Raw genomic sequence first — 57671 nt, 5'->3', positions numbered from 1 at the left:
CGTTGGCCAGGCCGGTGGCCGCGGCGGGCGGACCCACCCGGTGTCCGGCGGAGAAGGTGCCGGTCGGCGCGCTGACCGCGGAGACGTCCGGCACCCGGGACAGTTCGGCGGCGTATTTGCGAAGTTCGGCGGGTGTGACGCCGCGGGCGTCGGGGACGACGACGGAGAGCTCGGTGCCCAGACCCGGGAAGTCGTTGTCCAGCATGTCGGCGACCTGGCGCGCCGACGCCGAACGGGGCAGCACCCGCTCGTCGGGAAAGCCCCACTTCACGCCCAGGAACGGCACCCCCAGCAACAGCAGCAGCGCGACGACGCTCAGCCCGACCGGCACGGCGCGGCGCAACACGTACTTCGTCGACCGGTACCAGAACTGCTCCACCAGCGGCTTGTGCGCCGGATCCCGGAACGAACGCTGCCCGTGCAGGATGCGATGCATCACCCGGCGGGCGTCCATCGTGTCCAGTCGGGGCCCGAGCAACACGATCGCCGCCGGGGTGATCACCACGGCGGCGATCGCGACGATGATCGCGGTGGCCACGATGGTGTAGGCCGACGACTTCAGGAAGTACATCGGGAACACCGCCATCACCGCCATCGACAGCCCGACGGTGGTGGCCGAGAACAGCACCGTCCGCCCGGCGGTGGCCATGGTCCGGTACAGCGCCCGGTCCCGGTCCTCGGTGCGGGCCAGCTCCTCGCGGTAGCGGGTGATGATCAGCAGGTTGTAGTCGATCGCCAGGGCCAGACCCATGGCGATGGACAGGTCCAGCGCGTAGGTCGACACGTCGGTGGCGAAGCTGATCAGCCGCAGCACCGACATGGTGCCGACGATGGCCAAGGCGCCCAACACGACCGGCAGCGTCGCGGCCACCACGCCGCCGAGCACCCACACCAGCACGGCGAAGCTCAGCGGAATCGCGATGGACTCCATCAACAGCAGATCCCGCTGGTTCTGGGCGTTGATCTGGGCATACGCCACGGCCATGCCGCCGGCGCGCACGGTGACGCCGTCACGGTCGTGCACCAGCTCACGGGTGAGCGTGCTGGCGTACTTCTGCGCGTCGTTCTCGCCGCCCTTCAGGCCGGCGACGATCATCCCGGACTTGTTGTCCTTGCTGATCAGTTGGGCGGCGGCGGCCGGCGGCGACGTCCAGGCCGACGACACATTCATCACCCACGGCGAATTCTTCAGTTTGTCGACGATGTCGGTGCCGACCCGGTGCGCCTGGGGGCTGCGGGCGCCGTCGGGGGCGCTCACCACGATCAGCATTTGCTGATCGGTCTGGTTGAACCGGTCCCGCAGGATCTCGGTGGCCCGGGCGGACTCCGACGTCGGATCCTGGAAGCCGCCGCCGGACAGTCTGTTGGCCACCGGCAGGCCGAAGATCGCCGCGCCCACCATGACCAGGACCGCGATCCCGATGATGCGGCGCGGCGCGGCGATGGCCAGCCGGGTGATTACTCGCAGCATGGCCATCACCTACCCAAAACCGGGGTGTTTGACCCGCCGAATTGCTCACATCGGCCCGCGTTCGCCGGCGCCGTGCCGGCGGGCCGCCCGTGGTTTGACCATCCGGCACTCGGGTATCGGACCTAAAAGCACACTCGGGAGGCGGATTCGGGCTGCACAGCGCCGGTTGGCCTGGGCTACAAGCGGATTGGATGTGCAATGAACACGCAGGACGACGGCATCGCCATTCGGCATCCCACCGAGGATGACTGGCAGGCGGTCTTCGAGAACCAGGCCCGCACCTTCGGCGATCCGGTGGGCCCGCAAGACCTCGAGGCGTGGAAACGCCGGGTCCGCCTCGACGACATTCTCATCGCCGAGGACGTCTCCGATCCGAAGAACCCGTTCCTGGTGGGAACCTCGATCATCTACCCGGCGCAGCTGACCGTGCCCGGCGGCGCCAACCTGCGAGCCGCGTGGTTGACGATGATCGCCGTCGCATCAACGCATCAGGGCAAGGGGCTGTGGGCGCAGCTCAGCGCCAAGGGGCTCGGAATCCTGTTGGACCGCGGCTATCCGATCGTCTGTGGCGTGCCCACCCAGACCGCGATGTACGACGGTTTCGGCGCCGGCGTGTCCAGCTACAGCCACACCTACGCCATCGACCGTCGCTTCGCGAAGCTGCGGGACGCCCCCGGCGACGACCGGGCGCGCGAGGTCAACGCCGCAACGGCACGACGTCACCTGCCCGGGCTCTACGAACGATGGTGTGCCGTCACGCCGGGGGCGGTGACCCGGGACAAGGCCTGGTGGGCCGACCACCTGGAAGACCGAACGACCCAGCGCGGCAACGGATCTGCGTTGCACTACACCATCCACCCGGACGGCTTCCTGACCTATCGGGTGGTCGGCTCGCGCCAGCACGCGTTTCGGCCGCCGCTGGGCACGGTGGTGGTCGAGGACTTCTGCCCCATCACCGACCAGGCGCACACCGAGTTGCTGCAGACGCTACTGGTTTTGGAGATGTTCTATCGCGTCGAGATCGATGTGCCGCCCGACGATCCGCTGCCGCTCAAACTCGTCGACCAGCGCGCCGCCGAGACGAAAGGCATCAGCGACTTCCTCTGGGTGCGGATCAACGACGTCCCCGAGGTGTTGGGGGCCCGCGGCTACGCCGCCGACACCGACATCGTGCTCGACGTCACAGACCCGCTGGGACTGGCCGGGGGGCGGTTCCAGCTGCAGACGCGCGGCGGCGCCGGCAAGTGCACGCCGCACGACGGGCCCGCGGACCTCGAGATCGAGCTGGCCGACCTGGCCACCGTGTACATGGGCGCCCACCGGGGCGCCCAGTTGGCCCGGGCCAAGCGCATCACCGAGCTGCGCCAGGGCGCGCTGGGCCGGCTGGACGCCGCCTTCGGCGCCGAGCGGGCCCCGTTCTGCGGCACGGTGCTGTGAGACCGTTCTACGATCGCCCGGAAAGCTTTGGCGGCCAGCCTGTTTCGTTGGTTCGACGGGTGCCGGCCGGGCCGCGTCGGTGAGAGCAGGCCGCGACCGCCCGCCGAACGGCTATCCTGGGTGATGGTTCGGGATTTCGCTCCGCGGCAGAACGCCTGTTATTGTCGCCTACGCGGTCTCGGCCGACCACAAGCGCCGTTAGCTCAGTTGGTAGAGCAGCTGACTCTTAATCAGCGGGTCCGGGGTTCGAAACCCTGACGGCGCACCACCTGCGGAATTTTTCGTCTGTTCGGCGGCTCCCGCCGCGACCCCACGGGTTTTCCCGAAGCGCCCCGCGCCTACCATCGCAGCGACGGTGATTTCTCAAAAGGGGTCCTGTGAAAACTGAGCTGAAGTGGGTCGAACCCTACCCGGGCCACTTCCACGCCAACATCGATGACCGCAGCGAATACCGGGTTCACGCGGTCTCGACGGGCGGCTTTCGCGCCGAGCGCGTCGACGACGGCTTCGTGCACCACGATCTCGGCCGGGCCGCCAGTGCCGCCGAGGCTCAGGGTATCTGCCAGGACCTGCACACCCGGACCTTGCGGCGCGCGGCGTGGGAGGCCTACATGGCCGAGCACGACCCGCCGGGCTGGGAATAGCCGTCGGCGGCCGGCGCAGCGAATTCCGGATCCATTTGCCGCCCTATCGCGACGCGAATAGGTAGTTTCTTGCTGGCACCGACCGGCGCCCAAAGGCCGGCCGGGCCCGTGAAATCCGCCGCGTCGAAGGAGCCGCAATGGGATTCATCCGGCCCAATCTGCCCGTCGTCGATGTGGCCGAGTGGAGCGCGCGGCCCCGCGCCGAGCGGCTGGTGCCGATGGCACGCCACATCGCCGAGAACGGGTTCGGCACGCCGCTGGTGATGCACGTGATGTACGGCGTGAAGATCGCGCTGTACGTCCTCGGCGGCTGGCTGTTCGCCTGGTCCACCCGGGGCATCGGCGGCTTCGCCGAGGTCGGCGCCTGGTGGTCGGAGCCGATCGTGTTCCAGAAGGCCGTGCTCTACACGATGCTGTTCGAGGTCGTCGGCCTCGGTTGCTGCTTCGGCCCGCTGGCCGGGCGCTATTTCCCGCCGGTGGGTTCCATCCTGTACTGGTTGCGGCCCGGCACAATTCGGTTGCCGCCGTGGCCGAATCGAATCCCGTTGACCCGGGGCAGCACCCGGACGCCGTTGGACGCCGCGCTGTACGGCGCCCTGCTGGTGCTGCTGGTGGGGGCGCTGGTCTCCGACGGCAGCGGGCCGATTCCCGCTCTGGACACGGCAATCGGCGTGCTGCCGCGCTGGCAGACCGCCGCGATTTTGGGCGTGCTGGCCGTGATGGCCCTGCGCGACAAGGTCATCTTCCTGGCCGCGCGCGGCGAGGTGTATGCGCCCCTGGCGCTGGTGTTCGTGTTCGGCGGGGCGGACGTGGTGGTCGGGGCGAAGGTGGCCTTCATGGTGATCTGGCTGGGCGCGGCCACGTCGAAGCTCAACCGGCACTTCCCGTTCGTCATCTCGACGATGCTGGCCAACAACCCGTTCATCCCGTCCGGGCCGCTCAAGCGCTCGATGTTCCGGCGCTATCCCGACGACCTGCGGCCCAGCGCGCTGGCCGGGTTCATCGCGCACTTCTCCACCGCGGTCGAGGGCCTGGTGCCGCTGGTGCTCTTCTGTTCAACCGGGGGCTGGCCGACGGCGCTCGCCGCGTTCGTGATGATCGTGTTCCACCTCAACATCCTGCTGGCCTTCCCGATGGGCGTGCCGCTGGAGTGGAACGTGTTCATGATCTTCGGGGTGCTGTGGCTGTTCGTCGCGCATGCGCCGGTGGGGTTGTCGAGCGTCGCCGACCCGTGGCCGATCGCCCTGCTGTTCGTGGTGATGGCCGGCACCGTCGTCGTCGGCAACCTGTACCCGCGCAAGGTGTCCTTCCTGCCGGGCATGCGCTACTACGCCGGCAACTGGGACACCACGCTGTGGTGCGTGCGGCCGTCGGCCGACGAGAAGATCCGGGTCGGCGCTCGCGCGCTGGGCCCGATGCAGCACCTGCAGCTGGAGCGGCTGTACGGCAGCAAGGAGGAGACCCTGATCCCGCTGCACCTGGCGCTGGCGTTCCGGGGCATGAACACCCACGGGCGCGCGCTGCTCACCCTGGCGCACCGGGCGATGGCCGACTACGACGAGGACGACTACAACCTGTGCGAGGGCGAAGTGCTGTGCGCCATGGTGCTGGGCTGGAACTTCGGCGACGGCCACCTGCACAACGAATGCCTGATCGAGGCGCTGCAGCAGCGCTGCGGGTTCGAGCCGGGCGAGGTGCGGGTGGTGATCCTGGACGCCCAGCCCATCCACCGCCAGACGCAGGAGTACCGGTTGGTCGACGCGGCGACGGGCGAATTCGAGCGCGGCTACTGCAACGTCGACGACATGGCCACCGCGCAGCCGTGGGCCGACGACATTCCGGTGTACGTCCAGACCGGCCGGGTCAGCGATTCCTGACCCGGCGCACCGCCACCACCACGACCAGCGCCCCCACCCCGGCGAGCGACGCCAGCACTACCGGCTTTTGCACGAATCCGATCACCCGGGCCTTGAGGTCGTCGGCGAGGCGGCGCGGGTTGGCCCGCTCGGCGAGGGAGTCGACGGTGGTCGCCAGCTGGTCACGGGCGACGTCGATGTCTCGCTTGATCGCTTCCGGGTCCCGGTCCGCCACTGTGTCCTCCAAGTCGCCCGCTGTCTGGCTCATGCGCCTGCCCGAACTACCCTAGATCAGCTGGCGGCGATCCCCACGCTCCGGTGAACAGAAAGGGACTCACCTTGACCGAGACCACGCGGCTCGCACCGGGCGACAAAGCGCCCGCCTTCAGCCTGCCCGACGCCGACGGCAACACCGTGAAGCTGTCCGACTTCAAGGGCCGCAAGGTGATCGTGTACTTCTATCCGGCCGCGTCGACGCCAGGATGCACCAAGCAGGCGTGCGACTTTCGTGACAGCTTGGCCGAGCTCAACGGCGCCGGCCTGGACGTCGTCGGCATCTCCCCCGACAAGCCCGAGAAGCTGGCCAAGTTCCGCGACGCCGAGAAGCTGACCTTCCCGCTGCTGTCCGACCCGGACCGCAAGGTGCTGACGGCCTACGGCGCCTACGGCGAAAAGCAGATGTACGGCAAGACGGTCACCGGCGTCATCCGCTCCACCTTCGTGGTCGACGAGAAGGGCAGGATCGCCGTCGCCCAGTACAACGTGAAGGCCACCGGTCACGTCGCCAAGCTCCGCCGCGACCTGTCGGTCTAGTCAGCCCGGGTTGGGCAGGTCAGCCAGGTCAGCCAGGTTGGCCAGCAGCAGCGCCTCGCTGATCGCCGCGCGTTCCAGCACGCCCAGATGCAGGCTCTCGTTGATGCTGTGCGCTTGGGTCGCGGGGTCTTCCACGCCGGTGACCAGAATCTTCGCCTCCGGGAAGGCGGCCGCGAATTCGGCGATGAACGGGATGGAGCCGCCCATGCCCATGTCGATCGGCTCGGTGCCCCACGCCTGGCGGAAGGCCGCTCGGGCGGCGTCGTAGACGCTGCCGCTGGCGTCGATCGCGTAGGGTTCGCCGATGTCCCCGCGGGTGACGCTGACCTGTGCGCCCCACGGCGCGTGCTGTTGCAGGTGCGCGGTCAGCGCGTCCAGGTGCGCCGCCGCGTCGCCGCCGGGCGCCACCCGCATGCTGATCTTGGCGCGGGCCCGCGGGATCAGCGTGTTGGACGCCCGCTCGACGGGTGTCGCGTCGATGCCGATCACGGTGATCGCCGGTTTGGCCCAAAGCCGTTGCGGCACTGAGCCCGAGCCGATCTCGGACACGCCTGGCAGCACGCCCGAATCGGCGCGGACCCGCTCGGGCGGATAGTCGGGATAGTTCAGCGTGGCGATGTCTGTCTCATGCAGTCCGGCGACGGCCACGTTGCCGTCGTCGTCGTGCAGGCTGGCCAGCAGGCGCACCAGCACGCTCAGCGCGTCGGGCACCACCCCACCCCACAACCCGGAGTGCAGACCGTGGTCGAGGGTGGCCACCTCGACCACGCAGTCGACCAGGCCGCGCAGCGACACCGTCAACGCCGGGGTGTCGACGCTCCAGTTGTCCGAGTCGGCAATGACGATCACGTCGGCGGCCAGGGTGTCGCGGTGCGCGGCCAGCAACCGCCCCAACGACGGCGAGCCGGATTCCTCTTCGCCCTCGACGAAGACCGTCACCCCCACCGGCGGCCGGCCGCCGTGCGCCCGGAACGCCGCCAAATGTGTTGCGATGCCGGCCTTGTCGTCGGCGCTGCCGCGGCCGTAGAGCCGGCCGTCGCGTTCGGTGGGCTCGAAGGGCGGCGAGACCCATTGCCCGCGGTCGCCTTCGGGCTGCACGTCGTGGTGGGCATACAACAGCACGGTGGGCGCGCCGGGCGGCGCGGGATGGCGGGCGATGACCGCCGGCGCGCCGCCTTCGCTGACGATCCGCACATCGCCGAAACCGGCCTGCGCCAACAAATCTGCCACCGCCCGCGCGCTGCGCTGCACCTCGGACCGTCGCCCGGGGTCGGCCCACACCGATTCGATGCGCACCAGCTCTTCCAGGTCGCGCCGCACCGACGGCAGCACCTCGCGCACCCGCTCCGTTATCTCGCGAGCAGACGCAAAAGCCCCTTCTTCACGGCGTGTCGCGGCGCTATTGTGTCTGCTCGCGCTCAAGGAGTCTCCAGGATCGCCACCGCGGCGGCGGTGTCTTTCTCGTGCGTCAGCGACACGTGAATCGTCACGTCGGCCAGGTGCTTGGCGATGTCACCGCTCAACCGGACCCGCGGGCGCCCCCACATGTCGGTGACCACCTCGATGTCGCGGTGGATGTCCTCGCGCAGCACCGGCCGCTGCGCGAACCGTGAACCCGACCAGGCCTTGATCACGGCCTCCTTGGCGGCCCAGCGGGCCGCCAGGTGACGCGCCGCCGACGAGCTCTTGTCCGAGGCGTCGCGGCGCTCCCCCGGCGTGAACGTCTCGGAGAAGACCGTTCCCGGCTGGTCGACCTGCTCGGCGAATTCGGGAATCGAGACGAGATCGATCCCCACACCGACAATTCCCATGGGTCGCCAGGCTAACGGATCGCCGCCGTCACCCGGCAGAGACCTGGTAGGCGTCGCCGTCACCCAACCGCGAGGCGGGATCGAGCAGCATCGCGGCCTCCTGACGCTTCTCCGGCACGTCATGGTCGAAGCGACGGTCCGGTGGCCGCTGGTACATCGGCGCGCCCCCGGCGATCGCCGAGACCAGCCGCCGCTGACCGGCCAGCAGCCGCGCGTTGGCGCGCTGCTGGTAGTCCGCGCGCTGCTCCGGGTCGAGCGCGGCGAGGAACGCCTGCGGGTGCACCAGCGCCACCAAACCCGAAACATGGCCGAAGCCAAGGCTGGTCACCATCCCCGCCTTCAGCGGGAACTTGTCGCCGAGCCGCAAGGTCTCGCGCACCCAGACGAAGTGGGCCGAGCCGGCGAGTTCGTCGTCGACGCAATCCAGGCTGCGGTTGGGCGGGATCACCCCGTCGCGCAGCATCTGGCACAGGCCCATCATCTGGAAGACCGCCGCGCCGCCCTTGGCGTGCCCGGTGAGGCTCTTCTGCGACACCACGAACAGCGGAGCACCCTCCGAGCGCCCCAGCGAGTCGGCGAGCCGCTCGTGCAGTTCGGTCTCGTTGGGATCGTTGGCCAGCGTCGAGGTGTCGTGCTTGGAGATCACCGCGACGTCGTCGGCGCCCACCCCGAGCTTGGCCAGCGCGCGCGCCAACGGCGAATCCTTGCCGCCGCGACCGGCTCCCAGCGCACCCAGCCCCGGCGCCGGGATCGAGGTGTGCACGCCGTCGGCGAACGACTGCGCGTAGGCCACCACCGCCAGCACCGGCAGACCCATCTTCAACGCCAGGTCGCCGCGGGCCAGCAGGATGGTGCCGCCGCCCTGGGCCTCGACGAAGCCGAGCCGGCGCCGGTCGTTGGGCCGGGAGAACTTGGCGTCCGAGATGCCCCGGCCGCGCATCATGCCGGTGTCGGCGGTGGCCGCCATGTCACCGAACCCGATGATGCCCTCCAGCGTCAGGTCGTCGATGCCGCCGGCGACCACCATCTCCGCCTTGCCCAGCCGGATCTTGTCGACGCCTTCCTCCACCGAGACCGCGGCCGTCGCGCACGCGGCCACCGGGTGGATCATGGCGCCGTAGCTGCCGATGTAGGACTGAACCACATGTGCGGCAACGATATTCGGCAGGATCTCCTGGAAGATGTCATTGGGCTTGTTACGGCCCAGCAGGTTGCCGTGATACAGCGTCTGCATCGAGGTGCCGCCGCCCATGCCGGTGCCCATGGTGTTGGCCACCAGGCTCGGGTGCACGTAGCGCATCACCTCGGCCGGGCTGAACCCGGCGCTCAGGAATGCGTCGACCGTCGCCACGATGTTCCAAACCGCTACCCGGTCAATGGAACTCGCCATGTCGGGGCTGATGCCCCAGACCGTCGGGTCGAACCCGGTAGGCAGCTGGCCGCCAACCACCCGCGAAAGCTTGGTCTTTCGCGGCACCCGGATCTCGGTGCCCGCCTTGCGGGTGACCTGCCAGTCGCTGGAGTCGGGCACCGGCCGGATGATCGTGTGTTCGGGATCGAACTCGACGAACGCGCGGGCGTCGGCCTCCGAGGACACCACGAAGGTGAAGTCCTTGTCCAGGAACACCGAGACCAGCAGCGGCGACGCGTGATCGGGGTCGATCGCGCCGTCGTCGACGAACTCGCGGATGCCGCAGCGCGCCACGACGGTGTCGTGGTAGCGCTCGACCAGCTCGGACTCGTCGACCAGCTCACCGGATTCGGTGTCGTACCAACCGGGTTGGGGGTCGTCCTCCCAGCGGATCAGGCCGGTGGTCCAGGCCAGCTCGAGCACCCCCGCCGCCGACAGTTCGTTGTCGACCTCCATCTCGAAGCGGGTGCGCGACGAGCCGTACGGGCCGAGTTCGGCGCCGCCGACGATCACCACCAGATCGGCCGGGTCGACGTCCAGGTCGGCCCACTCCGGCGGCGGTGCCGGGGTGAACCCGCGCGGCGGCGACGGCAGCGCGGCGATGGTGCCCGGCGTCGGGCCGTCGTCGGCGGCCGGCTCCGCGCCGGTGGCCTGCTCGCGGGCCTTGGCGGCCAGCTCGGCCATGTCCAGGTCGGCCTCGCCCAGGCCGCCGGTCAGGTCGGCCTTGATCGGGGCGCTGGCCGCGGCCACCTTCGACTCGACGTCGCAGAGATCCAGCAGCATCGCCGCCATCTCGTCGGTGGAGTAGGTGGTGACGCCGGCCTGTTCGACCGCGTCGACGATGGCGTCGTTGTGGCCCATCAGCCCGGTGCCGCGGGTCCAGCCGATCAGCGCGTGCGCCAGGCTGACCCGGGCCGCCCAGGACGACTCGGCGTGCCAACGACTCACCAGCGCGTCCAGCGCCGACTTGGCCTCACCGTAAGCGCCGTCGCCGCCGAACATTCCGCGGTTGGGCGAGCCGGGCAGCACGACGTGCAGCCGGGAGGCGATGTCGCGCTCGGCACCGATCTTGGACAGCCCGCCGATCAGCCGCTGCACCGCCCACAGCAGCACCTTCATCTCCATCTCGGAGCGAGAGCCGGCCTCGGACAGGTCGCCGGCCACCCGCGGTGCGGCGAACGGGAACAACAGCGTCGGGGTCTGCGCGTCCTTGATGTGGATCGACTGGGGCCCAAGGCTTTCCGTCTGCTCGGTGCCGATCCACTCGACCAGCGCATCGATGTCGGAGTAGGACGCCATATTGGCGGCGACCACCCACAGCGCCGCGCCGTAGCGTGCGTGGTCGCGATACAGGCCCCGGTAGAACGCCAGCCGCTCGTCGTCCAGCTTCGACGTGGTCGCGATGACGGTGGCGCCGCCGTCGAGCAGTCGCGCGACCACCGACGAGGCGATCGAACCTTTGGACGCGCCGGTCACCACGGCGACCTCGTGGCTGTAGCGGCCCGGGTCGGGATTCTCGGCGCCGGCGGCGATGCGGCCGTACAGCGACGCGTGCACGGCGCGGCCCGCGGACAGGGCTTTGCCCTGCCACCAGGTGGCCTGGGTGGCCACGACATGGCCTGCGCCCTCGAACCTTTCGGACAGGTGCAGCCACTGCGAGTCGATGTCGCCCTCGTCGGCGAGCCACAACTTGACCAGGTCTTCGCGGGCGCTGGCCCACCGGTCGTCGAACAGCACGGCCTTCTTGGGGTCGAACACCGGCGCCACCAGACGCGGCCAGTCCGCGCCGAGTTCGGCCGTCACCAGGTCGATCAGCTCGGCGTCGGTGGCCGCTGACGCGGCCGCGGCGCCAGCCGGCTCGTCCAGGCCCAGCTGGTTGAGCACCAGGCGCGCCGCCGAGGCCAGCACGCCGTCGCGGCCGGTGATCTGTTCGGTGAATTCGCCCAGTGCGACGGCGTCGATGGTCGCACCGGCACCGCCACCGCCCGCGGACGGCAGCGCCACCGTGATGCCGCGCCGCGCGGCGACCGCGGCGACCGCGGCGTCGATGGCCTTGTCGACGGCGGCGGCGTCGGCCAGCGCGCCCTCGTGCAGATGACCCAGCGCGCCGCCGCGGACACTGGTGCCCTCGCGGGTGCCCAGCGCCACCTCGACCGTGACGTGCTTGGCCCAGCCCTCGCCGAGCTCCCAGGTCTTCTTGACCCGCTCGGCGATGGCGCCGGGCCGCTTACCCGAGGGCCCCAGCACCGTGCGCAGCTGGTCGTTGATCGCGTCGGAAAGCACTGGGCCGTAAGGCTTGTAGGTGCGCGCCAGCTTGGTCACCTGAGTGCGCAACCCGGCCAGGTCGGCTTCGGCGGCGCCGTCGATGGCGCCCAGGTTCAGCTCCGATCCCAGGTCCACCAGCAGCTGGTTGCGCCGCGACGAGGCGCCGTCGGTGATGGACTCGATGGAGTCCAGTTCCTCGATCTGGTCGATGCGCATCTTGGCCGACAGCGCGATCAGCGCCAGCGTGGCGTCGGCGGCGTCGAACGGGATGTCCTCGGGACGCGGAGCCCCGGACGGAGCCGCGGCCGGAGCCGGGGCGACATCGGACATGGGTGCACCGTCCGATGAGGCCGGAACGGCCGAATCGGAAGCCTCGTCCGCCTCCGGTTCCGGCTCGGGGTCGGTGTCGGTGGCGAACAGCACCGCCGCGTCACGCTCGGCATTGAGCACTTCGACTGTGCTGTGCGCATATTCGGGCAGTTTGAGGGTGTTGGTGGCCAGCCCGGCGACGGTCGGTGCGGACTTCACACCGATCTCGACGAACCGCTCCACGCCCAGACCGCCGGCCGCCTCCTCGGTGAACAGCAGGTCCTGGGTTTCGATCCAGCGCACCGGGCTGGCGAACTGCCAGGCCAGCAGCTCGATCAACACCGTGCGGGCCATCTCGATCCGGCGCTCGGCGAGCCAGGTGTCGTAGTCGGCCAGGATCGGGTCCAGCGGTTCGGCCGGCACCAGGTCGCGGATCTCCTGGATGAAGTCGCGGTCCAGGGTGAATGGCCGCGGCACCAGGTTGGGGATGTAGCGCCCGATGATGATGTCGGGATCCTTGTCGCGCGGCATCACCCGGTCCAGCGAACGCCGGAACTCCGCCACACCGACGCGCAGCACCCGCGAGTGGAAGGGCACGTCGATGCCGGGCACCAAGATGAACGAGCGCTTGCCGCCGGTGATCTCGCGGCGCCGCTCCACCTCTTCCTCGAGCGCCTCCAACCCGCGCACCGTGCCGGCGATCGCGTACTGCGAACCCCGCAGGTTGAAGTTCACGATCTCCAGGAATTCCCCTGTGCGCTCGGCGATTCCGGCGACGAACGCCGGCACCTCGTCGTCCGGCAGGTCGATCTGCGACGGACGGATCGCCGCCAGCCGGTAGTTGGACCGGCCCAGCTCGTCGCGCGGCACGATGTCGTGCATCTTGGAGCCGCGGTGAAACACCGTCTCCAGCAAGGCTTCCAGCTCGTAGATGCCCGTCACGCAGGCCAGCGCGGTGTACTCGCCGACCGAGTGCCCGCAGGCGATCGCGTCCTCGACGAAGGCGCCCTGCTCACGCATCTCGGCGACCTGCGCCGCCGCCACCGTGGCCATCGCGACCTGGGTGAACTGCGTCAGGTACAGCACGCCCTCGGGGTGGTTGTAGTGCACACCGCTGGCGATGATGCTGGTCGGGTTGTCGCGCACCACGTGCAGCACCGAGAAGCCCAGCGTGTCGCGGGTGAACTTGTCGGCCTTGTCCCACACCTTGCGCGCGGCCTTGGACCGGGCCCGCACGTCCATGCCCATGCCCTTGTGCTGAATGCCCTGGCCGGGGAACGCATAGACGGTGCGCGGGGCGGCCAGGCGCGCGGTCGCGGACATCACCAGGTCCGACCCGACGCGGGCGGCCACCTCCAAAACCTCTGCGCCCTGGTCGATTCCGACACGGTCCACGCGGAACGCGACCTCGTCACCGGGACGCACCATGCCCAGGAAGCGGGCGGTCCAGCCGATCAGCCGCGCCGGCGGGCGGGCCTGACCGTCGGTGGCGGTCACCGCGTGCTGGGCGGCGGCGGACAGCCACATGCCGTGCACGATCGGCGTTTCCAGACCGGCCAGCAGCGCGGCGGCCCGGTCGGTGTGGATGGGGTTGTGGTCGCCGGACACCACCGCGAAGGGCCGCATGTCGACCGGCGCGGTGATGGTGACGTCGCGGCGGCGCCGGCGCGGGGTGTCGGTGGCGTTCTCCGACACCGCTCCCCCGGCGCGGGCGGGGTCGGTCAGTTCGGCGGGGCCGGTGCGGCCCAGGATCGCGAAACGCTCGTCGAGGGTGGCGATCACCTGGCCGCCGGCGTCGGCGATGGTGACCGAGACCGGGACGACGCGGCCCATGTCGGTGTCGGCGGCCGCCGAAGCCGTTGCGGTGACGGTCAATTGGGCCAGCGTGGTGGGCAGCTTGCCGACCATGTGCGCGGCGTGGTCCAGGTGCACCAGGCTCAGCAGGCCCTCCACGACCGGGACGCCGGTGTCGGTGGCCGCCGCACCGATCGCCGCGAAGACCGCCGGCCAGCACAGGCCGACCAGCGCGTCGGGCACGGTGGTGAGGCTGGGCGCCAACGGCTCACCGAAGGTGGCCGTGACCCCGGTGTGGTCGGCGACCCGCTCGGGATCCCAGTCCACCGTGACGGTGGCCGCGCCGTCGACGACCTTCGGCAAGAACTCCGGCCCGTCCACGCCGGCGGCGATCGCCAGCACCGCGCGCATCGCCGTGGCCGCGTCGTCGGTGGAGACCACCGGGGTGCCGCCGTCAATGGTGTTGGGCGGCAAGGTGAATGGAATCTCGACCCAGGTGCCCGACACCGGGACGCTGAGGACGACGCGGTCGCCCTCGACCTGCAGCCGCGCCCCGGTGGACGAGTGGGTGGCGCGGCGGCTGTCCGGCCCGTCGTGCACCAGCCAGTCGCCGGGCTCGGCGATGCGGTGCACCGGGTTGATCGCGGTGCGGCCGGCCCACTGCACGTCGGGGGCGTCCAGCACCACGGCCAGCGGTCCCGTCACGTCGGCGCGACCGGTCCGGCGCGACGTGACGGCCGCGGGTTGCACCCCGGCGGCCAGCGCCTCGTCGATGGCGGCCTGCTCGAAGCGGTCCAGCAGTTCCCCGACGGGTTCGTCCATCCGGGTGATGCCGGCCACCGCGGCGGTGCCCGGGATGATGCACACCTGGTCGGCGTCGTAGCGGGCGTCGTGGGCCTGCCACAGCGAGTCGCTGCGCCACCAGCGCCGGACGTCCTTGTCGATGACCGGCACGAAGTTGACCGGCTTGCCGGGCGTCTTGCACAGCGTGACGAAGAACGGGACGTCGGCCGGGTGCAGCTGCACGGATTCGGCGTCGGGGTAGTGCGCCAGCAGGGTGGCGATGGCCTCGGCCGGGTTTTCCAGCAGCCGCGCGCCGTCCTCGGTCGAGCCGTCGAACAGCGTCTCGATGGGACCGAAATCCTTTGCGTGCAAACGTGCTTCGGCGCGTTGCAGCATCTGCTCGAAACGGTCGCGCCAGGTGTCGGCCAGCCACGGGCTGCCCGGTGACGCGGTGTCGGCGGTGGAGTCGCCGTCGCCGATGGCCAGCTCGACATAGCGCTGCAGCCACTGCAGGTAGGTCATCTCCCCGACGTCGCCGAAGTACGGCTTGGCGGTCTTGGCCATCGCGGCGATGATCTCGTCGCGGCGTTCCGCGACGGCCTCGGCGTCACCGGCGACCTCGTCCAGCAGCCGGCCGCACCGCGAGGCGCTGTTGTCGATCTCGTGGATGTCCGCGCCGAGCTGGCTGCGGCTGGATGCCATGCCGCCCACGGCTTTTCCGGCGCCGATCCAGTGCTCGGTGCCCTGGGTTTCGACCAGCATCCGCTTGACCGACGGCGAGGTGGTGGACTCCAGCGTCGCCATCGCCGCGGTGCCGACCAGGATGCCGTCGATCGGCATCAGCGGGAAGCCGTACTTCTCGGCCCACCGACCGGACAGGTACTCGGCCGCCCGCTCGGGGGTGCCGATGCCGCCGCCGACGCAGACGGTGATGTTGGGCCGCGACCGCAGCTCCGAGTAGGTCGCCAGCAGCAGGTCGTCGAGGTCCTCCCAGGAGTGGTGGCCGCCGGCGCGGCCGCCCTCGATGTGCACGATCACCGGCTTGGTGGACACCTCGGTGGCGATGCGGATCACCGAACGGATCTGTTCGACGGTGCCGGGCTTGAACACGATGTTGCTGATGCCGACGTCGCCCAGCTCCTCGATCAGCTCGACGGCCTCCTCCAGCTCGGGGATGCCGGCGCTGATCACCAGGCCGTCGATCGCCGCGCCGGACTGGCGCGCCTTCTGCACCAGCCGCTTGCCGCCGACCTGCAGCTTCCACAGGTACGGGTCCAAGAACAGCGCGTTGAACTGGTAGGTGCGGCCCTCCTCGAGCAGCCCGGACAGCTCCTCGATCCGGGCGGCGAAGATCTCCTCGGTGACCTGCCCGCCGCCGGCCAGCTCGGCCCAGTGCCCGGCGTTGGCCGCGGCGGCCACGATCTTGGCGTCCACCGTGGTCGGGGTCATGCCGGCCAACAGGATCGGCGAGCGGCCCGTCAGGCGGGTGAACTTGGTCGACAGCTTGACCCTGCCGTCGGGCAGCCGAACCAGCGTCGGGGCGTAGCTCGACCAGGCCCGCGCCACCTCGGGGACGGCGCCGACGGTGAACAGGTTGCGCTGTCCCCCGCGGGTCGCGGCGGGCACGATGCCCACGCCGAGGCCGCGGATCACCGGCGCGGTCAGCCGGGTCAGGATGTCGCCGGGGCCCAGGTCCAGAATCCAGCGCGCGCCCGACTCGTGTACGCGGGTGATCTCCTGCACCCAGTCCACCCGGCGCACCAGGATGGCCTCGGTCAGTTCCCGGGCCAGGGCGACGTCCAGGCCGACTTTCTCTGCCCAGCCGCCGACGATATCGATGCCGTCGGCCAGCCGGGGCGTGTGGAAGCCCACCTCGACCTGCACCGGATCGAACACCGGCGCGAAGACGTCGCCGCCGCGCAGCTTGTTCTTGCGCTCGGCCTCTTCCTTCTCCGAGATCTGCCGGCAGTACAGCTCGAAGCGCGACAACTGTTCCGGGGTGCCGGTGATGACGACCGAACGGCGGCCGTTGCGGATGGACAGCACGGGCGGCAGCACGGTGCGTACGTCCTGGGCGAACTCGTCGAGCAGCCGGCTGATCCGCTCGGGGTCGGCGTTGGTGACCGACACCATGGGCGGACGGTCGCCGAGCACCGAGATGCCGCGCCGGCGGGCCACCAGCGTGCCGGCGGCACCGATCAGCTGGGCCAGCGCCAGCAGCTCGACGTCGCGAGCGCCCGCGCCTTTGAGCGCCTCGACGGCCAGCACGCCCTGGGAATGTCCGGCGACGGCCACCGGCGGCGTGGCCGTCAGGTCCATGCCCTGGCGTGCCAGCGCGCGCACGGCCGCGATCTGGGTCAGCAGCACGCCGGGGATGGAGACCGCGGCCGAGGTCAGGTGCTTGTTGGACGGGACCGGGTCCTCGGCGGCCAGCGCGCGCACCCAGGACAGCGGCTCGAAGCCGATCGGGCGCACCACGACGAGCTCTTTCGCCACCGGCTCGAGCAGCAGGTCGACCTCACCGACCAGGGTTGCCAGCTCCGGCTCGATGCCGGCCGACGAGACCAGCTCTTCGAGGGTCTCCAGCCAGGCGCTGCCCTGGCCGCCGAAGGCCACCGCGTAGGGCTCGCCGGCCGCCAGGCGGTCGACCAGAGCATGCGTGTCCCCGGCTGGTGGGTGCTTGACCCCATGCGGGCCCTGCCCGTCGCGGTCGGCGGACACCCGGTCGTGCTCGTGGATCGTCACCTTCTCTGTCTCCCCTGATATGCGTCTTTAGGTCTGAAGTTCGTGTGGCGGTCACCGCCAGAGGGTTGGGGCCTCGTCGGTGCCCGTCGATTCCGCGTCGAATCGCGGCCGGGAAACGGCCGGCCGGTGTGACGTCGGCGGCCGCCCCGGTGGTGCGAAGCGGCGCGGCGGACTTCATCGGCTGCACTAAGAGTGTCATAAGGATCGGCCCCTCGTTTCGCGTGCTGATCGGTTACTGGTGAGTTCTACGCATGGGTAACCGTGTTGTGGGTAACACCGGGTTTCGCCGGCGGCGCGGACGCGGCGAACAAACCTGCTGCGTGCAGGTGGTTACGGTCGAGTAGCTATAACTGCGCAGATCAAAGCAGTTTTGTTATCGAATCGTTATGTAAAAATTTTGCGCCGCGAAGCGCCGTCGAGCCGGCGTCGGCGGCGCCGTGCGGCGATCGCCGGCGGCCGCGCGCCGAGAAAATGAGCGAACGAGTGTTTGCTGGAATTTCTAAGAGTCGGCCTTCCGGCCGGCCCGGCGGCCGCGGTGACGGCTCGCGAGGGCCCGGCGGCGGCTAGACCCACTGCCCGAATTGGGGCTTGAGGATCTCGTTGATGTCCACCCCGACCCCGCCCACGCTGCGTTTGTCGATCTCGACCTGGTGCAGATGGGCGGCCGGATGGGTGAACCCCTTGGGCGATCCCCAGTTGTGCTGCCAGAAATAGGAGCCCAGCCCGTCGTGCAACGCCCAATCGATGGTTTTGGAATTGGCGTACACGCCTGTGCGCTGATGGCCGATCACCGACTCCCACGACCGCAGATACGGCGCGATCTGGCTCTTGTACTGCTCGTAGGACGGGTCGTCGTCGATCGAGGCGTAAATGGGTGCGGTGGCCGGCCCGCCCGCCGCGGCGTGCAGCTGCATGCCGCGCTGCGCGTGCTGCAGGCCGGCGCTGGCGCCGCCCAGCCAGTCCGCGGTGTTGCCCTTGCCGTACTGGTAGCAGGACACGATCTTGAGCCCGTTGGCGTTGAGATCGCGCGCCTCGGCCACCTGGATCGGCTTGCCCAGCATCCAGTTCCCGCCGGGCCGGCGGTCCGACACGTACCGAATCGCCCCCAGGGCGCCGGCCGCCCGCAACTGGCTGCCCGGGATGACACCGGCCGCGTAGTCGAGCAGGGTGCCCAGCGATGCCGACGCCGGCGCGGCGTACGCCGTCGAACCCGCGACGCCCAGGCCCAGCAGGGCCGGCGCCGCGGCCGCGAATTTCAGCAGATCGCGCCGCGAAACGGAGGACACAGGCCATAGGGTACGACATAAACCCCATGTGCCCCGTTGATCACACGAGTCACATTTGTATCACGGCGTCGCATCGGCGGTTTGGGCCCGGTCCGCCGCGGGCAGCACGATGACGCTCACCGCCGCCAGGCCCCGGCGCGCGGTCTGCCGCGCGATCTCCTCGATGAACCGGGCGGCCGCCGGGCTGATCGAGCCCGCCCAGGCCCGAAACCCCTGCACGATCACCGGGTCCTGCCCCAACAGCGGTTGCACGCCTCGCAGCACCGTGACCACGTCGTCGGGCAGCGGGTCGGCCAGCTGCTGCTCGATCCAATTGTGCGCGAGTTCGGTTGCCGCCGATACGCTTTCGCCGAGCGCGATGACGTCGGCGGCCAGCCGGCGCAGCCGGTCGAACAGCACCTGGCGCCCCGGGGTCTCGGCCAGTTGGGCCAGCAGGGTGCTGGCCGCGCTCGGCAGCCTCATCTGCCCGAACAGGGCGGGGACCGGCAGGTCCCACTCGTCGAACAGGTCGGCATACATCGCGGCGACCGGCGCCGGCAGCGGGGCGCTGAGCCGCCCGATCACCCCGATGCTGTCGCGATGCGTGGTCGCCAGCTGGCGCAGCAGGTGCTCGCTGACGTCGGTGCCGTCGGCGGCCGCCCTTGACTGGGCGCAGGATTCGTCCAGGGCGCGGATCAGTTGGTCCAACCGGTCGCGCTGCTGGATCAGCAGTGCGCGGTGCTCGTCGAGCAGATCCGCCAGCGTGCTGTGCCCGCCGTGCAGCAATCGCTGAATGTCGTTGATGCCGACGCCGAGACTGCGCATCAGGTCGATGCGCAACAGGTCGAGCACCTGTTCCACGTCGAAGACGCGGTAGCCGTTGGACAGGTGGTCGGCGTGCAGCAGCCCGATCTTCTCGTAGTGGCGAATACGGCCCGAGGCGATTCCGGTCAGGGCCGTGACGTCGCCGATCAGCAACTGCTCAGCCACTCCTTGACCTTACAACTGTCGCAAGGTCTGTACTGAGCGGATGCAACACGATCAGCTCATCGACCTGACCCGGCGTGCCTTGAAGCTGGCGCGGGACAGGACAACCGATCTCGCCCCCACCGCCCACGTCGTCGACGCGCGTGACTACACCTGCGTGCAGCGGCACCAGCAGGACCGCGCCATGCTGCTGGCCAGCCCACAGTTGGTGGGCTACGTCTCGGAGCTGCCCGCCCCCGGGACGTATTGCACCAAGACGGTGATGGGCCGATCCGTCCTGTTGACCCGAACCTCCGACGGCTCGGTGAAGGCGTTCAACAACGTCTGCCTGCACCGCCAGTCGCAGGTGGCGACCGGATGCGGCACCGCCAGCCGGTTCAGTTGCCCCTACCACGCGTGGACCTACGACAACACCGGCCGGCTGGTCGGACTGCCGGGCCGCGAGGGATTCCCGGACGTGACGCTGCGCTCTGCCGGCCTGACCGAGCTGCCGGCCACCGAGTTCGCCGGATTCCTTTGGGTGTCACTGGATCCGGGAGCGACGCTGGACGTGGCCACCCACCTCGGGCCGCTCGCCGACGAACTCGACTCCTGGGGTATCGGCCGCTGGTCCCCGCTCGGCGAGAAGGTGCTCGACTGCGCGATCAACTGGAAACTCGCGATCGACACGTTCGCCGAGAACTACCATTTCGCCACCGTGCACCGGCAGACCTTCGCCACGATCGCGCGCAGCAACTGCACGGTGTTCGACTCCTACGGGCCGCATCATAGGCTGGTCTTCCCGCTCAACACCATCCTGGAGCTCGACGACATACCCGAGGACCAGTGGAACCCGTTCCACAACATGGTGGTGATCTACGCGCTGTTCCCCAACATCGTGCTGTCGGTGACCATCGCCAACGGCGAGCTGTTCCGCGTCTACCCCGGCGATCGGCCCGGCCGGTCAATCACCGTCCACCAGAACGCAACACCGCAAGACCTTTCCGACGAATCCGTCGCCGCGGGCGTCCAGGCCGTCTTCGACTATGCGCACGCCACCGTGCGCGACGAGGACTACCGGCTGGTCGAGAGCCTGCAAGCCAACCTCGAGTCCGGCGCGCGCGACCACCTGGTGTTCGGCCGCAACGAGCCGGGATTGCAGCACCGCCACATCACCTGGGCCAAGGCGCTGGCGGCCTCAACCGGCTGACTCGGTGGACAGCACCGTCACCAGATCGTCCAATAACGTTGCCAGCGCGCCTGTCTGGGCGGGGCGCACGGCGGCCAGCAGTTCGACCGCCTCGCGCCGACGGCCGGCGGCCACCAACGGGGCCAATCGATCCACCGTCGCCCGCAGGTCGGGATCGGACGGTTCGGTATGCATGACGGTGGTGGCGAGCACCTCGACCAATTCCCAATCGCGGTAGAGCGCCAGGGACCGTTCGTTGAAGGCAAACGCGGTCACCGGTTGTCCCTGCAGGGTCCCGCGGTAACGGTAGGGGCCTTCCATGTATTCGATCGGCAGACCGTGCGCCGGCGCCGCCACCACCGGCTCGCCGGTGATGTCGAGTCCCAATGTGGGACAGGTGATCCGGTGACGATCGGGCAGGTACCGGGCAGGGGCAAGGGGACGCACCAAGGGCCGCATGCTCTCCGGCCAGCGGACGTAGCTGCTGACGGTGACCTCGACGTCCTCGGCGCACTCCGGCGCCATGGCGGAGTCGGGATAGCTGACCGTGATCCCGGTAAACGGTTGCAGGACATTGTTATTCGTGCGGTCGAACTGCCGCCAGATGCTCAGGTCGACGCCGTTGTCGAAGTTGATGGTGCGCCACTCGTGCGACCTGGCCCGTGGGTCTCCGCCGGATCCGCCACCGCCGGCGTATTTCGGGAACCACTGCCGATCGACATGACCGCTGCTGCCCGACACCTGGTGAACCTGCTCGCCCCAGCGCAGGGTGCCCGTCATCGCCATGCCGGTCTGGAAGTAGGAGTAGGTGTCGCGTTGGCCGAAGCAGACGATCTTTCCGTTGTAGGCCGACGCGCCCACCGGAGTCGGTGCGCGCGTTGGCGTTACGGCCAGGTCCAGGCGCATCCGCCGGCCGCAATGGTCCTCGCCGACCAGGCTCACCCGGTAGGTGTAGGGCAGTAAACCGCCGTCGCCGTTGCGGCAGCTGGTCCATGATGCGGTGCCGGCGCCACCGGCGTAGCTGATGTCGAGATAGCCGGCGGCCAGCCCCATCTTGCGTGGCGCCCCCGGCTCGAGATTGGCCGGCGGCATGTCGTAATCCGTATAGGTGCCGTAGTCGCCGGTATCGAGATCGAACAGCGCCATCGTGTAGAAATCGGCGACCACCGTGCCGCCGGGCCGGTTCTTGTTGAAGATGGTCAGGAAGGCGAACGACCGGTCGGCCCCGGCGGCCTCCAGCTGGCCCGCTAGGAACCAGGTGTCCGACTCCTGGTCACGGTGTTCGCCTTCGGCAGCGGGGAATTCGAGCTGGCCGTCTCCGGGCACCAGCTGGAATGGATAACTGCGCCAGTCGCTGTTCATCTCTCGCCTCGCCGTCGCCGATGATCCATCCGCGGCTTCCTGACTTGTCCTTTTTTCGCTATGTTAGCGTCAATAGCAAATTACGGTGCGGATCCGGTCCAGCGCCCATCGCTGCCTCGAGGAGGCGCCCGATGACGAAGAATTCCGACCATCGTTGCTACGACGAACTGTTCATCGGCGGGCAGTGGCGAAAGCCGGCCAATCCGCAGCAGCTCGACGTGATCTCGCCGCACTCCGAGCAGCCGATAGGCCATGCCCAGGCGGCCGGTCCCGAGGACGTCGACGCCGCCGTCGCCGCCGCGCGCCGGGCCTTCGATCACGGCCCATGGCCGCGGATGAGCCATGCCGAGCGGATGGCCAAGGTCGAACAGCTCGCCACGATCTACGCCGCGCACATGGACGAGATGGCCGACCTGATCACCGACGAGATGGGGTCGCCGCGCAGCTTCAGCCGGATGGGTCAGGGAGCGGCCGCCGCGACGCTGATCCACCTCACGCTGGCCGCCGCCCGGGACTTTCCCTGGACCGAACGCCGCCAGGGCGTGCTCGGCGAGGTGCACCTGCACCGGGCCCCGGTCGGGGTGGTGGGCGCGATCGTGCCGTGGAACGTGCCGCAGTTCCTGATCATGCCCAAACTGATCCCGGCGCTCATCGCGGGGTGCACGGTGATCGTGAAACCAGCACCCGAAACCCCTTTGGACGCTTTGTGGTTGGCCGAGATGATCGAGCAGCTGGAGCTGCCGCCGGGTGTGGTGTCGGTGCTTCCCGGCGGCACCGACGTGGGCGAGGCGCTGGTGCGCCACCCGGGAGTGGACAAGGTCGCGTTCACCGGCTCGAGTGCCGTGGGGCGCCGGATCGCCGCCCTGTGCGGGGAGCGGCTCAAGCGGGTGAGCCTCGAGTTGGGCGGCAAGTCGGCGGCGATCATCCTCGACGACGCCGACATCGACAAGACCGTCGCCGGCCTGAAGAGTGCGGGGCTGATGAACAACGGGCAGGCCTGCGTCGCCCAGACCCGCATCCTGGTCAGCGACCGCAAGCACGACGAGGTCGTCGACGCCCTGGCCGCCATGATGGCGGAGCTGAATGTCGGCGATCCGGCCGACGAGTCGACGGACATCGGACCGCTTGTCGCCCAACGCCAACAGCGCCGGGTCCAGGAGTACATCAAGTCCGGCCGCAGTGAGGGGGCCCGCATGGTGCTCGGCGGCGAGGACAGCCCGGCCGGGCGCGGCTGGTATGTGCGGCCGACGCTGTTCGCCGACGCCACCAACGACATGCGTATCGCCCGGGAGGAGATTTTCGGCCCGGTGTTGACGGTGTTGCGTTACCGCGACGAGGACGACGCCATCCGCATCGCCAACGAAACCGATTACGGCCTGGCCGGTTCGGTGTGGACGGCCGACGTCGCCCACGGCCTCGAGGTCGCCGCCGCGGTTCGCACCGGCACGTACGGCATCAACATGTACACCCTGGACATCGGGGCCCCGTTCGGCGGATTCAAGCAATCCGGCATCGGGCGGGAGTTCGGTCCCGAGGGGCTACACGAGTACGTCGAGCTTCAGACGCTCGTGTGCAAGGGGCAGCTGCCGCCGCTGTGAATTAGCGCCGAGCGTGCAACCACTGCGAAAATTCGGCGGATTTTTCGCAACCACTGCACGCTCGGCGCGTCAGGGCAGCTGCACGGTCAGCTCGACCGGGCAGCACAGCGCGCCATGCTGATTGGTCACTTCGATCTCGATGTCGACCAGGCATCTCGGCGGATCCACCGAGGTGTCGCGGCGCTTGGCGACCGCCCGGCCGCGCCCGATCATGGTGTCGCCGGCATATATCGGCCCGGCCAGCCGCATCGCGCGGCGCACCACCCGGCTGCGTGGGCCCGCCCACTCGGTGGCGACCCGGTCGGCGAAGCCGGCCAGGTGCATCGTGTTGACATAGATCGTCGGATTGCCTTGAGCCCGAGCGTAATCCGGATCGAAATGGCCGGGGAAGTAGTCCCACGTCGCTCCGGCGTTTTCCACCACCCGCTGGTAGCTGATGTGGTCGACCACTTCCGGCAGCTCGGCGGGGACGCTGAGCCGGCTCCAGTCCACGCCCGCACCGGTCACGACGACGGCCCCGGGGTGAAGCGGAACAACGTGTTCCGCGAGGTGGCGACCACCGTGCCGTCCTGGCGCCGATAGGTCTCCAGCGTCTCGACGAAGTGGCCCACGCCCAGCCGGGTCCGCTTCTCCGGTGACACCGACACCAGCTCGTCGACCACGGTCAGCACGTCGCCCTCGACGATGGGGTGGGGGAACTCGACCTCGTTGGCCGCGTTGATGAACGTGGTGCCCGGCAGCGGCACCCGCAGGGCGATCAATGAGGCGGATGGCCGGCCGTCGGGCTGCCAGGGCGGTGCAATCAGCCAGCCCATCAACAGCGCCGGCGGCGCCAGCAGCCCTCCCCAATGGCGTTGGGCGAACGCGGAATCCCAGTACGAGCGGTTGCCGTCGCGGACCATCGCGGCGAACAGCTGGATGCGCGCGGCGCTGACCGCCGTGCCCGCGGTGCGGGGTTGGCCCTTCGCGCCGACCATGCGCAGCGCGTCTTCATAGGTCCCGAAGGCCAGCCGCCGGCCGAAGTCCTGATCCACGTGCCGGCGCCGCTCACATGACGAGCGGGTGCCGACTCGGTACCGAATCCCACTGCAAGGCACGGGAAGTGAAATACCAGCCGCCCCGCTCGTAGATCAGCTCGTCGCGGAACACCCCGGTGGCCCGCAGCGCCGCGTCACCGAACATGGCCGCGAACAACACGGCGACGCACTGCTGCGTCGCGGTCACCCCGTCGACGTGGATCTCGTGATCGACGGTGACCAGGCGCTGGTCGTCGCCGCCGTCGAACGCGGCGCGCAGATCGGTGAACGCCTCTCCGTCGCGGGTGTAGCTCGCGCCGGAGTGGCGGAAGGTGGCGATCCAGCCATCGCGGTCGCCGTCCGAATAGGCCCGATCGTGCCGGGCGTTCAGGTTCAGGATGGCGGCTCGGCTCGTCGCGGCCTGAAGAAACTGTTCTTGTTGATAGGTCAGGGACATCTGCTTGTGAACCCTCTCCGGGAAACCCGACGGCGAACTGCGCGGTTGACGCTAACTCTACTTAGCGCCGGACGACATAGCCATGCTTCTCCCGATCCCAGACGTTCGTCGTTAATCCTCGGGCGCGCAACAAATCTTTACGTATTCGGCCGATGGCGTTCTTCGGGAGTTCAGGCACCGTTTCCACATATCTCGGCACACAGAAGTACGGCATCCGGTCCGCGCAGAAGTCGAGCAACTCCGCGCAATCCAGGGTGGCGCCCGGCCGCAGGGTCACGACCACCAACACGTCGTCCTCGCCCAGTTCGCCGGGCACGCCGACGGCGGCGGCCTCGGCCACCGCGGGGTGACCCATGACCACCGTCTCCACCTCGACCGAGGAGATGTTCTCGCCGCGCCGGCGCAACGCGTCTTTGATGCGGTCCACGTATGTCAGGTTCTGGTCGCGATCCAGCCGACCGAGATCGCCGGTGCGAAACCATTCCGGGTGCGGCCGCACCGCCAGGTCGTCGCCGATGTACCCCTCGCTCATGACGTGCGGATGTCTGGGGCGACAAGCGATCTCACCCACCGTGTCGGGAGGCAGTGAATTCCCGTGCGCGTCGAGGATTCGCACCTCGAAATCGGGATTCGGCCGGCCCGAGGTGCCCGGGATGCCGGCGTCGGCCAGCGCCTTGACGGCGATCGGAAACGCCTCGGTCATCCCGTACATCGTGACAATGCGGCAGCCGTAACGCTTTTCGATGTCGCGGTAGGACCTCGCATCGATCGGCGCGGCGGAGATGAACCGCAAGGGCAGCCGCGCGTCGCCCGGATCGGCAGGCAGGTTCTGCAGCATCGACACCATCGCCCCGGCTCCGGCGAATCCGACGGCGCCGTGCGCGCGGATGTCGTCCCACACCTCGCGGGGATGAAAAGCCGCCGCCAGCACCGTGGTTGCGCCGACCAGCATGGGTGCCAGCACGCTGGGCGCCGCGCTGAGATGAAACAACGGCATCGCCGTCCACAGCACCTCGCCCTGGCGGAACTCCCAGGCCGCCGCGACGGTCGCCGCGACCGAGAACAGGTAGTGCCAGGTGGTGGCGACCGCCTTGGACGGGCCGGTGGTGCCCGAGGTGTAGAACAAGCAGCCCAGCTCGCCCGCGTCCCCGCGGTCCTCGGCCGGTGCGCGGTCGGCGGCTCGACTCAGCGTCGCCGTCAGCGAATCCCCTTGCACCACAATGCGTGCGGGGCCCTCGAGCGCGGCGGCCGCTCGTTCGGCACGGGACCGATGTTCGGGGTCGGTGAAGATCACCGCGGGCCGGCACAGCCGCAGGGCGTGCAGCAGGAAATCGCCCTTGTGCGCGGCGTTGATCGCCGCGCTGACCGCCCCGATCCGCGCCGCGCCCAGCCAGAAGTAGACCCACTCGGGGCAGGTGCCGGAGAACAGCGCCACCCGGTCGCCGCGCCCAACACCCAAGTCGCTCAACATGTTCGCCGCCGCGCAGGACCGCTGCCGCATCTGCGCGAAGGTCACATCGACACCGGCGATCGACATCATCACCCGGTCCGGATGCTGCTCGGCGCGCCGATCCAGCACGGCGGGCACGGTGAAACGGTCCACGCCGAAGTCGGCCGGTGCCCGCATCAGGCCTTCGCGGCTGCCGGGTCGGGCTCGCCGTCGGCGGTGTAACCGAAATCGGTCGGGGCGGGTTGGGGTCCCGGGTAGAACCGGTGCGCCCAACGGCGAAGCGCCGCATAGTCGTGCGCCTCTTCCGGCGCCAGATTCGGCTTCTCCAGGTACTTCATGTTCTCCCACGTGAAGAAGTCCTGCTTGATGACTTCCTTCTGAAGCGCCAGGAACCGGGCGGCACGTCCGGTGGGCACGTCACCGGTGTCGCCCGGTTCACGCACGGACGCCTGGGTGTAGAAGTAGTCGGTGTAGTCCTCGTCGACCGGCGTCTGACCGGTGACCTGGACGGTGGCCACCAGCTCGCTGGGGAAGCGCACCACGCCCAGGCCCAGCGAGTAGTTGTCGTAGATGATCTTGGCGTCGACCGGCCCGTTCGGCGTCAGCCAGGTCTGCGCCCGGCCCCCGCCGAAATGCGCGTTGACCGTCGCGTGCAGGTGGTAGCCGGACACCTCGAACGACGCGGTGGTGGCCGGATTGGCCGCCTTGTGCACGTACTGGACGTGGTAGGGGTCGGCGGCGTTCTCGATGATCATCTGCGGGTGCACCTTGACCCGGTTGACCATCTGGGTGTGCGGATGCAGCGGGTAGTACTCGCCGGTTTCCAGCTCCGGCAGCACCGGCGGCTGCCAGTACGGGGCCCGGCCGTGCCGCTCGTGCCAGGCCAGCACGAAGCCGTACCACTCCATGCTCGGGTAGGTGCGGATGCGGACGTTGTTCTTGCAGCCGATCTTGCTGTAGGGAATCAGCGCGTTGCTGCCGTCGCCGCGCCACTGCCACCCGTGCCAGGGGCAGACGATGTTCTCGCCCTCCACGGTGCCGCCGACGCCGAGGTTGGCGCCCAAATGCTGACAGTAGGCGTCCATCACGTGCACCCGCCCCGACGCGGTGCGGAACAGCACCAACTCCTCGCCGAAGTAGTGCGCGCGCTTGACCTGGCCGGGGGCCAGGTCGGATCCGAACGCCACGATGAACCAGCCCGTCGGGAACCGGTAGGTCGACAATGCGATGCCGGCCTGCCCGAACTCCCGCTCCGAAGGATCCTCGGCCGAATCGGGGGCCGAATCCGAAACTGTACGCGCCACTTGCACTCCGTATCCCGTCCGGACCAAAGGCTAGCCGGGCGCCGCCCGGCGCTCACCGCGGTTCGACGACCAGGTCTATTTTTACTATTTTAAGCATTGAACGTCAACGCGGCCACCGCCGCGTGCGGCGACGATCCGGCAGAACGGGGTTTGGCGATGACGACGGCAGCGGTCGACCTTTCGGATTTCTCCTTGTGGTGCAACGGCTTTCCCGACGAGCTCTTCACCGAGCTGCGCCGCACCCGGCCGCTTTTTCACCACGACCTCACCCCGGGCGTGGCGGCGACCGTGCACCGGGATTTCTGGGTGGCGACCAAGCACCGGCACGCGGTCCGCCTGCACCGCGACACCGAGTCGTTCACCGCGGCCGACGGCCCGCTCATCCAGCCGGTCGCCATGTTCTCGTCGTCGCCGACGATCATCACCATGGACCCGCCGGAGCTGAACAAGCGCCGCAAGCTCATCTCGAACGCGTTCAATCCGCGGGCGATCGCCAAGCTGGAGGACGGCATCCGGGCGCGTGCGGCGCGGATGATCGACAACCTGCTCGCCCACGGCGGCGGCGACTGGATCGAGGACGTCGCCGACGCGTTGCCGATGACGGTGATCGGCGACATCCTTGGCATCCCCGAGCGGGACCGACCGCGAATCTTCGACCTGTTCGACCGCATCCTCAAGGCGCTGGCACCCGAGGCGCACCCGCGCGGCGGGGTGGAGCTCGAGCTGTTCGCCTCGGTCTTCGACTATGCAATGCAGCTGACCGCCGACAAGCGGCGCAACCCCACCGGCGACATCTGGAGCACGCTCGCGACCGCGGTGATCACCGGGGAAGACGGCGAGGAATTCCGGCTGCCCGCCAATGAACTCGAATTCTTCTTCTTCGTCCTGGCTTTCGCCGGCAGCGACACCACCAAGAACGCCCTGGCCATCGGGCTGCAGGCGTTTCTGGCCAACCCCGGGCAGGTCGAGCGCTATCGCGCCGACGAGGCGCTGCGGCCGACGGCCATCGAGGAGGTGTTGCGCTGGGCGTCGCCGGTGGCGTACTGGACCCGCACCGCCAAGGTCGACGTCGAGATGGACGGCCAACGCATCGCCAAGGGCGAACGGGTGGTCTCGATGCTGCGGTCGGCCAACCGCGACGAGGAGGTCTTCGACGCCCCGTTCACGTTCGACATCGGCCGTCAGCCCAACCCGCACGTGGCGTTCGGCGGCGGCGGGCCGCACCACTGCCTGGGCGCCATGCTCGCACGCGCCGAGCTTCGCGCGGTGTTCGACGAGCTGTTGCTGCGCTGCGACGACATCGAGATCGGTCCGGCCAAGGCCGCCTATCCGAACCTGATCACCAACATGTCGATCTACGACGAGATGCCGATCTCGCTGCGGCGGCGATAGGTCAGTCGATCAGCCGCAACGCGGCCTTGGGACACTGGTCCACCGCGGCGCGCACGTCGATTTCCAGCCGCGGCGGCACCGGCCCGTCGGCGATCTGCACCACGTCGGCGTCCCCCAACTCGAACACGTCGGGCGCGAGCGATTCGCAGAAGCCGTTGGCCTCACAAAGGTTTTCGTCGACCGTCACGCGCATCAGCTACCCTCCACTTCTCTCAGAGGCCCTTGGGTCGGGTCCCGATCACCCCGCCGGCCGCGAGGTGGGTCAGTTCTTCGTCGGTCAGCCCGCACCGATCGCGCAGGATCTCTTCATTGTGCTCGCCCAGCTTCGGCGGGGGCCGCAGCAGCCACTTGTCCTGGCCGGTGAGCAGCGCGAAGGGCGGGCACGGATACAGGCCCACCCCGGTGCTGGGATGGTGCAGCGCTTCGAAGAACCCGCGCGCGAGCAGTTGCGGGTTGTCGGTGACCAGTGACGGCGACACCACCGGCGCGGCGGGAATGCCCGCGCCGGCCAGCAGCTCCACCGTCGAGTCGAGGTCCTGCCGGCCGAACCACTGCGCCAGCCGGGCGTCGATGTCGTCGGCGCGTTGCCGGCGCCCGTCCACGGTAGCCAGATCCGGATCCGCACACCACGCGGGCCGATCCATCACGTCCACCAGCGCCCGCCACTGCGCGTCGTCGCCGACGCTGACCGCGATCCAATCGTCTTTGCCCCGTTCGGCTCCGGCGCAGCGATAGATGTTCTGGATCGCCGCGCCGTGCCCGCGGTTGCCCCGGCGGCTCAGCGTGACGCCGAAGACTTCGGCCTCGATGGCCTGGATCGCGGTGGCGTTGAGCACCGTTTCGAGCATCGGCAGCTCGACCAGTTGTCCGGTGCCGGTGCGTTCGGCGAAATTGAGCGCCGCCAGCACGGCGAACGCGGCGTGCACACCGGCCAGCGGGTCGCACGCTCCGCGCGGTGTCACCGGCGGCCCCTCGGGCAGCCCGGTGATCCAGGCCAGGCCGGCGATCTGTTCCATGGTGGGAGCGAACCCGACCCGGTCCCGCCAGGGGCCCTCGACGCCGAACGCGGGCATCCGGGCGAACACCAGCCGGGGGTTGATGTCGAGCAGCACGTCGGCGGTCAGCCCGAACTGGTCCATCACCCGCGGCGAGAAGTTTTCGATCACCACGTCGGCGTCGGCGACCAGCCGGGTGAACAAACCGCGGCCTTGCTCGGAGCCCAAATCCAGTGTGACCGAACGCTTGTTGGTGTTCATCGCGTGGAACACCCAGCCGTACTCCCACCAGTCGTCCACATCGGTGCGCATGCCACCGGAGTACCGGATGCCGTCGGGGCGCTGGATCGATTCGATCTTGACCACGTCGGCGCCGAACGCGGCCAGCAGATGTGTTGCCGACGGCCCTGCCCAAAACGCGGTGAGGTCGACGATGCGCACCCCGGCCAGCGGCAGCGGCGGCAGCGTCGGGTCCGGAGCGGAACCGGAATCGTCTCGGCGCCAAGGTAATTCACGGTCTGCCTCGCCAACGGCGGGGGTGTCCCCGACGGGCGCGGGCGCACACGCCGACATCAGCCACGGCGGGCGGGGCTGGTGGAAACCCGCGGGATTCTCGACGAACACGTCGCGCTCGCGCACGTATTCCAGATCCCGGATGGTGGAACCGTTACCCAGCGCGGCGATCGGCAGCCGGAAAAGCTGCCCCAATTCCACGATTTCGGCGACGGTGCGTTCGGCCAACCAGGGATGGATCAGTTCGCGGATCAGGTCGCGGTATTGCCACCGGCCGATCTGGAACCGCAACTGTTCGATCTCCTCCAATTGCGGGCATTCGACCATCGCGGCGAAGTCGAGCCACTGCTGACCGGTGACCATGGTGATCCCGACGTAGCCGTCCTTGGCGGGTTCGATCGACGGGACTTCGGTGGTGCGACGGATCGGCGGGACGCGCAGCAGCTGCGAATGCAGCCATTCGCTGCTCTGCATCGCGGTCAACGCCTCCAGCATGGACAGGTCGAGGTGTTCGCCGGGGCCGCCGCGCTCGACGCGGCGGCGCAGCGCCAGCACGCCGAACGCGGCGAACACACCGCCCATGTACTCGCCCAGATCGCCCCCGATGGCGATCGGCGGCCCGGCCGGGTCGCCGCGGAACCCCGGCGAGCCCGCCCACGCCTGCAGCGTGAACTCGGTGGCGGCCCGCTGCGCGAAGGGGCCGGTCCAGCCGAAGTCGGAGATGGTGACGACGATGGCGCGCGGCGACTGCCGCAGCAGTCGGGACGGGTCGATGCCCAGCGCCGCGGCCCGCGACGGGCCGGCGGTGACGACGATGACGTCGGCGCCGGCCAGTTCGGCGCGAAACCGCGCCGCGTCGTCGCCGCCGGAGCCGAACGTCACGCTGCGTTTGCCCGCGTTGAGGTAGCTGAAAAACGGCGCGTCGGCGCCGGGGGCGACGGGCGAACCGCTCGCCGAATACCGGCGCAGCCAATCCCCTTGCGGCGGTTCGATTTTGCGCACCTGCGCGCCGGCGTCGAGCAGCAGCTTGCCGCAGTAGCTGCCGGCTATCCGGTCGCTGATCTCGACGACACGCAAATCCCGTAGCGGTGTCGGCCGGCTGTCGGACCGCTCGCTCAAGTGCACCCGCCCTTCCGATCGTCGCGCGATCAGGGAAGCTATTTATATCATTACTGTTAAAATAGCTAAGCCAGCGAGTTGCTGTTCGTTTCGAGGATCGGATGACCGCCTTGGGAATTGGCCCCGACGCCCGGCGCCGGTTGTCGGCGCCGCGGATCGCCGAAATCGTAGCCGACGAGCTGCGCCGTCAGATCATCAGCGGCGAGCTGGCCGACGGCGATTTGTTGCCGCGCCAGGAGGTCCTGGTCGAGCAATTCAACGTGAGCCTGGTGTCGCTGCGCGAGGCGTTGCGGATTTTGGAGACCGAGGGCCTGGTTTCGGTGCGACGGGGCAACCGCGGCGGCGCCGTCGTGCATGCCCCGGCGAAGACCAGCGCCGCCTACATGCTGGGCCTGCTGCTGCAGAGTGAATCCGTGGCGGTGGCCGACCTGGGTATGGCGCTGCAGGAACTGGAGCCCGCCTGCGCCGCGTTGGCCGCGCGGCGACCGGACCGGGCGGACACGCTGGTGCCCGAGCTGACGAAGATCAACGAGTCGATGGCCACCCACCTCGACGACGGCCGGCTGTTCACCGAAATCGGCCGCCAATTCCACGATCTCGTGGTCCGCGGCTGCGGAAACCACACCATCATCGCGGTGGTCGGCAGCCTGGAGACGCTGTGGACCAGTCACGAACGGCAGTGGGCCGACGAGAGCTCCTCCCGCGGCACCTACCCCTCGCTCGCGCAGCGCCGCGCGGTGCTCAACACCCACGTCAAGCTGACCGAGACCATCGCCGAGGGCAACGTCGACCGCGCCCGCCGGATCGCCGGCCGACATCTGGCCGACACCCAGACCTACGTGCTCTCCGGTCAGCCCGATCAACGGATTCACGCGTTCTCCCCGCAGGCGCTGGCGCGGCCGCGGGACCTCCGGCGCTCCTGAAGGGCGGCCTGCGATCCTCATGCGAACCGCATTGGTCACCGGTGGCAGCGGCGGGATCGGTAAGGGGTGCGCTCGCAAGCTGGTCGAACGCGGCTACGACGTGTTGCTGTGCGCCCGCCGCGAAGCCCCGTTGCGCGCGGCGGCCGAGGAGATCGGTGCCCGCTACATGGTGGCCGATGCCTCCGATCCGATCGGATTCCCCGCTGCCCTAAGCACATTGGAGACGGTCGACCTCGTCGTCCACGCGGCGGGCGCGCTGGGCGGAACCTACGCGCGCAAGCAGACCTTCGAGCAGTGGCGGGCCATCATCTCGGCCAACCTGGATTCGTGCTTTGTGGTGACCTCGGCGGTGCTGCCCAAGATGAAAGCCGGCTCCCGGCTGGTGTTCATCTCGTCCTCGGCGGCGCACGAACCGATGCCGGCCCGCACCGCCTACTCCGCGTCGAAGGCCGGCATGAATGCGTTCGCGCGGGCGCTGGCGCTCGAGGTCGACCGCGACGGGATCAGCGTGCACCTCGTCACGCCGGGCCCGGTGGCCACCGAGATGCTGCAGGACGTGCCGTTCGAGATGTATGCGATCGCGGTGTCCGACGTCGCCGAGGCGGTCGTCTTTCTGGACACCGTCGACCCGTCGGTCGATCTGCCCGAGATCCGGTTGTCCGCCGTCCAGCGCGGCCCGTTCGCCCGCCCGCCGGTGGTGCCCACCGAGGCCCGCCGCCGCGCCCAACGGGGTTGACGCTCACCGGGCCGGAAAGGCCGTGATCACCGATTCGCCGAACTCGCGCAGCGAATCCGGGGCGGCGAAGTCGGCGAACCACACGTAGAACCGCTCGACGCGTTGGGCGGCCAGGCCGCTGAAGTGCCCGATGAGTTCGTCGGCGTCCCCGCAGACCAAACCGGACCCCAAGTTGCCGAAGCGCCGGGTGCTCACCTCGCGCACCTTTTCGGGATCCTGGCCGGCACGGACGAAGCCCACCATCTGCTGAATGGACAGCCGGGCGCTGCCCGCGGCCGGCGCCAGCGCCGGCAACTTGTCGAGCTTGTTGGCCGGCAGATTCCACCAATCCGCATGAGTGCGAACAAGTTCCATCATCCGCGGGCCGCTTCCGCCCAGCACCAGCGGTATCGGATGCGAGCGTCGCGGGGCCTGCGCCTCGCCGCGCCCGTCGTCGCCCCAGTACCGCTTGATGAGTTCGAGGTGCCGCGCGAGCTGGGCCACCCTGGCCTTCGGATCCTGCTGGCCGACATCGAATCTGGCGAATTCGGCCGGCCAGGATCCGGCGCCCAGGCCCAACTCGAATCTGCCCTCCGACGCCTCGGACAGCGTGACCGCCTGTTTGGCCAGCACCGCGGGATGCCGGAACGCGTCGCACAGCACCAGGTGGCCGATCCGCAGCCGCTCGGTCTTGGCCGCCACCCAGGTGGCGATGCCCATTGCCTCCCAGATGTTTTCGTCCCGAAGTCCGGGCGCTTCCAGGTGATCGATGAAGACGATGCCGTCGAAACCACTGGCCTCGGCGCGGCGCGCCCGTTCCGCGATGTCGGCGGCCGACAACCGGACCTGGGGCAGGAACAGATACCACTCGACCATGCGCGCCACCTCAAGCGTGAGATTCGGTGCGATTGCACCCGCCCGGCTAGTTTATTATTTTTACTATGTTAGAGGTCTTATGGATGTCGGACTGAACTCGGAGCAGTTGTCGCTGCGCGACGCCGTGCGCGACATATTACGGACGGAATGTCCGCCCGACGCCGCCCGGCAAGCGATCACCGATCCGGAGCGCTGGCGCGCCCTGTGGAAGACGGTCGTCGACCTGGGCTGGACCGAGCTGGCCGCCGCGAACACCGGCGACTACGGACCGATGGAACTGGTCGTGGTTCTCGAGGAGTGTGGTGCCGCCATCGCGCCGATCCCGTTGTTGTGCAGCGTCGGTCTGGCCGCCGGGCTGTTGCGCGGCAGCGGCCTCGACGCTGTCCTGGCCGACATCGCCGGCGGCGCCGTCGCCACCGTGGCCGTCCACGCCGAAAAGTCCCGGCTGCCCGGGGCGCCGATGACGCTGCGCCAGGGGCGGCTGCGCGGTCGCGCGGTCGCGGTGCCCAACCTGGCCCGCGCGGAGCTTCTCGTCACGCTGGCCCGAACCGACGACGGCGGCACGGTGGCCGCGGTCGCCCGGTGCGGCGACGGGGTCACCGCGCTGCCCGCGGCCGAGTGCACCGATCCCGCCCAGCCGTTGGCCTGGGTGGAGATCGACGCCGAGCCGGTCGCGGTGGCGCCGGTCGACCTCGAGTCGGCGCTGCCGGCGCCGTGGGTGGCGTGCGCCGCCGACCTGGTGGGGGTGGCCGGCGCGGCGCTGCGCCGCTCCGTCGAGCACGCCAAGACGCGCCGCCAATTCGGCAAGCCGATCGGCGCGTTCCAGGGCGTCAAACATGCGCTGGCCGACAACTACGTCAGCGTGGAACGCGCCCGCAGCCTTACCTACGCCGCGGCGGCCCGGCTCGCCGATCCCGGCACGGCGCCCGGCGATGCGTGGACCGCCGCGGCCCTGGCCAAGGCGGCGGCCGGTGAGGCGGCCACCGGTTGCGCGCGCACCGCGGTCCAGGTGCACGGCGCGCTCGGGCAGACCTGGGAGCACGACGCGCATCTCTATGTCCGGCACGCCTGGCAGACCGCCGCCCTGCTGGGCGACAGCCGCGCGCTCTACCACGAGGTGGGCCGCCGGTTCTGCGGAGGCGCGGCGTGACGAGCGGGGTAAGCACTCGATCCGAGGTGGTCGCCGAGTTCGCGGCCTGGCTGGCGGCGTTCCTGCCGAATGACTATTACGAGAACTACCGGCGGTACCGCTGGGACCTCACGCTGCGCCGCGATTACCAGCGGGCCGCGTTCGAGGCCGGGTGGATCCAGCCGACCTGGCCGCGCGAGCACGGCGGCCGGTCGCTGGGCCTGCGCGACGCGATGGAGGTCCGGCTGGAGGCGGCCCTGCGCTCGGCGCCCAAGCTGCCCAACATCGCCGGCCCCAACGTCGCCGCCCCCGGCATCCGCCAGTTCGGCACGCCCGCCCAGATCGAGCGGCTGCTGGTGCCGCTGCTGCGCGGTGACGAGTGGTGGGCGCTGGGCATGTCCGAACCGGAAGCCGGCTCGGACTTCGCCGGTCTGCGCACCCGCGCCGTGCGGGACGGCGACGTGTTCCGGGTCAACGGCCACAAGATCTGGACCACCCAGGCTCACGAGTCGCGCTGGTGCACGCTGTATGCCCGCACCGATCCCGAGGCGCCCAAGCACCGCGGCATCTCCTGCCTCATCCTGGATCTGCATTCGCCCGGGGTGCGGATCGAACCCATCCGGATGGCGTCGATCTCCGACGAAACATTCTGCGAGGTGTTCCTCGACGACGTCGAGGTGCCGACGGAAAACCTGTTGGGGCCGCTGCACGGCGGCTGGGACGTCGCGCTGTCGTCGCTGCACCATGAACGCCAGATGATCTGGATCATGAACTGGGTCGAGATCAACCGCGGACTCGACGCGGTGCGAACCGCCAACGGCGCGGGGCCGGGCCACGACATCCACACCGAGCTCGGTTCCCTGCTGGCCGACGCCGAAGCCCTGCGCGCCACCGGGTATCGGGCCCTGGCCAACGAACTCGCGGGCCGGCCCAGCCCCGAAGCCGACACCATGAAGCTGCTGGGATCGCTTACCCTGCAACGTGTTTGGGAACTCGCGGCGGCCGCCGCGGGCCCCGATTCGGCCACCGACCCCGATCTGCTGTTCGAACGTCAGGACGCGCTGGCCGCGACCATCTACGGCGGAACGTCGGAGGTGCAGCGCAACATCATCGCCGAGCGGCTGCTCGGGCTGCCGAAGGGATGACGACCATGGACTACGACCTCGGCGACGACGCCGCCCAACTGCGAAGCCACCTGCGCGAGCTGGTCGCCAACCACATTCCCGCCGACTTCCTGGGCGCCTGCACGGAGAACCCGCAGGACCTCGCCACCACCGAGACGTTCTGCAAACTGCTGGCCGCCGAGGGGCTGCTGGCGCTTGCGTGGCCGAAAGAGCATGGCGGCGGCGGTGGTTCGGTCTGGCAGCAGACCGTGCTGCGCGAGGAGATGTGGGCCCAGCACGAGCCGCGCGGCCCGCAGTACATGGGCATCAACTGGGTCGGGCCGGCCCTGATGCGGTACGGCACCGAGGAACAGAAGACCAAGCACCTGGCGGCCATCGCCGCCGGCGACGTGATCTGGTGCCAGGGATTCTCCGAGCCGGAGGCCGGCACCGATCTGGTGTCGTTGCGCACCCGCGCCGTCGCCGACGGTGACGGTTGGCGGATCACCGGCCAGAAGGTGTGGACGTCGTACGCGCTGATGGCATCGTGGTGCGTGCTGGCGGCCTGCACCGACCCCGACGCGCCAAAACACAAGCGGCTCACGCTTTTTCTGATACCGATGGACCGGCCCGGGTTCACCGTCCGGCCGATCCCGTCCATGCTGGGGCCGCATCACCTCAACGAGATGTTCCTCGACGACGTCCCGGCGTATCCCGGCGACGTGCTGGGCGAGGTCGGCGACGGGTGGCGGGTGATGCGCGAGGCGCTGGCCTACGAACGGGTGGGGATCGCGCGCTACGCGCGCTGCGAGTCACTGCTGGAGCGGATGCGCGGCCGGCTCGGTGACGAGTGGGAGCAACTGCCCGAATCGATCCGGGCCCGCTGGGTGCGCGCGCTCGTCGACCTGCGGGTCGCCCGGCTGCTGGCCTATCGCGCCGTGTCGCTGCAGGACGACCCGGCCGCCGGGGCAGCGGCCAGCGCCGCCCGCATCGCCACCACCACGTGCGATCAGCAGGTCGCCGAGCTGTTGTTCGACGTGCTGGGCCCGACCGCGCTGGATGCCGGGTCCGGCGCGCCGCTGCACGGGGCCATCGAAGATCATTGGCGTTACGCACAGGCAGCCACCGTCGCATCGGGCACCATCGAGGTGCAGAAGATGTTGGTGGCCCGAGACGTACTGGGAGGGCACCGGTGAAAACCGATCTGCCGCAAGATATCAGCGACTTCGCCACGGTCGCCGCCAAACGGTTCACCCGATTGGGCGGGCCGCCGGCGGCGCTGCGCGCCGAGACCGACGACACCGTGCGAGAGGCGGCCCGCACCGCGCTGGCCGAGGTGGGCGCCTTCGATCTCGACGTGCGCACGGCGCCCGACGATCTGCTGGCCGCCGCGGTGCTGTGCCAGGCCGCGGGGGCCGCCGCGCTGCCCTACCCGCTGGTCGAGGAGCTGCTGGCGATCGACGGCGCGCGACTGACCCTGGTGAACCCCGCCGCCCCCCGCATCGACCACGGCGACCTGGCCGGCGACTGGATCGCCGCCGACATCGACGGCAATCGCTACCGTCCGCGGCCGGGATCGCGGACGGGCGCCAAACTCGGCCCCTTCCTGGTGCCGGCCACCGTGAGCGCCCCGGAGGGGACCGTGCCCGGCGCCGACGTCAATCTGCACCTGGTGCTGGGGGCGTGGCGCATCCTGGGCGCGGTGCAACAGTCGCTGCGCATTGTCACCGACCACGTGCAGGCCCGCATCCAGTTCGGCAAGCCGCTGGCGGACTTTCAGGCCGTCAGGTTCGCCGTCGCCGATGCCGCCGTCATGGTCCGCGGCCTGCACGAACTCGCGAAGTACACCATCTGTCGACCGGAATCGCTGCCGGCGCAAGTCCATTCGGCCGACGCGCTGGTGCTTCGGCTCAAGGCCGCCGACACCGCGCGGCAGGTCATGCGCACCTCCCACCAGTTGCTCGGAGCGTTGGGATTCTGCGACGAGTCCGACGTCAGCGTGCTCGACCGGCACACCCAGCCGCTGATCCGGCTGCCGCTGAGCACCGAGGAACTCGCGCTGCGGCTGATCCCAAGCGTGGCCGACGGCGCCTTCGAGACGCTGTTCAGCGAGCCGGTGTCGGCATGACCGAGTCGGCTCCGGCCGAACTGGCGGCCAACCCGTTAGCCGACGGAATCCCGTTCGGCGCCAAGCTGCAACAGCTCGCCGGGCAACGCGGCGACGACACGGCGGTGACCGTCGTCGCGCTCGACGGCACCGCCACCTCGCTGACGTTCGCCGAGCTCGACGCCCGCGCCAACCAGTGGGGCCGGGCCCTGGCCGCCACCGGCGCCCAAACGGGTTCGCTTGTCGCACTTGCCATTCCCAACTCGCAGCATCTGGTGCTGGCCACGCTGGGGTGCTGGAAGATCGGCGCGGTGCCCGTGCCCATGCATTGGGATCTTCCCGAGTGGGAACGCGACCGGGTGCGCGAGGTGATCAACCCCGCCGTCGTCGTCGACGAAACGAACCGCTGGGGGCTCGAGGCGCGCGCGGCCGGCGAGTCCGAGGCCGCCCTGCCGGTCGCCGTCTCCCCCACCGCCAACGGCATCTGCAGCAGCGGTTCCACCGGGGTGCCCAAGGTGATCCTCAACCTGGCGCCCTCGCTGTGGATCCCGCAGCACGGTGAGCCGTTCCTGTCGAACTGGACGCCGGTGGCCCAGCCGCAGACCATCATGGTGCCCGCACCGATGTATCACACCAACGGCTTCGCCCCGCTGCTCATGCTGCTGGGCGGCGACCATCTGGTGATCCTCGAAAAGTTCGATGCCGCATTGGTTCTCGACGTGATCGAGCGCTTCCGGATCACCAACTTCACCGCCACACCCACCATGCTGGCCCGCATCGCAGCCCGGCCCGATGTCCGGCAGCGCGACCTGTCCAGCATCGTGTTCATTCTGCAGGGGGCCGCGGTGATGCCGCCATCGCTGCTGCACACCTGGTTCGAGCTGCTGTCCCCCGAGCAGATCGTGATGGCCTACGGCATGACCGAAAACCTGGGGCTGACCGCGCTGCGCGGCGACGAGTGGCTCGAACACCCGGGCAGCGTCGGGCGTGGTTTCCGGGACACCGAGATCCGCATCCTCGACTCCCAGCAGCGACCGCTGGGCCCCGGCGAGGACGGCGACGTGTACCTGCGGGCGCCGATGAGCGCGGGGTACCGCTACCTGGGTGGGGCGCCCCCGCTGCCGTCGACCGAGGACGGCTTCCGCTCCGCCGGGGACATCGGCCACCTCGACGAGGACGGCTACCTCTACATCGTCGACCGCCGGGTCGACATGATCATCAGCGGCGGCGCCAACGTGTTTCCGGCCGAAGTCGAGTCCGCCCTGGCCGGCCATCCCGCAATCGCCGACGTCGTCGTGATCGGGCTGGCCGACCCGCAGTGGGGACGCCGGGTGCATGCGGTGGTCCAGCGCGCCGACGGCGCGTCGCTGACCGAGCAGCAGGTGATCGACTACGCCAAGGGCCGGCTGGCCCCCTACAAGGCGCCCAAGACCGTCGAATTCGTCGACGCCATCCCGCGCACGGCGGCGACCAAGGTCAACCGCTCGGCGATGATCGCGGCCCGGGGCGGCTGACCGGCGTCGACGGGCTCCGCGGTTCCGCCGCCCAGCGCGGTAACCTCATTCTCAGAGCGCCGGCAGCGCGCGACGGAAGGGACCAACCGCTCATGGCCGAGCCCAACGAGGACGTCGAGATCACCCGCGGCGACCGCTTCATCAAGACGGCCGTGGCGATACTGGGCGAAACCGGGCGCACCGACTTCACCGTGCAAGAGGTGGTCGCGCGCTCCAAGACGTCGTTGCGCGCCTTCTACCAACACTTCAGCAGCAAGGACGAACTGCTGCTGGCGCTGTTCGACCGGACCATCGCCCAGTCGGCGCAGACCTGGCGCGCCGAGACCGCCGGGCTGGACAGCACCGCGGCGCTGAAGTTGGTGATCGACCGGGTCAGCCAGCAACCGGAATCGAGCACCCAGGACAGCCTCAATCGGGCGTTGACCCTCTACAACCAGCACCTGGCCGAAACACGTCCGCGCGAATACGCCCGGGTGCTCTCCCCGCTGCACCGGCTGATCCGCGACATCGTCGGCCAGGGCATCACCGAGGGAGTGTTCAACCCCGGATTGGACGTCGGGGCGGCGGCCGCCATCGTCATGCAGACCATGATGGGTGCGCAGCGATTGCACTGGCTGGGTGCGGAATTGAACGGCACCCCCGTCGACGCCGGCCAGCTCTACGACTTCTGCAGCCGGGCGCTGGGCATCCGGGACACCGACGAGGACTCGAGCGCGCCGTCGCTGGCGGAGTTGTTCGGGCAGATCGGCATGCGCCCCGGCACCCGCAACGGTCAGTTCGCGATGACCATGCCGGTCAGCCCCGCGGTGGTCAACACCTCCGGGGCGCTGCAGGGCGGCCTGATCGCCACGCTGGTCGACGTGGCGGGCGGGCAGTTCGGGCTGGACTATCTGCGGCCCGGCACCACGATGACCACCGCGGACCTGTTCGTCCGCTACCTGCGGCCGGTGCGGCAGGGTTCGGCCTTCGCGGTGCCCAGGATGCTGCGCTCGGGACGGCGGGCGATGGTGATGCAGGTGGACATCTTCGGCGACGGCGACGACGAGCTGCTCGCCACCGCCACCGTGAACTTCGCCATCATCAACGGCGACACGCCGAGCTCCGGGCTACCCCCGGCCGAATAGCGACGAATAAGGCCGAACGGGCAGGTACACCTTGTTCCGCACAAGTGGTAACGTCATTACCACACAGTGAGAATTACAGCCTTCTGCAAGGAGATCGCCATGCCGTCTCGCGAGCTTCCCTTCCCGGTGTTCGATGCCGACAACCACATGTACGAGCCGCAGGAAGCGCTGACCAAGTTCCTGCCGGACCACCGCAAGCACGTCATCGACTACGTCCAGATCCGCGGCCGGACCAAGATCGTGGTGCGCGGCCACATCAGCGAATACATCCCCAACCCGACGTTCGAAGTGGTGGCCCGTCCCGGCGCCCAGGAGGAGTACTTCCGAAACGGCTCGGGTGGCAAGAGCTACCGCGAAATCCTCGGCGAGCCGATGAAGGCCATTCCGGCCTTCCGCGAACCCGGCGCCCGGCTGGAGGTGATGGACGAACTCGGCATCGACTACGCGCTGATGTTCCCCACCCTGGCTAGCCTGGTCGAGGAGCGCATGAAAGACGACCCGGAGATGACGCACGACGTCATCCACGCGCTCAACCAGTGGATGTACGAGCAGTGGTCGTTCAACTACAAGGACCGCATCTTCGCCACCCCGGTGATCACGTTGCCGATCGTCGACCGCGCGCTCGAGGAGCTCGAGTGGTGCCTCGAGCGCGGCGCCCGCACCGTGCTGGTCCGGCCCGCGCCGGTGCCCGGCTATCGCGGCAGCCGCTCGTTCGGCTTCGAGGAGTTCGACCCGTTCTGGCAGGCCTGTGTGCGGGCCGAGATCCCCGTCTCGATGCACGCCTCGGACAGCGGCTACTCCGAGCTGCTCAACATCTGGGAACCCGGCGACGAGTTCCTGCCGTTCAAGCCCACCGCCTTCCGCAGCCTGGCCATGGGGCACCGGCCCGTCGAGGACGCGTTCGGCGCGTTGATCTGCCACGGCGCGCTGTCCCGCAACCCCGACCTGCGCATCCTGTCCATCGAGAACGGCGCCGACTGGGTGCCGCACCTGTTCAAGGGCCTCAAGGGCGTGTACAAGAAGATGCCGCAGGCGTTCGCCGAGGATCCGATCGAGACGTTCAAGCGGTGCGTCTACGTCAGCCCGTTCTGGGAGGACCGGTTCGCCGAGATCGTCAACATGGTGGGCACCGACCGGGTGGTGTTCGGATCGGACTGGCCGCACCCCGAGGGTTTGAAGGACCCGATCAGCTTCGTCGACGAGCTGGCCGATTTCAGCGACGAGGACAAGGCGAAGATCATGGGCGGCAACCTGATGAAGCTGATGAAGGTGTCCGCGCCGGCCGCCAAGAAGCCCGTCTCGGCCTGATCTCGCGCCCCTGCCGCGGCGCGGCGTGTAACCGAGGCCGCGGCAGGGTATCCGCCGCAGCGTGGCATCCCCCGGCCGGGAACGGATCGACATCACTGACGACCTTGCGTTCGTCGGTGAGCAGATCGAGGCGCTCGAACGACTCGGGGGGCGCGAGGACGTCGATGACGAACGGGTTTACGACCTGAGCATCAGGTGGGGCGCCGCGCTCGCCGGGCGGCTGCCGCGCATGGCGCACTACAGCGCGCTGGGACAACTCGTCGAACAAGACGAGCGCCGATTCCAAGCGTTGTGCGATCGGCTGCGCGAATTGTCGCCCCTGATCGACAGATTCGGCTTGGCCCGGCCCCGACTCCCGGGAGCGGCGGACGCCTCGGCTAACGGCCGGCGGCGCCGCGGCCGCTGGTCAAAAACTCGTTCTCGGACAGCCTGATCGCGGTCCGCGGCGCGGGGCATTGCGGATTGGCACAGGTCAACGCCACCAGGTAGGCGTCGGCCTCCTCGTTCAGAAAGAGGAAACCCAGGTAGAGGGCGTCGCCGACCACGAAATCCGTTGCGCCGCACGCCTCGCAGTGCCCACCCTTGGCCGCGACCTGCTCGCGCACCCGATGGGCGGCCGCCGCGTCCAAGCTGATCAGCTCGGGCCGCACCCCGATGCCGTTGGCCGCCGCGTCGGACATCTCAGATCTCCACGTCCTTGTCGTAGTACACGCGGTCCTCACGCCAACCGCCGGTGCCCATGCCGATCCCGGCGAAGTCGTCGACGAACTCGATCTGGTTGATCCACTTGGCCATCTTGAAACCCACCTGCGTTTCCACCCGCAGCCGCAACGGTGCGCCGTGCTGGATCGGCAGTGGGGCGCCGTTCATTTCATAGGCCAGCAGGGTCTGCGGCTTGTCGGCGAATCCCAGGTCGAGCACTTCGTAGAACTGGCCGCCGCCGTGCGAGGCCGGCTCGTCGGTGCTGTTGTCCTGCATGGTCAGAAAGCAGATGTAACGCGCCTGCGGCAGCGGCCGCACCAGATCGACCAGCTGGCGCAGGTGAACTCCGGTCCACTCCCCGATGCTGGTCCAGCCCTGCACGCAATTGTGCATCACCCGTTGGGTTTCCGGCTCGGCCAGCGAACGCAGCGCGGCAAGGTCGAGGATCACCGGGTTTTCCACCAGTCCGCCCACCCGCAGCCGCCAGTCGACGAAGTTGTGCACCGCCATCACCTTGTATTCCGTGCTGGTGGGCGGCTTTCCGTTGATGCGATGCCGCGGGGTGATCTTGCTCGCCGGGTAGTTCTGCCGCGAATTAAGCGGGCGCAGCAGCATCAGCCGGGCCGCGGTGACCACCCGACCCAGCACCCGCTGCACGGAGCGTGGATGCCGCAGACTCCACAGCGTGGCCGCCACATGGATCCCGACGATCGCGGCGATGATCAGCAGCGAGATCGCCGTCGCCCAGTAGGTGTTGCGCACCGAGCCGAAAATCATTGCGGCGGTGAGCCTTCCCCAGCCCCAGAAGAAGATCATCGACAGGTGGATCACGATGAATACGACAAAGGCGACCAGCCCCAGGAAATGCAGGCTGCGGGCCCATTGCCGACCGCCCCACATCCGCACGTACCACGGGAAGCGCGCCTCGATCGCCGGGGACTGCGCGGCGCCGGTGAGGATCTGGAACGGCGCCAGCACGAACACCACCCCCGCGTACGTCAGCTTCTGCATGGCGTCCAGGGGCTCACCGGGCAGCACCGGCGGCAGATTGAACGTCAGATAGGTGACGATGTCGTTGAACGCCTCGGGGAAGATCGACCAGGAATAGGGCCAGTAGCGGTGCCATTGGCCGGTGGCGAACAGCAGGACGTAATAGGAAAGCCCCACCAGCACCCAGCCGATCACCGCGAAGAAATGCCAGTGCCGGCCCATGCCCAGCTGCGCGTGGCCGGGCAGGGAAATCAACGGGTGATAATCCTCCTCCTCATCGAGGGTGTCGTAGATCCGGTCGCGGGGCATCACCTTTCGGGTAAAGCGCGCCCACTCGGTGCCCGGCTTGCTGTCGTCGTGCCAGTACAACTTCGGGTGGGTGGAAAGTATCTCGATGCCGCTGCGAATTATCAGCGTCACAAACAGCACGTTGAGCCAATGATCGACGCGCAGCCATACCGGATAGTCCAATACCGTCATCGCCTGCGCTTCGTCAGTCGTACCACTGCTGACGCTGCGGATAGGCCACGTTGATGCCCGACAACACCGTGGTATGCACCGCGAGGAAGGCGCCCGCGAACGCGATGCCCAACGTTCCCGGCGCGAAGTCCCATCGGGTGGTCACCCCGATCAGCCCGGGCAGCTGGACCCACCGGGTTACCAGATACGCGCAAAGGAACGCCGAGCAGACCAGGCTGCCGAAATACCAACCAGCCTGGGGCACAATCGGTTTGAGAGCGAACACCATGGCGCCGGCCGCCAGCGCGCAGGCCGCGCTCAGCCCCAGCACGTAGGCGGCGAAATATCGCGGCAGACCCGGTTCGGTGGTCAGCACGTAGATGTGCACCAGCACCAGTCCGGTCAGCAGCGCGCCACCCAGCGCGGTCACCGTGCGCGGCAGGTTGAACGCCACCCAGCCGTTGAGGGTGAGTACCCGCGAAGACAGCAGGCGCCGCCGCAATCCCTTCGCGCCCTTCGTGCTTTGCGCCAGCGGATCGGCCACGCCAGCGACATACCCGACCGTCACATCCGCAAACGCGCTTTCAGGGAGTCCACAGCAGCGTTTTTCGGCGGCGTCAATTGCGCTGCGTCGACGAATCGGGCGACGATTAACGGGCCGGTATCAAAGCCGTTGCAATGCCGGGCCGGCAACCATTGCTAATCTGAACAACTACGTGTGCAAATTGGTCAATCGATTGACCCGGTTTTCGCCACGGTCGCACCGGACGGAGACCGCTAGGAGGGCCAAATGGTGGCCGAAAAGGACTGGGACAGAATCGTCGGCGCGGCCGATGACGTGCGCCGCGTCTTCGACAACGTCCCCGCGCTGTTGGTCGGCCTGGAAGGGCCAGACCATCGATTCGTCGCGGTCAACGCCGCCTACCGCGCGCTCAGTCCGCCGGTCGACCCGATCGGGCTGCTCGCCCGCGAGGTGTATCCCGAGCTGGAGAGCCAGCAGATCTTCCAGATGTTCGACCGGGTTTACCAGACCGGTGAGCCGCAGTCGGGAACGGAATGGCGGGTACAGGCCGACTTCGAAGGCGTGGGGAAGGCCCAGGAGCACTTCTTCGATTTCATCGTCACGCCGCGCCGCGGCGACGACGGCTCGATCGAGGGCGTGCAGCTCGCCTTCGTCGACGTCACCGACCGGGTGCGCAACCGGATGGCCGCCGAAGCGCGCCTCGAGGAGCTGTCCGAGCGGTACCGCAACGTGCGCGACTCCGCCACCGTCATGCAGCAGGCGCTGCTGGCGCCGTCGGTGCCGGTGACCCCCGGCGCGGATGTGACCGCGGAGTATCTGGTGGCCGCGCAGGACACCGCGGCCGGCGGCGACTGGTTCGATGCGATCCCGCTCGGGGATCGGTTGGTGCTCATCGTCGGTGACGTCGTCGGCCATGGGGTGGAAGCGGCCGCGGTGATGTCCCAGCTGCGCACCGCGCTGCGGATGCAGATCCTGGCGGGATACCCGATCGCCGAAGCGCTCGAGGCGGTCGACCGCTTCCACAAGCACGTCCCGGGGTCCAGCTCGGCCACCATGTGCGTCGGCTCGCTGGACTTCGGCAGCGGCGAATTCAGTTACTGCACAGCCGGACACCCGCCGCCGCTGCTGGTGACGGCGGACGCGACCGCGCGCTACGTCGAGCCGTCCGGCGCGGGCCCGCTGGGCAGCGGCACCGGCTTTCCGGTCCGCACCGAATTCCTCGACGTGGGCGACTCGATCCTGCTCTACACCGACGGCTTGATCGAACGGCCGGGCCGGCCCTTGGGCGCCAGCACCGCCGAATTCGCGGACCTGGCCGCCAACATCGTCTCCGGTCAGGGCGGCTTCGTCATCGAATCGTCGGTGCGAACGGTCGACCGGCTCTGCGCGGAGACGCTGGAGCTGCTGCTGCGCTCGACCGGCTACAGCGACGACGTGACTCTGCTTGCGGCGCAACGCCGCACACCGCCACCCCCACTGAACTTGACGCTGGACGCGACGATTCACGCCGCGCGCACGGTGCGCACCCGGTTGCGGCAGTGGTTGTCCGACGTCGGCGCCGACGCCGACGACATCTCCGACATCGTGCACGCCATCTCGGAGTTCGTCGAGAACGCGGTCGAGCACGGCTACGCCACCGAGGTTCCCGACGGCGTGGTCGTCGAAGCGATGCTGGCCGGCGACGGCAACCTGCACGCCTCGGTGATCGACCGGGGACGGTGGAAGGATCACCGGGAAGGCGAGACCGGCCGTGGCCGAGGCCTGGCCATGGCCGAGGCCCTGGTGTCAGAGGCGCACGTCAGTCACGGCCCCGAGGGGACGACCGCCAGCGTGACGCACCGGCTTTCGCGCCCGGCCAACTTCGTCGCCGACTCACTGGTCAGCCGGGCCGGCGACCACGGGGTGCGCAGCGCCGAATTCGTCTCCACGGTCACCGAGCCGGGCCGCATCGTCGTCAGCGGCGACGTCGACTCCAACACCGCGTCCACCCTGGACCGGCAGATCGCCGTCGAAAGCCGTTCCGGCGTAGCGCCTTTGACGGTCGATCTGAGCGCGGTCACCCACCTCGCGTCGGCGGGCGTCAGCGCGCTGGCCGCCGCACGGGAGCGGGCGCTGCGCCAAGGCAGCGACTACGTGCTGGTGGCCCCGCCGGGAAGCCCGGCCCACCATGTCCTGTCGCTGGTGCAGATCCCGGTGGTCAGCGGCCTCGCCGAGAACGTCGTCGCCGAAGGTTAGGACCGATCCGAGCGCTGCCCGTGCCGCACCTGGTTGAACGGCACCCCGCGGTCGGCGGCGTATTCGCGGGGGAAGCCCAGCACCCGCTCGCCGATGACGTTGCGCGCCATTTCCGTTGTGCCACCGCCGATGGCGACGGTCTGCCGAGAAAGGTAGCGCAGCCCGGTTTCCAGTCCGGCGCCCGGCTCCCCGACCACACCGGCGCTGCCCGCGATCGCCAGCGCGGTGTCGACGTCGGTAGTGACGGTTTCGGAGTGGAACAGCCGGATCAGCGTTCCGGCGGCCGGCGGCAGTGCGCCGTCCCGGACGCTGCGGTACACGTGGCCGATCAGCTGCTCGGCCACCGCGCGGTGCACCAGGACGCGACCGGCCATCTCCTGCACGCGCGGGTCGTCGGCCTGTCCGGTCTTCTCGGCCAGGCTCACGTAGTCGACCGGGATCGTGTGGCCGCCCTCGCTGCCGCCGCCGCTGGCGAATTCGGAACCCTGCCCCACGGCCCGGCGTTCGTGGTAGAGCTGGCGTGAGGCCACCGCCCAGCCGCCGTTGACCTCCCCGACGACGGCGTCATCCCCCACGTCGACACCGTCCAGGAACTCCTCGCAGAACTCGGTGGAGCCGCTGAGCATGGTGATGCGCCGCAACGTGATTCCGGGATGGTTGATGGGCACCAGGAACATGGTCAGGCCTTCGTGCTTGGGCACGTCCCAGTTGGTGCGGGCCAGGCACAGGCCGTAGTCGGCGGCGAACGCGCTCGTGCTCCAGGTCTTGGCGCCGTTGATGATCCACCGGTCGCCGCGCCGCTCGGCCCGGGTGAGCACACCGGCCAGATCCGACCCGCCGCTGGGTTCGCTCAACAGCTGCACCAGGATTTCCTCGCCGCGCAGTGCCGCGGCGATGTGCTGTTTCTTCTGCTGCTCGCTGCCGGTGTCGAGCAGCGTCGCGCAGCAGATGGTGAAGGTCGGGGTGTTGAGGATCAACGGCATTTCATAGTCGAGGCTTTCGGCGTCGAATGCCTTCTGGTATTCGTAGTCCAGCCCCAGGCCGCCGTACTCGCGGGGAAAGCAGATGCCCGCGAAACCGCCGTCGTACAGCCTCTTCTGCAGTTCGCGGGCCCTGCGCCAGGCCCGCTCGTCGTCGCGCGGGGCCGGTGGTGGGGACTCGCGGTCGATGGCGGGCATGTTGTCGGCCAACCAGGCTCGGGCCCGGGCCGCGAATTGCGCGACGGATTCGGTCGTCATTTCGCCGCACCCCCCGCCTTCTCGAACTGGTAGACGCGCAGGTTGTGTTCCTCCGGCGTGCCGAACATGCCGCGGTACAACGTAACCCGGCGCAGGTACAGGTGCAGGTCGTGTTCCCAGGTGACGCCGATACCGCCGTGCATCTGCACGCAGGCCTGCACGATCTGCCCGGCCATCTCGCCCACATAGGACTTGGCGATGCTGGCCGACAGCCCCGCCTGCGGCGAGCGGGCGGCCACCTCGGCGACCGCCGCCCAGGTGGTGGCCCGGCATGCCTCCAGCCACAGCTTCATGTCGGCGAACTTGTGTTTGAGGGCCTGATACGACGCCAGCGGACGACCGAAGGTGTGCCGGTCCAGCGCCCATTGGGTGGTGAAGTCGAACACCGTCTGCACCACCCCGACCACCTCGGCGCATTGCAGCACCTGGGCGAGCTGGCTTTGTCGCTCGATCAGGGTGGCGGTCTCGGCGGCGGTGCCGACCGCGGCGGACCGCGGCACGACGACACCGTCGAAGTGCACCCGGGCGTACTGCTTGACCAGGTCCACCGACTGCTGGGGCTCGATCCGCACCCCCGGCGCGTCCGTCGGGACCAGGAACTGGCGGATCTGCCCGTCGGCGCCGCAGCGCGCGACCACCAGCAGCAGCGCGCTCTGGGCGCCCGCCTCCACGCGGTCCTTGACGCCGTCGATGCGGTAGCCGGAATCGGTTTCGGTGGCCGTCACCGACGGATTCAGCGGCGCCCAGCCCTGACCCGGCTCATACACCGCCCAGGACGCGACGGTTTCACCGGAGATCAGCGCCTCGATGACGTCACGATGCGTTTCGGCGCCGGAACATTCGGCCAGCGCCGACAGCACGATGCTGACCGGGTACAGCGGGCCGGGCGCGACGGTCTTGCCGAGTTGTTCGGCGACCGTCGCCAGATCGGCCAGGCCGCTCTCCGAGACGCTGCCGCCGCCCAACTCCTCGGGAACCAGCAGGCCCGTCCAGCCGAGCTCGGCGGCGCGCCGCCACCAGCCGGGGTCGAACGCGGTGCCGGCGGCATGCAGCTCCCGCACCCGCCGCAGCGGCGCCTCCTTTTCCAGGAAAGCTTGGGTGGTCGAGGTGAAGAGGATCTTTTCCGGGGAGTCGACGGTGCTCATGGTGCCGAGGGGATCCTTCGTGACATTCGATCGCTGCGGGTGCAACGGAATCGGTTTGAGTGTTTGATCATCCGCCCGATCGGTCCTCGGTTGGCTGCCGATTCCGATGTTAGCAACGCGCACTACGGTAAGAGATACCGGAGTTCAGTCGGTAAGCGGCGGCCCGCGCCGCCGCTCCGGCTGCGGCGGCCGCCGGCAGACACCCGGCCCGTCCTACATGGCAAACACGCGGCGTAACGCCTGCGCGTGCAGCGCCCGGTTCTCTTGGGCAACAATCCAATCCGGGACCATCGAGTCGAAACCGTTGAAGGTTGCTGCGATCACATGCAATTCGGTGTGCACGTAGGCGTGCAGCAGCCGATTGGCATAGTCGATGGCCTCGTCGCGGCACGGATCGATCTCCGAGCAGCTGATGAACGTGGGCGGCAGGCCCTCGAGGTTGGCCCGGTGGGCGGGGACGTGCTGACCGCTGGCGCTGGCGTGACCGAGGTAGTGGTTCCAGGCCCGGCTCACGGCCGGACCGTTCAGACCCGGCGTGCGCTGGAATTCGCGACGCGACGGCGTGGCGTCGGAATCCAGCATCGGCTGGTGCAGGATCTGCATCAGGATCGTCGGCCCCTCCTGGTCGAACATGCGCTGGGTCAGGCCCGCCACCAGGGCCGCGCCGGCGTCCCGGCCCATCACGGCGATGCGGTTGGCGTCGGCGTTTAGCGCCGCGCTGTTGTCGACGACGTACCGGAAGGCGGCTTCGACGTCGTCCAGCGCCGCGGGACAGGGATTTTCGGGCGCCAGCCGGTAGTCGACCGACACCACCAGACACCCGCCGTCACGGGCCAGCTCCACGCAGTGCGCGTGGTCGGTGGCGAGGTTGCCGGTGACGAACGCGCCGCCGTGGGCGTACACCAGCAGCGGCGCCGCGGATTCGGTGTGGCCGCGATACAAGCGAAGCTCCAGCGGCTGACCGTCCGGCCCGGCGATCGACACCGAATCGATCGCCACGCCGCGGGTGTCGGCGGATGCGGCGCGCTGGGCGGCCAACCGGTTGGCGTGTTCCCGCTCGGCGGCCAGGGTTTCGGCGCGGAACTCCACCACCCCCAACTGGGCGGCGGTATCCCGCAGCACCGGGTCGATGCGGGTAAGGCCTTGCGGCCGGGCCAGGTTCGTCTGTGTCATACCTACTCGTTTTCGTCGGCTGATCAGCGGGCTCGTCGACGGTCCCGGCGGACGGTGGTGCCGGACACCACCTTCAAAGTAGACCTGCGCTTTTGGGCGGGCGGAAAGGAGGGGCGACTCCCGGTGGGCCGGGGATCGCGGTTCGCCGACCGGAGGCCGCGGGCGGCGAACAGGCTGCGGCCATTGGGCTTCGTTGCTATTTATACTATGATAGCGATATTCCGCTCGGTACCGACCCGCCGTGGACCCGCGCGCGGCCCGCGCCACCGGTCCGTTTTCGCGTAAGGAGCGCTATGCCGCTGAGCACTGGCCCGACCGGTCAACCCGTCGTACCGACGCTCGACTTCACCGGCGAGACCAGCCCGTACCCGTTCTTCGAACACATGCGGCGCACCGACCCGGTCTGGCACGGCTCGCTGGCCGACGCCAGCCAGCTGCCCGAGGAACTGCGCCCCGAGGACGAGTGGGTGCTGTTCGACTACGAGAGCGTGTCGCAGGCCTTCCGCGACGACCGGATCTTCAGCTCGCACAAGTACGACGAGACCATCGGCCTGGTGATGGGCCACACCATCCTCGCGATGGGCGGCCGGGAACACCACGACCACCGCAACTTGGTGGCCAAGGCCTTTCGCGCCACCGCGCTGGAGCGCTGGGAGCCGTCGGTCATCGGGCCGGTCTGCGAGCAACTGGTCGACGAGATCAAGAACGACGGCCACGCCGATTTGGTGAAGGCGGTGACATTCGAGTTCCCCACGCGGATCATCTCGACGCTGCTCGGTCTGCCCGCCGAGGATCTCGACCTGTTCCGCCGGCTGTCGCTGGACCTGATCTCCATCCCCACCGACATCGAGGCCGGCCTGAACGCCGCGACCGAGCTCTACGACTACTTCCTCAAACAGGTCGAGCAGCGCCGGCGCAAACCCACCGACGACATCATCGGCGACCTGGTGGCCGCGGAGATCGACGGCGAAAAGCTCACCGATGAGGCCATCATCGCGTTCCTGCGGTTGCTGCTGCCCGCCGGGCTGGAGACCACCTACCGCTCCTCGGGCAACCTGCTGTACCTGTTGCTGACCCACCCCGAGCAGTTGGCGATGGTCTATCGGGACCGGTCGTTGATACCGATGGCGATCGAGGAGGCCCTGCGGTTCGAGACACCGCTGACCATGGTCACCCGGACCACCACCGAGGAGGTCGAAATCGGCGGCAAGACCATCCCGGCCAACGCCCAGATCGACATGTGCATGGGCTCGGCCAATCGCGACGAGACCCGCTGGACCGATCCCAACGCCTTCGACATCCGCCGGCCCCGCCAGGCCCACATCGCCTTCGCCGGGGGCATCCACATGTGCCTGGGCATGCATTTGGCGCGACTGGAAACCCGGGTGATGTTGAACAGCCTGTTCGACCGGGTGCGGGATTTGGCGTTCGTGCCCGACGACGGAACCGGCGAGGAGTCCAAGATCGTCGGGCTCACCTTCCGCTCCCCCAACAAGCTTCCCGTCACGTTCGCGCCCGCCGCATGAAAAGCCGGGCAGCGATCCTGCATGACGTCGGCGGCCCTTGGTCGGTCGAGGAGTTCGAGCTGGACCCGCCGCGCGCCGGGGAGGTCCTGGTGCAGATGGCCGCCGCCGGTTTGTGCCACTCCGACGACCACATCCTCAAGGGCGACATGTCGGCGCCCAACGAGGTGATGCGATCGCTGGGGCTGCCCACCATGTTCCCCACCATCGGCGGCCACGAGGGTTCGGGCATCGTGCGCGAGGTGGGTGAGGGCGTCACCGATTTCGCGCCGGGCGATCACGTGGTGATGTCGTTCGTCGCCGTGTGCGGCCAATGCCGTTGGTGCGCAAGCGGAATGGAGTACCTCTGCGACGTGGGCATCGGCACCATGATCCCTGGGATGCCCACCGACGGCACCTTCCGCCACCACACGGCCGGCGGCGGCAACCTCGGCCACATCGCGAAGATCGGCGCCTTCGCCGAACACACTGTGGTGTCGACGAATTCGCTGGTGAAGATCGAGCAGCAGTTGCCGCTGGCGCCGAGCGCGCTGCTGTCCTGCGCCATCCCGACCGGCTACGGCTCGGCCGCCAACCGGGCCGGGGTGTGCGGCGGGGACGCCGTGGTGGTGATCGGCGCCGGCGGCATCGGCACCGGAGCCATCCAGGGCGCCCGGATCAGCGGTGCCGCGCAGATCGTCGCGGTCGACCCGGTGGAGTTCAAGCAGAAGTCGGCGCTGCGGTTCGGCGCCACGCACAGCGTGGCGACCATCGCCGAGGCCCTGGACCTGGTGCGGGACTTGACTTATGGGGTGATGGCCGACGCGGTGGTGGTCTCGCCGTCGTTGATCACCGCCGACGACGTGCGCGACGCGCTGAAGCTGACCCGCAAGGGCGGAACCTGTGTGCTCACCGGCATGACGTCGCAGTTGACCCGGTCGGTCAACATCGAGCTGCAGGACTTCATCCTGATGAACAAGACACTGGCGGGCACCATCTTCGGCTCGTGCAACCCCAGGGCCGACATCGCCCGGCTGGCCAGGCTCTATCAGACCGGTCAGCTGCAGCTCGACGAGATGATCACCAAGCGCTATCGTCTGGACGAGGTCAACGACGCCTACGACGACCTGCTCAACGGCAAAATCGTGCGGGGCATCATCGATTTCGGGATCGCCTGAGCGCGGCCTAAATCTTGATCGCGGGGAACAGCCTGCTGAGGTTCCACAGCCGGTCTCTGCGCGCCGACAGACACGAGATCGCCAGTGCGACGGCCGTTATCGCGGCCAGCACGATGATCGCCTGCCACAGTCGGGCGTCGATGCCGCCGAGGATGAGCTGCCGGAGTCCGTTGACACCGTACGTCATCGGGTCGAAGCGGTGCAGGACCTGGAACGGCCGAGACGTGGTTTCCACGGGATACATCCCGCCCGCGCTGACGAGCTGCAGCATGAGCAGGGCCATGATCAGCACCCGGCCCACCGCCGGACCGACAAGAGCGTTGATCGCCTGCGTCGCGGCCACGAACGCGGCGGAAATCAGCACCATGAACCCCAGCATCGCCACCGGGTGGACGGCGTGCATGCCGAGGGCGAACCGGACCACACAGTAGAGAACGACGGCCTGGAACAGCGCGATCGCAGCGGCGGGCAGGTAGCTGGCGAGCACCACGCGGATCGCGATCACCTCCGCGGCGATCGCACGATATTGCAAGGGCCGCAACACCATCCACAGCACCAAGGCGCCGAAGAACAGGGCGAGGGTGAGGAAGAACGGGGCCATACCGGTGCCGAAGTTGGGCGCGGCGTTCTCATGGGAAGCCTCGAGTTGCACCGGGCCGCCGATGGTGTCGGCGACCGCTTCCTTTTGCTGGGTGGTCCAGTTCGGCACCTGCCTGGCGCCCTCGGCGAGTTTCGTCGCCAGCTCGGCCGATCCCGCTTTGAGTTGGCCGGCGCCGTCGTCGAGCTTGGCGATGCCGCCGGCCAATTCGGCGTTACCGGTGGCGACTTGCTGCGCCCCGTCGCGCAGCTGGGTGAGCTTGTTGGTCAGCTCCTGGCCCTTGCCGCCGAGCTGATCGAGCGCCGACGCGAGCGGACTGCCCGGGGTCCGCAACCCCGAAGTCATGGCGATCGCCGCGTTCTGCGCATCGGTGAGCTGCTGGCGGATCTGGGGCGTGAACTGGTGACCCCGGAGTTGATCCTGGATGCCGCGCAGGTTGTTCGCCAGCGGATCCGCTCGCGCGGAGAGCTGGTCGATCACCGACGTCAGCGAGCTCGCGGCGGCGTCCTGCGCCGCGGCGATGGCGCCGAGCTGATCGTTGGCCTGCGCGAGCGCGGTGGCGCCCTGCTGCAATTGCTCTGTGCTGCCGCCGATCTGCGATACCGCCTTGGTCACCGCGAGCAGCGGGTCGGTGGCCTGGTTGATTCCGTCGGACAGTTGCTTGGCGCCGGCGGCGAGCGTCGCCGAGCCGGTCCGCGCGCTGTCCAGGCCGGCTGCCAGCTGACCGGCGCCGTCGTCGAGTCGGGCCGCCCCGTCTGCGGCCTGCTTGATACCCGATCCGGACGAAACCACCACCGACAGCATCTGATTGACGGCCTGTCCCGAGATCCGGCTGGAGACGGCGTTGAGTACCTGCTCGATGGCGGTACGACCGATGCTCGTCGAGATGTAGTTGTTGGCGTCGTTGTAGACGGCAATCAGGTTGGCCTTCTTGGGCTGCCCGGTCACCGGCGACGCGATCGCCGCGCTGAAGTCCGGCGGCAGCTCGACCATGAAGTAGTACTTGCCGTGGTCGACTCCGTTGCGTGCCTCCGGTAAGTCCACGACGTGCCAGTCCAGGCTGCCGTCGGCGGTCAGACTCTTGGCGATCTCCGCACCGGCGTTGAACTGCTGGCCGGACACGACGGCGCCCCGGTCGGAGTTGACCAGCGCCACCGGCATCTTGTTGGTGTGGCCGAAGGGATCCCAGAAGGCCCACAGGTACAGCGCCCCGTACACCAGGGGAAGCAGCATCAGCACGACGATGGCCGCGCGCGTCAATCGGCTACGCCGGAAGCGTTTGATCTCTGAGCCAAAGGCGAGTCCAGCCAGCATCTTTCAGTCCTCCCCGGTCGGGATGCGGTGATCGTGGAGTTCGTGGTCGGGCGCGTCGGCGCCGAGCGGGTTGGTCACCCCGACGACGACGGTGCGCTGCCTCGCGATCGCGCCGAGCCGCTCGGCCGCGATCGCTCGTCGGGAGTTGTCACGAACCTGTTCGAGGTCGCCGACCACCAGAATCGGACGGTTCGACAGCAACGCCAGCGTGATCCGCAGCAGGAACAGTTCGAGGTCCGACAGTTCGACGACGTAGGTGTTGTCGGATGGCGGGGCCATGTCGCCGAAGACCTCGGTGAGCTCGGCCGGGCGCGATTGCAGCGGCACCGACGAGTACCAGGGCGCCAGCCACCGGCGTTGCTCGGCGAGCACGGTCCCCACGGTCACCGAATCCTCCAGATCGTCGATGCCTTCGAACGCCGCGATGGAGCAGTGCCGGCGGATCGCGCGCGGAGTTGTTTCGCCGAGGACGGTGAGCGTGCCGTGGCTGGGCTTGAACCGTCCCGCGAGCGTCAACAGCAGTGTGGTCTGCCCCGGTCCGCCGGGCATCTGAATCGCGTGAAAGCCCGGCGTCAGGGCCAGGTCGACCCCCGAGAACAGGGGCCCGTGCTCGCCGTCGACCCCCAATCCGGCGGCGGTGATCACCGGTGCGACGTCGTCCGGTTCGTTGTTGGCATCCATGGTGTGGCTTTCCCTCATCACCGTCAGACCGGTATCGATTCCAGCAGCGCGGTGATTAGCTGGGCGAGCAGGTCGGGGTTGATGGTTCCCGGGCGCAGCACCTCTTCCATCGCCACGCCCAGGTTGAGGGTGACGACGAGCTGGGCGATGTCGGTCAGCCGCCGGTCGCCCGGCACCGTGTCGGTCGACTCGACGATGTGCAGGGCCTGGTCGGCCGCGGCGCGGCGGCGCTCGATCAGGCGTTCCCGAAGCTGCGGATCGCGCTGGGCGCGCAGCCAGTACTCGACGAGCAGCACGTAGTAGTCGGAATGGTCGCGGACCGAGTCGAGCACCGACCGGCTCACCTCGCGCGCGGCCGCGGTGGTGTCGCCGGCGCTGCGGTCCAGCGCTATCGCGATCTGCTGCCCGCGCAGCTCGAACTCGCGGTCGAGCAGGGCCAGGAACAGCTCGTCCTTGGACTCGAAGTTGGAATAGACCGCTCCCTTGGTGAACCCCGCGGCCTGACCGATCGCGTCGATGGTGGCCCCGGCGAAGCCCTCGGCCGCGAACACCTTCGCCGCCGCATCCAGGATCCGGTCGCGAACCTCGCCGCGGGTGGGGCGGCTGCGAAGCGGTTTGACGGGCGACATGCCCAGCAGCATACCGGCCAGTATCGGACAGATACCAGCGAGTATCGAAGATCACCCGGGCGGTCCTCCGCCGACCCCGGGAGTTCGTCAGCCGAGCCTGGCCGCGGTGCGCTCCCACAGTTCGGCGGCCAATCGCGGATCGTCCGCCAGGCGAGTGGTTTTGCCGATCTTGCGCTTGGCGTAGTACGCGCCGGACGTCCACTCCGAATCGGGCGGGCTCGACGCCAGCCGCACCAAGGGGTCGGCGCCCTGGTCCGGGCTCGAGATGAACAGCGCCGCCGGGGTGTACCGCTGCATGAACACCAGAAATCGCGAACCCGAGGCGATGCCGATGTTGGAGTTGACGTTGCCGGGATGCACGGCCGCAACGGAAAGGCCGCGCGCGTGGTAGCGCCGGTGTAATTCCTTGGTGAACAACACGATTGCCAGCTTCGAGTACGCGTAAGCGACGGCGGGCCTGCGGTTGGCGGTGTTCTCCAGGTCGTCGACGGTGGCACGGAGGATCAGCTTGTGCGAGGAGCTGGTCGTGTTGACGACCGT

Annotated in this window: 46 protein-coding genes and 1 tRNA gene (2 of these 47 running past the window's edge); 21 read left to right on the top strand and 26 right to left on the bottom strand. The window is 69.0% G+C overall.

Annotated features, from left to right (window positions below; genetic code table 11):
• Positions 1-1471, bottom strand: partial view of an MMPL family transporter gene (locus H7I87_RS12440; protein WP_033719778.1) — the 5' portion only. 875 nt of this gene lie to the left of the window's left edge; 1471 of the gene's 2346 nt are visible here — the first part of the coding sequence; its start codon is at positions 1469-1471; its stop codon lies off the left edge, out of view.
• A 198-nt stretch (positions 1472-1669) separates the two neighbouring features.
• Here H7I87_RS12440 and H7I87_RS12435 point away from each other — a divergent pair, with 198 nt between their 5' ends.
• The 4 genes from H7I87_RS12435 (at position 1670) to H7I87_RS12420 (ending at position 5429) form a co-directional block, all read left to right on the top strand.
• On the top strand, positions 1670-2908 hold the full coding sequence (locus H7I87_RS12435) for a GNAT family N-acetyltransferase (RefSeq protein ID WP_023863580.1): 1239 nt from the start codon (positions 1670-1672) through the stop codon (positions 2906-2908).
• A gap of 192 nt (positions 2909-3100) precedes the next feature.
• Positions 3101-3176, top strand: a tRNA-Lys gene (locus H7I87_RS12430).
• Positions 3177-3285: 109 nt separating this feature from the next.
• Positions 3286-3552 (top strand): hypothetical protein, encoded by a 267-nt coding sequence (locus H7I87_RS12425; protein WP_009975887.1) that lies wholly within the window; start codon positions 3286-3288, stop codon positions 3550-3552.
• A gap of 137 nt (positions 3553-3689) precedes the next feature.
• Entirely contained in the window at positions 3690-5429 is a 1740-nt protein-coding gene (locus tag H7I87_RS12420) for a DUF3556 domain-containing protein (RefSeq protein ID WP_023861329.1), read from the top strand.
• On the opposite strand, the gene H7I87_RS12415 is transcribed toward H7I87_RS12420, so the two are convergent.
• The gene (locus H7I87_RS12415; RefSeq protein ID WP_003877418.1) at positions 5416-5643 is read right to left on the bottom strand and encodes a DUF3618 domain-containing protein; all 228 of its coding nucleotides are present in this window, start codon (positions 5641-5643) and stop codon (positions 5416-5418) included. The two genes, H7I87_RS12420 and H7I87_RS12415, sit on opposite strands and share 14 nt — an antisense overlap.
• Before the next feature lie 104 nt (positions 5644-5747).
• On the opposite strand from H7I87_RS12415, the gene bcp reads away from it, so the two are divergent.
• Entirely contained in the window at positions 5748-6221 is a 474-nt protein-coding gene (bcp, locus tag H7I87_RS12410; RefSeq protein ID WP_011724276.1) for a thioredoxin-dependent thiol peroxidase, read from the top strand.
• Here bcp and H7I87_RS12405 read toward each other — a convergent pair whose 3' ends face one another.
• The 5 genes from H7I87_RS12405 to H7I87_RS12385 form a co-directional block, all read right to left on the bottom strand.
• A complete protein-coding gene (locus H7I87_RS12405; protein ID WP_023861327.1) occupies positions 6222-7643 on the bottom strand; it encodes a dipeptidase in 1422 nt (473 codons plus the stop codon).
• Positions 7640-8032 (bottom strand): holo-ACP synthase AcpS, encoded by a 393-nt coding sequence (gene acpS, locus H7I87_RS12400; RefSeq protein WP_003873105.1) that lies wholly within the window; start codon positions 8030-8032, stop codon positions 7640-7642. The genes H7I87_RS12405 and acpS overlap by 4 nt, the downstream gene beginning before the upstream one ends.
• A gap of 28 nt (positions 8033-8060) precedes the next feature.
• Positions 8061-17339: a type I polyketide synthase gene (locus tag H7I87_RS12395; RefSeq protein WP_011724273.1), complete on the bottom strand. Its 9279-nt coding sequence runs from the start codon at positions 17337-17339 to the stop codon at positions 8061-8063.
• Between the two features lie 563 nt (positions 17340-17902).
• Entirely contained in the window at positions 17903-18625 is a 723-nt protein-coding gene (locus tag H7I87_RS12390) for a DUF1906 domain-containing protein (protein WP_009975877.1), read from the bottom strand.
• A 60-nt stretch (positions 18626-18685) separates the two neighbouring features.
• Positions 18686-19594, bottom strand: a complete 909-nt coding sequence (locus tag H7I87_RS12385; RefSeq protein ID WP_011724270.1) for a MerR family transcriptional regulator — start codon at positions 19592-19594, stop codon at positions 18686-18688.
• A gap of 40 nt (positions 19595-19634) precedes the next feature.
• Here H7I87_RS12385 and H7I87_RS12380 point away from each other — a divergent pair, with 40 nt between their 5' ends.
• On the top strand, positions 19635-20780 hold the full coding sequence (locus H7I87_RS12380; RefSeq protein WP_011724269.1) for an aromatic ring-hydroxylating oxygenase subunit alpha: 1146 nt from the start codon (positions 19635-19637) through the stop codon (positions 20778-20780).
• Here H7I87_RS12380 and H7I87_RS12375 read toward each other — a convergent pair.
• The gene (locus H7I87_RS12375) at positions 20769-22121 is read right to left on the bottom strand and encodes a lipocalin-like domain-containing protein (RefSeq protein WP_009975872.1); all 1353 of its coding nucleotides are present in this window, start codon (positions 22119-22121) and stop codon (positions 20769-20771) included. The two genes, H7I87_RS12380 and H7I87_RS12375, sit on opposite strands and share 12 nt — an antisense overlap.
• 131 nt (positions 22122-22252) lie before the next feature.
• Between H7I87_RS12375 and H7I87_RS12370 the strand changes: the two genes are divergently transcribed.
• Positions 22253-23719 (top strand): aldehyde dehydrogenase, encoded by a 1467-nt coding sequence (locus H7I87_RS12370; RefSeq protein WP_011724268.1) that lies wholly within the window; start codon positions 22253-22255, stop codon positions 23717-23719.
• Positions 23720-23788: 69 nt separating this feature from the next.
• Here H7I87_RS12370 and H7I87_RS12365 read toward each other — a convergent pair whose 3' ends face one another.
• The 5 genes from H7I87_RS12365 to H7I87_RS12345 all read right to left on the bottom strand — a co-directional run bounded on the left by H7I87_RS12365 (position 23789) and on the right by H7I87_RS12345 (position 27946).
• Entirely contained in the window at positions 23789-24226 is a 438-nt protein-coding gene (locus H7I87_RS12365; protein ID WP_003873112.1) for a MaoC family dehydratase, read from the bottom strand.
• Positions 24223-24753: a MaoC family dehydratase gene (locus tag H7I87_RS12360; protein ID WP_011724266.1), complete on the bottom strand. Its 531-nt coding sequence runs from the start codon at positions 24751-24753 to the stop codon at positions 24223-24225. The genes H7I87_RS12365 and H7I87_RS12360 overlap by 4 nt, the downstream gene beginning before the upstream one ends.
• A gap of 13 nt (positions 24754-24766) precedes the next feature.
• Positions 24767-25192 (bottom strand): nuclear transport factor 2 family protein, encoded by a 426-nt coding sequence (locus tag H7I87_RS12355; RefSeq protein ID WP_009975863.1) that lies wholly within the window; start codon positions 25190-25192, stop codon positions 24767-24769.
• A 61-nt stretch (positions 25193-25253) separates the two neighbouring features.
• On the bottom strand, positions 25254-26819 hold the full coding sequence (locus H7I87_RS12350) for an AMP-binding protein (protein WP_009975862.1): 1566 nt from the start codon (positions 26817-26819) through the stop codon (positions 25254-25256).
• Positions 26819-27946 (bottom strand): aromatic ring-hydroxylating oxygenase subunit alpha, encoded by a 1128-nt coding sequence (locus H7I87_RS12345; RefSeq protein ID WP_011724265.1) that lies wholly within the window; start codon positions 27944-27946, stop codon positions 26819-26821. The genes H7I87_RS12350 and H7I87_RS12345 overlap by 1 nt, the downstream gene beginning before the upstream one ends.
• Before the next feature lie 96 nt (positions 27947-28042).
• Here H7I87_RS12345 and H7I87_RS12340 point away from each other — a divergent pair, with 96 nt between their 5' ends.
• Positions 28043-29338 (top strand): cytochrome P450, encoded by a 1296-nt coding sequence (locus H7I87_RS12340; RefSeq protein ID WP_019732497.1) that lies wholly within the window; start codon positions 28043-28045, stop codon positions 29336-29338.
• A gap of 1 nt (position 29339) precedes the next feature.
• On the opposite strand, the gene H7I87_RS12335 is transcribed toward H7I87_RS12340, so the two are convergent.
• Both H7I87_RS12335 and H7I87_RS12330 read right to left on the bottom strand, forming a co-directional pair.
• Positions 29340-29531: a ferredoxin gene (locus tag H7I87_RS12335; RefSeq protein ID WP_003877411.1), complete on the bottom strand. Its 192-nt coding sequence runs from the start codon at positions 29529-29531 to the stop codon at positions 29340-29342.
• Positions 29532-29550: 19 nt separating this feature from the next.
• Positions 29551-31971: a CaiB/BaiF CoA-transferase family protein gene (locus tag H7I87_RS12330; protein ID WP_011724263.1), complete on the bottom strand. Its 2421-nt coding sequence runs from the start codon at positions 31969-31971 to the stop codon at positions 29551-29553.
• A 95-nt stretch (positions 31972-32066) separates the two neighbouring features.
• Between H7I87_RS12330 and H7I87_RS12325 the strand changes: the two genes are divergently transcribed.
• Positions 32067-32888 carry a FadR/GntR family transcriptional regulator gene (locus tag H7I87_RS12325; RefSeq protein WP_003873121.1) on the top strand — a complete coding sequence of 274 codons (822 nt, stop codon included), beginning with the start codon at positions 32067-32069 and terminating at the stop codon, positions 32886-32888.
• 19 nt (positions 32889-32907) lie between these two features.
• Entirely contained in the window at positions 32908-33624 is a 717-nt protein-coding gene (locus tag H7I87_RS12320) for an SDR family oxidoreductase (protein ID WP_011724262.1), read from the top strand.
• 3 nt (positions 33625-33627) lie between these two features.
• Here H7I87_RS12320 and H7I87_RS12315 read toward each other — a convergent pair whose 3' ends face one another.
• Complete coding sequence (locus H7I87_RS12315) at positions 33628-34479, bottom strand: LLM class flavin-dependent oxidoreductase (RefSeq protein WP_011724261.1); 852 nt, start codon at positions 34477-34479, stop codon at positions 33628-33630.
• A 79-nt stretch (positions 34480-34558) separates the two neighbouring features.
• On the opposite strand from H7I87_RS12315, the gene H7I87_RS12310 reads away from it, so the two are divergent.
• From H7I87_RS12310 to H7I87_RS12275, 8 genes are all read left to right on the top strand, one after another.
• Positions 34559-35629 (top strand): acyl-CoA dehydrogenase family protein, encoded by a 1071-nt coding sequence (locus H7I87_RS12310; protein ID WP_011724260.1) that lies wholly within the window; start codon positions 34559-34561, stop codon positions 35627-35629.
• Positions 35630-35655: 26 nt separating this feature from the next.
• The gene (locus H7I87_RS12305; protein ID WP_011724259.1) at positions 35656-36753 is read left to right on the top strand and encodes an acyl-CoA dehydrogenase family protein; all 1098 of its coding nucleotides are present in this window, start codon (positions 35656-35658) and stop codon (positions 36751-36753) included.
• The gene (locus H7I87_RS12300) at positions 36750-37907 is read left to right on the top strand and encodes an acyl-CoA dehydrogenase family protein (protein ID WP_019733178.1); all 1158 of its coding nucleotides are present in this window, start codon (positions 36750-36752) and stop codon (positions 37905-37907) included. Before H7I87_RS12305 ends, H7I87_RS12300 begins: the two co-directional genes overlap by 4 nt.
• Complete coding sequence (locus H7I87_RS12295; RefSeq protein WP_019733179.1) at positions 37904-38839, top strand: acyl-CoA dehydrogenase family protein; 936 nt, start codon at positions 37904-37906, stop codon at positions 38837-38839. The genes H7I87_RS12300 and H7I87_RS12295 overlap by 4 nt, the downstream gene beginning before the upstream one ends.
• Positions 38836-40332, top strand: coding sequence for a class I adenylate-forming enzyme family protein (locus H7I87_RS12290; protein WP_011724256.1), 1497 nt, complete (start codon positions 38836-38838; stop codon positions 40330-40332). The genes H7I87_RS12295 and H7I87_RS12290 overlap by 4 nt, the downstream gene beginning before the upstream one ends.
• 92 nt (positions 40333-40424) lie before the next feature.
• A complete protein-coding gene (locus H7I87_RS12285) occupies positions 40425-41456 on the top strand; it encodes a hotdog fold thioesterase (RefSeq protein WP_019733180.1) in 1032 nt (343 codons plus the stop codon).
• Between the two features lie 99 nt (positions 41457-41555).
• Positions 41556-42764 carry an amidohydrolase family protein gene (locus H7I87_RS12280; RefSeq protein WP_003873130.1) on the top strand — a complete coding sequence of 403 codons (1209 nt, stop codon included), beginning with the start codon at positions 41556-41558 and terminating at the stop codon, positions 42762-42764.
• A gap of 61 nt (positions 42765-42825) precedes the next feature.
• Positions 42826-43197: a hypothetical protein gene (locus H7I87_RS12275; protein ID WP_019733181.1), complete on the top strand. Its 372-nt coding sequence runs from the start codon at positions 42826-42828 to the stop codon at positions 43195-43197.
• Here H7I87_RS12275 and H7I87_RS12270 read toward each other — a convergent pair.
• The 3 genes from H7I87_RS12270 to H7I87_RS12260 are packed head-to-tail and all read right to left on the bottom strand — an operon-like array spanning position 43142 to position 45459.
• Positions 43142-43444, bottom strand: a complete 303-nt coding sequence (locus H7I87_RS12270; protein WP_019733182.1) for a hypothetical protein — start codon at positions 43442-43444, stop codon at positions 43142-43144. The genes H7I87_RS12275 and H7I87_RS12270 overlap by 56 nt on opposite strands.
• Before the next feature lies 1 nt (position 43445).
• Positions 43446-44936: a molybdopterin-dependent oxidoreductase gene (locus tag H7I87_RS12265; RefSeq protein ID WP_019733183.1), complete on the bottom strand. Its 1491-nt coding sequence runs from the start codon at positions 44934-44936 to the stop codon at positions 43446-43448.
• Positions 44937-44949: 13 nt separating this feature from the next.
• Entirely contained in the window at positions 44950-45459 is a 510-nt protein-coding gene (locus H7I87_RS12260) for a hypothetical protein (RefSeq protein ID WP_019733184.1), read from the bottom strand.
• Positions 45460-45705: 246 nt separating this feature from the next.
• Between H7I87_RS12260 and H7I87_RS12255 the strand changes: the two genes are divergently transcribed.
• Positions 45706-47673 carry a SpoIIE family protein phosphatase gene (locus H7I87_RS12255; RefSeq protein ID WP_033712549.1) on the top strand — a complete coding sequence of 656 codons (1968 nt, stop codon included), beginning with the start codon at positions 45706-45708 and terminating at the stop codon, positions 47671-47673.
• Here H7I87_RS12255 and H7I87_RS12250 read toward each other — a convergent pair.
• The 3 genes from H7I87_RS12250 to H7I87_RS12240 form a co-directional block, all read right to left on the bottom strand.
• The gene (locus H7I87_RS12250) at positions 47670-48911 is read right to left on the bottom strand and encodes an acyl-CoA dehydrogenase family protein (RefSeq protein ID WP_009975825.1); all 1242 of its coding nucleotides are present in this window, start codon (positions 48909-48911) and stop codon (positions 47670-47672) included. The two genes, H7I87_RS12255 and H7I87_RS12250, sit on opposite strands and share 4 nt — an antisense overlap.
• Positions 48908-50056 carry an acyl-CoA dehydrogenase family protein gene (locus H7I87_RS12245; protein ID WP_011724251.1) on the bottom strand — a complete coding sequence of 383 codons (1149 nt, stop codon included), beginning with the start codon at positions 50054-50056 and terminating at the stop codon, positions 48908-48910. Before H7I87_RS12245 ends, H7I87_RS12250 begins: the two co-directional genes overlap by 4 nt.
• Before the next feature lie 213 nt (positions 50057-50269).
• A complete protein-coding gene (locus H7I87_RS12240; protein ID WP_009975823.1) occupies positions 50270-51229 on the bottom strand; it encodes an alpha/beta hydrolase in 960 nt (319 codons plus the stop codon).
• A 293-nt stretch (positions 51230-51522) separates the two neighbouring features.
• Between H7I87_RS12240 and H7I87_RS12235 the strand changes: the two genes are divergently transcribed.
• Complete coding sequence (locus tag H7I87_RS12235) at positions 51523-52755, top strand: cytochrome P450 (protein WP_009975822.1); 1233 nt, start codon at positions 51523-51525, stop codon at positions 52753-52755.
• Entirely contained in the window at positions 52752-53909 is a 1158-nt protein-coding gene (locus H7I87_RS12230; protein ID WP_009975821.1) for a Zn-dependent alcohol dehydrogenase, read from the top strand. The genes H7I87_RS12235 and H7I87_RS12230 overlap by 4 nt, the downstream gene beginning before the upstream one ends.
• A gap of 7 nt (positions 53910-53916) precedes the next feature.
• Here the strand turns inward: H7I87_RS12230 and H7I87_RS12225 are convergent, their stop codons facing one another.
• The 4 genes from H7I87_RS12225 to H7I87_RS12210 form a co-directional block, all read right to left on the bottom strand.
• Complete coding sequence (locus H7I87_RS12225; RefSeq protein ID WP_011724248.1) at positions 53917-55821, bottom strand: YhgE/Pip domain-containing protein; 1905 nt, start codon at positions 55819-55821, stop codon at positions 53917-53919.
• A gap of 3 nt (positions 55822-55824) precedes the next feature.
• Positions 55825-56502 (bottom strand): hypothetical protein, encoded by a 678-nt coding sequence (locus tag H7I87_RS12220; protein ID WP_019732717.1) that lies wholly within the window; start codon positions 56500-56502, stop codon positions 55825-55827.
• 23 nt (positions 56503-56525) lie between these two features.
• Entirely contained in the window at positions 56526-57143 is a 618-nt protein-coding gene (locus H7I87_RS12215; RefSeq protein ID WP_003873142.1) for a TetR/AcrR family transcriptional regulator, read from the bottom strand.
• Positions 57144-57218: 75 nt separating this feature from the next.
• Positions 57219-57671, bottom strand: partial view of an SDR family NAD(P)-dependent oxidoreductase gene (locus H7I87_RS12210; protein WP_003873143.1) — the 3' portion only. The gene runs 372 nt beyond the window's last position; only the last 453 of its 825 coding nucleotides appear in the window; its start codon lies off the right edge, out of view; its stop codon occupies positions 57219-57221.

It is taken from the genome of Mycobacterium timonense, assembly GCF_025821985.1.
Taxonomy (GTDB): domain Bacteria; phylum Actinomycetota; class Actinomycetes; order Mycobacteriales; family Mycobacteriaceae; genus Mycobacterium; species Mycobacterium avium.
Note: the sequence above shows the minus strand (reverse complement) of the source record. Positions and strands in the feature narration are given on the sequence as shown.

Excerpts from the sequence above, each read along its gene's own strand:
- H7I87_RS12435 (WP_023863580.1), top strand. The coding sequence starts at position 1,670 with ATGAACACGCAGGACGACGGCATCGCCATTCGGCATCCCACCGAGGAT.
- H7I87_RS12420 (WP_023861329.1), top strand. The coding sequence starts at position 3,690 with ATGGGATTCATCCGGCCCAATCTGCCCGTCGTCGATGTGGCCGAGTGG.
- acpS (WP_003873105.1), bottom strand. The coding sequence starts at position 8,032 with ATGGGAATTGTCGGTGTGGGGATCGATCTCGTCTCGATTCCCGAATTC.
- H7I87_RS12380 (WP_011724269.1), top strand. The coding sequence starts at position 19,635 with ATGCAACACGATCAGCTCATCGACCTGACCCGGCGTGCCTTGAAGCTG.
- H7I87_RS12375 (WP_009975872.1), bottom strand. The coding sequence starts at position 22,121 with ATGAACAGCGACTGGCGCAGTTATCCATTCCAGCTGGTGCCCGGAGAC.
- H7I87_RS12370 (WP_011724268.1), top strand. The coding sequence starts at position 22,253 with ATGACGAAGAATTCCGACCATCGTTGCTACGACGAACTGTTCATCGGC.
- H7I87_RS12355 (WP_009975863.1), bottom strand. The coding sequence starts at position 25,192 with ATGTCCCTGACCTATCAACAAGAACAGTTTCTTCAGGCCGCGACGAGC.
- H7I87_RS12350 (WP_009975862.1), bottom strand. The coding sequence starts at position 26,819 with ATGCGGGCACCGGCCGACTTCGGCGTGGACCGTTTCACCGTGCCCGCC.
- H7I87_RS12335 (WP_003877411.1), bottom strand. The coding sequence starts at position 29,531 with ATGCGCGTGACGGTCGACGAAAACCTTTGTGAGGCCAACGGCTTCTGC.
- H7I87_RS12325 (WP_003873121.1), top strand. The coding sequence starts at position 32,067 with ATGACCGCCTTGGGAATTGGCCCCGACGCCCGGCGCCGGTTGTCGGCG.
- H7I87_RS12320 (WP_011724262.1), top strand. The coding sequence starts at position 32,908 with ATGCGAACCGCATTGGTCACCGGTGGCAGCGGCGGGATCGGTAAGGGG.
- H7I87_RS12315 (WP_011724261.1), bottom strand. The coding sequence starts at position 34,479 with ATGGTCGAGTGGTATCTGTTCCTGCCCCAGGTCCGGTTGTCGGCCGCC.
- H7I87_RS12310 (WP_011724260.1), top strand. The coding sequence starts at position 34,559 with ATGGATGTCGGACTGAACTCGGAGCAGTTGTCGCTGCGCGACGCCGTG.
- H7I87_RS12300 (WP_019733178.1), top strand. The coding sequence starts at position 36,750 with ATGACGACCATGGACTACGACCTCGGCGACGACGCCGCCCAACTGCGA.
- H7I87_RS12290 (WP_011724256.1), top strand. The coding sequence starts at position 38,836 with ATGACCGAGTCGGCTCCGGCCGAACTGGCGGCCAACCCGTTAGCCGAC.
- H7I87_RS12285 (WP_019733180.1), top strand. The coding sequence starts at position 40,425 with ATGGCCGAGCCCAACGAGGACGTCGAGATCACCCGCGGCGACCGCTTC.
- H7I87_RS12280 (WP_003873130.1), top strand. The coding sequence starts at position 41,556 with ATGCCGTCTCGCGAGCTTCCCTTCCCGGTGTTCGATGCCGACAACCAC.
- H7I87_RS12270 (WP_019733182.1), bottom strand. The coding sequence starts at position 43,444 with ATGTCCGACGCGGCGGCCAACGGCATCGGGGTGCGGCCCGAGCTGATC.
- H7I87_RS12265 (WP_019733183.1), bottom strand. The coding sequence starts at position 44,936 with ATGACGGTATTGGACTATCCGGTATGGCTGCGCGTCGATCATTGGCTC.
- H7I87_RS12255 (WP_033712549.1), top strand. The coding sequence starts at position 45,706 with ATGGTGGCCGAAAAGGACTGGGACAGAATCGTCGGCGCGGCCGATGAC.
- H7I87_RS12250 (WP_009975825.1), bottom strand. The coding sequence starts at position 48,911 with ATGACGACCGAATCCGTCGCGCAATTCGCGGCCCGGGCCCGAGCCTGG.
- H7I87_RS12245 (WP_011724251.1), bottom strand. The coding sequence starts at position 50,056 with ATGAGCACCGTCGACTCCCCGGAAAAGATCCTCTTCACCTCGACCACC.
- H7I87_RS12240 (WP_009975823.1), bottom strand. The coding sequence starts at position 51,229 with ATGACACAGACGAACCTGGCCCGGCCGCAAGGCCTTACCCGCATCGAC.
- H7I87_RS12235 (WP_009975822.1), top strand. The coding sequence starts at position 51,523 with ATGCCGCTGAGCACTGGCCCGACCGGTCAACCCGTCGTACCGACGCTC.
- H7I87_RS12230 (WP_009975821.1), top strand. The coding sequence starts at position 52,752 with ATGAAAAGCCGGGCAGCGATCCTGCATGACGTCGGCGGCCCTTGGTCG.
- H7I87_RS12225 (WP_011724248.1), bottom strand. The coding sequence starts at position 55,821 with ATGCTGGCTGGACTCGCCTTTGGCTCAGAGATCAAACGCTTCCGGCGT.
- H7I87_RS12220 (WP_019732717.1), bottom strand. The coding sequence starts at position 56,502 with ATGGATGCCAACAACGAACCGGACGACGTCGCACCGGTGATCACCGCC.
- H7I87_RS12215 (WP_003873142.1), bottom strand. The coding sequence starts at position 57,143 with ATGCTGCTGGGCATGTCGCCCGTCAAACCGCTTCGCAGCCGCCCCACC.